At 60.4% G+C, this 55263-nt stretch carries 58 protein-coding genes and 1 pseudogene (1 of these 59 only partly in view); 33 read left to right on the top strand and 26 right to left on the bottom strand.

Annotated features, from left to right (window positions below):
* Window positions 1-261 carry the 5' portion of a VOC family protein gene (locus tag VGN93_RS14200; protein WP_319324509.1) on the bottom strand. Its footprint begins 177 nt before the window's first position, so 261 of the gene's 438 nt are visible here — the first part of the coding sequence; its start codon is at window positions 259-261; its stop codon lies beyond the left edge, outside the window.
* A gap of 226 nt (window positions 262-487) precedes the next feature.
* Here VGN93_RS14200 and VGN93_RS14195 point away from each other — a divergent pair, with 226 nt between their 5' ends.
* From VGN93_RS14195 to VGN93_RS14155, 9 genes are all read left to right on the top strand, one after another.
* The gene (locus VGN93_RS14195; protein ID WP_319324507.1) at window positions 488-1021 is read left to right on the top strand and encodes a hypothetical protein; all 534 of its coding nucleotides are present in this window, start codon (window positions 488-490) and stop codon (window positions 1019-1021) included.
* 713 nt (window positions 1022-1734) lie between these two features.
* A complete protein-coding gene (locus tag VGN93_RS14190; protein WP_327507979.1) occupies window positions 1735-2058 on the top strand; it encodes a DUF736 domain-containing protein in 324 nt (107 codons plus the stop codon).
* A 369-nt stretch (window positions 2059-2427) separates the two neighbouring features.
* Window positions 2428-3585: a tyrosine-type recombinase/integrase gene (locus VGN93_RS14185; RefSeq protein WP_327507978.1), complete on the top strand. Its 1158-nt coding sequence runs from the start codon at window positions 2428-2430 to the stop codon at window positions 3583-3585.
* Window positions 3575-5392, top strand: a complete 1818-nt coding sequence (locus VGN93_RS14180) for a hypothetical protein (RefSeq protein ID WP_327507977.1) — start codon at window positions 3575-3577, stop codon at window positions 5390-5392. Before VGN93_RS14185 ends, VGN93_RS14180 begins: the two co-directional genes overlap by 11 nt.
* A 5-nt stretch (window positions 5393-5397) precedes the next feature.
* Window positions 5398-7263 carry an integrase gene (locus VGN93_RS14175; protein ID WP_327507976.1) on the top strand — a complete coding sequence of 622 codons (1866 nt, stop codon included), beginning with the start codon at window positions 5398-5400 and terminating at the stop codon, window positions 7261-7263.
* Entirely contained in the window at window positions 7205-7702 is a 498-nt protein-coding gene (locus VGN93_RS14170) for a hypothetical protein (RefSeq protein WP_327507975.1), read from the top strand. Before VGN93_RS14175 ends, VGN93_RS14170 begins: the two co-directional genes overlap by 59 nt.
* Window positions 7703-7971: 269 nt before the next feature.
* Window positions 7972-8145, top strand: a complete 174-nt coding sequence (locus VGN93_RS14165) for a hypothetical protein (RefSeq protein WP_327507974.1) — start codon at window positions 7972-7974, stop codon at window positions 8143-8145.
* A gap of 197 nt (window positions 8146-8342) precedes the next feature.
* The gene (locus tag VGN93_RS14160; RefSeq protein ID WP_168169020.1) at window positions 8343-8510 is read left to right on the top strand and encodes a hypothetical protein; all 168 of its coding nucleotides are present in this window, start codon (window positions 8343-8345) and stop codon (window positions 8508-8510) included.
* Between the two features lie 344 nt (window positions 8511-8854).
* On the top strand, window positions 8855-9028 hold the full coding sequence (locus VGN93_RS14155; protein WP_168169021.1) for a hypothetical protein: 174 nt from the start codon (window positions 8855-8857) through the stop codon (window positions 9026-9028).
* 42 nt (window positions 9029-9070) lie between these two features.
* On the opposite strand, the gene VGN93_RS14150 is transcribed toward VGN93_RS14155, so the two are convergent.
* On the bottom strand, window positions 9071-9412 hold the full coding sequence (locus VGN93_RS14150; RefSeq protein ID WP_084438745.1) for a WGR domain-containing protein: 342 nt from the start codon (window positions 9410-9412) through the stop codon (window positions 9071-9073).
* 195 nt (window positions 9413-9607) lie between these two features.
* Here VGN93_RS14150 and VGN93_RS14145 point away from each other — a divergent pair, with 195 nt between their 5' ends.
* On the top strand, window positions 9608-9856 hold the full coding sequence (locus tag VGN93_RS14145; protein ID WP_064334760.1) for a type II toxin-antitoxin system VapB family antitoxin: 249 nt from the start codon (window positions 9608-9610) through the stop codon (window positions 9854-9856).
* Entirely contained in the window at window positions 9856-10293 is a 438-nt protein-coding gene (locus tag VGN93_RS14140; protein ID WP_084438746.1) for a type II toxin-antitoxin system VapC family toxin, read from the top strand. The genes VGN93_RS14145 and VGN93_RS14140 overlap by 1 nt, the downstream gene beginning before the upstream one ends.
* A 368-nt stretch (window positions 10294-10661) precedes the next feature.
* Here the strand turns inward: VGN93_RS14140 and VGN93_RS14135 are convergent, their stop codons facing one another.
* From VGN93_RS14135 to VGN93_RS14125, 3 genes are all read right to left on the bottom strand, one after another.
* The gene (locus VGN93_RS14135) at window positions 10662-11165 is read right to left on the bottom strand and encodes a DUF1993 domain-containing protein (protein WP_064334761.1); all 504 of its coding nucleotides are present in this window, start codon (window positions 11163-11165) and stop codon (window positions 10662-10664) included.
* A 12-nt stretch (window positions 11166-11177) separates the two neighbouring features.
* On the bottom strand, window positions 11178-12158 hold the full coding sequence (locus VGN93_RS14130; RefSeq protein WP_064334762.1) for an LLM class flavin-dependent oxidoreductase: 981 nt from the start codon (window positions 12156-12158) through the stop codon (window positions 11178-11180).
* Between the two features lie 66 nt (window positions 12159-12224).
* Window positions 12225-13238, bottom strand: a complete 1014-nt coding sequence (locus tag VGN93_RS14125) for a zinc-dependent alcohol dehydrogenase family protein (protein WP_064334833.1) — start codon at window positions 13236-13238, stop codon at window positions 12225-12227.
* 167 nt (window positions 13239-13405) lie between these two features.
* Between VGN93_RS14125 and VGN93_RS14120 the strand changes: the two genes are divergently transcribed.
* Window positions 13406-13780 carry a winged helix-turn-helix transcriptional regulator gene (locus tag VGN93_RS14120; RefSeq protein ID WP_064334763.1) on the top strand — a complete coding sequence of 125 codons (375 nt, stop codon included), beginning with the start codon at window positions 13406-13408 and terminating at the stop codon, window positions 13778-13780.
* A 658-nt stretch (window positions 13781-14438) separates the two neighbouring features.
* Window positions 14439-14624: a hypothetical protein gene (locus tag VGN93_RS14115; protein WP_064334764.1), complete on the top strand. Its 186-nt coding sequence runs from the start codon at window positions 14439-14441 to the stop codon at window positions 14622-14624.
* 92 nt (window positions 14625-14716) lie between these two features.
* On the opposite strand, the gene VGN93_RS14110 is transcribed toward VGN93_RS14115, so the two are convergent.
* The 4 genes from VGN93_RS14110 to traC are packed head-to-tail and all read right to left on the bottom strand — an operon-like array spanning window position 14717 to window position 17642.
* Window positions 14717-15220 (bottom strand): thermonuclease family protein, encoded by a 504-nt coding sequence (locus tag VGN93_RS14110; protein ID WP_242224983.1) that lies wholly within the window; start codon window positions 15218-15220, stop codon window positions 14717-14719.
* Window positions 15217-17139 (bottom strand): Ti-type conjugative transfer system protein TraG, encoded by a 1923-nt coding sequence (gene traG, locus VGN93_RS14105; RefSeq protein ID WP_064334765.1) that lies wholly within the window; start codon window positions 17137-17139, stop codon window positions 15217-15219. The genes VGN93_RS14110 and traG overlap by 4 nt, the downstream gene beginning before the upstream one ends.
* A complete protein-coding gene (gene traD, locus VGN93_RS14100) occupies window positions 17126-17341 on the bottom strand; it encodes a type IV conjugative transfer system coupling protein TraD (RefSeq protein WP_064334766.1) in 216 nt (71 codons plus the stop codon). Before traD ends, traG begins: the two co-directional genes overlap by 14 nt.
* 4 nt (window positions 17342-17345) lie before the next feature.
* The gene (gene traC / locus VGN93_RS14095; RefSeq protein WP_064334767.1) at window positions 17346-17642 is read right to left on the bottom strand and encodes a conjugal transfer protein TraC; all 297 of its coding nucleotides are present in this window, start codon (window positions 17640-17642) and stop codon (window positions 17346-17348) included.
* Window positions 17643-17897: 255 nt separating this feature from the next.
* Here traC and traA point away from each other — a divergent pair, with 255 nt between their 5' ends.
* The 4 genes from traA to VGN93_RS14075 are packed head-to-tail and all read left to right on the top strand — an operon-like array spanning window position 17898 to window position 23848.
* Window positions 17898-21479 carry a Ti-type conjugative transfer relaxase TraA gene (gene traA, locus VGN93_RS14090; protein ID WP_064334768.1) on the top strand — a complete coding sequence of 1194 codons (3582 nt, stop codon included), beginning with the start codon at window positions 17898-17900 and terminating at the stop codon, window positions 21477-21479.
* Window positions 21476-22042: a conjugative transfer signal peptidase TraF gene (gene traF / locus VGN93_RS14085; protein WP_064334769.1), complete on the top strand. Its 567-nt coding sequence runs from the start codon at window positions 21476-21478 to the stop codon at window positions 22040-22042. The genes traA and traF overlap by 4 nt, the downstream gene beginning before the upstream one ends.
* Window positions 22032-23195, top strand: a complete 1164-nt coding sequence (locus VGN93_RS14080) for a conjugal transfer protein TraB (RefSeq protein WP_064334770.1) — start codon at window positions 22032-22034, stop codon at window positions 23193-23195. The genes traF and VGN93_RS14080 overlap by 11 nt, the downstream gene beginning before the upstream one ends.
* 14 nt (window positions 23196-23209) lie before the next feature.
* A complete protein-coding gene (locus VGN93_RS14075; protein WP_064334771.1) occupies window positions 23210-23848 on the top strand; it encodes a TraH family protein in 639 nt (212 codons plus the stop codon).
* An 88-nt stretch (window positions 23849-23936) separates the two neighbouring features.
* Here VGN93_RS14075 and VGN93_RS14070 read toward each other — a convergent pair whose 3' ends face one another.
* Window positions 23937-25106: an SEC-C domain-containing protein gene (locus VGN93_RS14070; RefSeq protein WP_242224985.1), complete on the bottom strand. Its 1170-nt coding sequence runs from the start codon at window positions 25104-25106 to the stop codon at window positions 23937-23939.
* A gap of 184 nt (window positions 25107-25290) precedes the next feature.
* Between VGN93_RS14070 and VGN93_RS14065 the strand changes: the two genes are divergently transcribed.
* The 3 genes from VGN93_RS14065 to VGN93_RS14055 all read left to right on the top strand — a co-directional run bounded on the left by VGN93_RS14065 (window position 25291) and on the right by VGN93_RS14055 (window position 28003).
* Entirely contained in the window at window positions 25291-26067 is a 777-nt protein-coding gene (locus tag VGN93_RS14065; protein ID WP_242224988.1) for a hypothetical protein, read from the top strand.
* Window positions 26068-26560: 493 nt separating this feature from the next.
* Window positions 26561-27484 carry an IS110 family transposase gene (locus VGN93_RS14060; RefSeq protein ID WP_168168934.1) on the top strand — a complete coding sequence of 308 codons (924 nt, stop codon included), beginning with the start codon at window positions 26561-26563 and terminating at the stop codon, window positions 27482-27484.
* A gap of 84 nt (window positions 27485-27568) precedes the next feature.
* Window positions 27569-28003 (top strand): hypothetical protein, encoded by a 435-nt coding sequence (locus tag VGN93_RS14055; protein WP_064334772.1) that lies wholly within the window; start codon window positions 27569-27571, stop codon window positions 28001-28003.
* A gap of 191 nt (window positions 28004-28194) precedes the next feature.
* On the opposite strand, the gene VGN93_RS14050 is transcribed toward VGN93_RS14055, so the two are convergent.
* Together VGN93_RS14050 and VGN93_RS14045 are read right to left on the bottom strand one after the other, a co-directional pair.
* Complete coding sequence (locus VGN93_RS14050) at window positions 28195-28593, bottom strand: type II toxin-antitoxin system VapC family toxin (protein ID WP_064334773.1); 399 nt, start codon at window positions 28591-28593, stop codon at window positions 28195-28197.
* Window positions 28590-28946 carry a type II toxin-antitoxin system VapB family antitoxin gene (locus VGN93_RS14045; protein ID WP_242224990.1) on the bottom strand — a complete coding sequence of 119 codons (357 nt, stop codon included), beginning with the start codon at window positions 28944-28946 and terminating at the stop codon, window positions 28590-28592. The genes VGN93_RS14050 and VGN93_RS14045 overlap by 4 nt, the downstream gene beginning before the upstream one ends.
* Window positions 28947-29238: 292 nt before the next feature.
* Here VGN93_RS14045 and VGN93_RS14040 point away from each other — a divergent pair, with 292 nt between their 5' ends.
* Window positions 29239-29553 carry a transcriptional repressor TraM gene (locus VGN93_RS14040; RefSeq protein WP_145926151.1) on the top strand — a complete coding sequence of 105 codons (315 nt, stop codon included), beginning with the start codon at window positions 29239-29241 and terminating at the stop codon, window positions 29551-29553.
* Window positions 29554-29556: 3 nt separating this feature from the next.
* On the opposite strand, the gene VGN93_RS14035 is transcribed toward VGN93_RS14040, so the two are convergent.
* The 13 genes from VGN93_RS14035 to traI all read right to left on the bottom strand — a co-directional run bounded on the left by VGN93_RS14035 (window position 29557) and on the right by traI (window position 40612).
* Entirely contained in the window at window positions 29557-30258 is a 702-nt protein-coding gene (locus tag VGN93_RS14035) for an autoinducer binding domain-containing protein (RefSeq protein WP_084438747.1), read from the bottom strand.
* A gap of 203 nt (window positions 30259-30461) precedes the next feature.
* Window positions 30462-31766: an IncP-type conjugal transfer protein TrbI gene (gene trbI / locus VGN93_RS14030; RefSeq protein ID WP_064334775.1), complete on the bottom strand. Its 1305-nt coding sequence runs from the start codon at window positions 31764-31766 to the stop codon at window positions 30462-30464.
* 10 nt (window positions 31767-31776) lie between these two features.
* Window positions 31777-32214: a conjugal transfer protein TrbH gene (gene trbH, locus VGN93_RS14025; RefSeq protein WP_064334776.1), complete on the bottom strand. Its 438-nt coding sequence runs from the start codon at window positions 32212-32214 to the stop codon at window positions 31777-31779.
* Between the two features lie 2 nt (window positions 32215-32216).
* Window positions 32217-33029, bottom strand: coding sequence for a P-type conjugative transfer protein TrbG (gene trbG / locus VGN93_RS14020; protein ID WP_064334777.1), 813 nt, complete (start codon window positions 33027-33029; stop codon window positions 32217-32219).
* Window positions 33030-33045: 16 nt separating this feature from the next.
* Entirely contained in the window at window positions 33046-33708 is a 663-nt protein-coding gene (locus VGN93_RS14015; RefSeq protein ID WP_064334778.1) for a conjugal transfer protein TrbF, read from the bottom strand.
* Window positions 33709-33725: 17 nt separating this feature from the next.
* A complete protein-coding gene (gene trbL / locus VGN93_RS14010) occupies window positions 33726-34907 on the bottom strand; it encodes a P-type conjugative transfer protein TrbL (RefSeq protein WP_064334779.1) in 1182 nt (393 codons plus the stop codon).
* A complete protein-coding gene (gene trbK, locus VGN93_RS14005; protein ID WP_327507973.1) occupies window positions 34901-35107 on the bottom strand; it encodes an entry exclusion protein TrbK in 207 nt (68 codons plus the stop codon). Before trbK ends, trbL begins: the two co-directional genes overlap by 7 nt.
* Entirely contained in the window at window positions 35104-35907 is an 804-nt protein-coding gene (gene trbJ / locus VGN93_RS14000) for a P-type conjugative transfer protein TrbJ (RefSeq protein WP_064334781.1), read from the bottom strand. The genes trbK and trbJ overlap by 4 nt, the downstream gene beginning before the upstream one ends.
* Window positions 35879-38332, bottom strand: coding sequence for a conjugal transfer protein TrbE (locus VGN93_RS13995; protein WP_064334782.1), 2454 nt, complete (start codon window positions 38330-38332; stop codon window positions 35879-35881). The genes trbJ and VGN93_RS13995 overlap by 29 nt, the downstream gene beginning before the upstream one ends.
* Window positions 38333-38342: 10 nt before the next feature.
* Window positions 38343-38642, bottom strand: a complete 300-nt coding sequence (locus VGN93_RS13990; protein WP_064334783.1) for a conjugal transfer protein TrbD — start codon at window positions 38640-38642, stop codon at window positions 38343-38345.
* Window positions 38635-39021 carry a TrbC/VirB2 family protein gene (locus tag VGN93_RS13985; RefSeq protein ID WP_064334784.1) on the bottom strand — a complete coding sequence of 129 codons (387 nt, stop codon included), beginning with the start codon at window positions 39019-39021 and terminating at the stop codon, window positions 38635-38637. The genes VGN93_RS13990 and VGN93_RS13985 overlap by 8 nt, the downstream gene beginning before the upstream one ends.
* Window positions 39011-39982, bottom strand: coding sequence for a P-type conjugative transfer ATPase TrbB (gene trbB / locus VGN93_RS13980; RefSeq protein ID WP_064334785.1), 972 nt, complete (start codon window positions 39980-39982; stop codon window positions 39011-39013). Before trbB ends, VGN93_RS13985 begins: the two co-directional genes overlap by 11 nt.
* Before the next feature lie 3 nt (window positions 39983-39985).
* On the bottom strand, window positions 39986-40612 hold the full coding sequence (traI, locus tag VGN93_RS13975) for an acyl-homoserine-lactone synthase TraI (RefSeq protein WP_064334786.1): 627 nt from the start codon (window positions 40610-40612) through the stop codon (window positions 39986-39988).
* Window positions 40613-41006: 394 nt separating this feature from the next.
* Here traI and repA point away from each other — a divergent pair, with 394 nt between their 5' ends.
* The 4 genes from repA (at window position 41007) to serA (ending at window position 46528) form a co-directional block, all read left to right on the top strand.
* The gene (gene repA / locus VGN93_RS13970) at window positions 41007-42188 is read left to right on the top strand and encodes a plasmid partitioning protein RepA (protein WP_256388555.1); all 1182 of its coding nucleotides are present in this window, start codon (window positions 41007-41009) and stop codon (window positions 42186-42188) included.
* Window positions 42189-42266: 78 nt separating this feature from the next.
* Window positions 42267-43253 carry a plasmid partitioning protein RepB gene (gene repB, locus VGN93_RS13965; protein WP_064334788.1) on the top strand — a complete coding sequence of 329 codons (987 nt, stop codon included), beginning with the start codon at window positions 42267-42269 and terminating at the stop codon, window positions 43251-43253.
* A 171-nt stretch (window positions 43254-43424) separates the two neighbouring features.
* Window positions 43425-44642 carry a plasmid replication protein RepC gene (gene repC / locus VGN93_RS13960; protein ID WP_064334789.1) on the top strand — a complete coding sequence of 406 codons (1218 nt, stop codon included), beginning with the start codon at window positions 43425-43427 and terminating at the stop codon, window positions 44640-44642.
* Between the two features lie 647 nt (window positions 44643-45289).
* The gene (gene serA, locus VGN93_RS13955; RefSeq protein ID WP_064334790.1) at window positions 45290-46528 is read left to right on the top strand and encodes a phosphoglycerate dehydrogenase; all 1239 of its coding nucleotides are present in this window, start codon (window positions 45290-45292) and stop codon (window positions 46526-46528) included.
* A 109-nt stretch (window positions 46529-46637) separates the two neighbouring features.
* Here serA and VGN93_RS13950 read toward each other — a convergent pair whose 3' ends face one another.
* Window positions 46638-47768, bottom strand: a complete 1131-nt coding sequence (locus VGN93_RS13950) for a tyrosine-type recombinase/integrase (RefSeq protein WP_272809701.1) — start codon at window positions 47766-47768, stop codon at window positions 46638-46640.
* Window positions 47769-47883: 115 nt separating this feature from the next.
* Here VGN93_RS13950 and VGN93_RS13945 point away from each other — a divergent pair.
* The 8 genes and pseudogenes from VGN93_RS13945 to VGN93_RS13910 all read left to right on the top strand — a co-directional run.
* Window positions 47884-48854: pseudogene (locus VGN93_RS13945) on the top strand (DUF1403 family protein).
* A 390-nt stretch (window positions 48855-49244) separates the two neighbouring features.
* Window positions 49245-49841 carry a transglutaminase-like cysteine peptidase gene (locus tag VGN93_RS13940; protein ID WP_242225005.1) on the top strand — a complete coding sequence of 199 codons (597 nt, stop codon included), beginning with the start codon at window positions 49245-49247 and terminating at the stop codon, window positions 49839-49841.
* Window positions 49842-50108: 267 nt separating this feature from the next.
* Window positions 50109-50432, top strand: a complete 324-nt coding sequence (locus VGN93_RS13935) for a hypothetical protein (RefSeq protein ID WP_242225007.1) — start codon at window positions 50109-50111, stop codon at window positions 50430-50432.
* Window positions 50433-50694: 262 nt separating this feature from the next.
* On the top strand, window positions 50695-51852 hold the full coding sequence (gene cyoA / locus VGN93_RS13930; protein ID WP_242225025.1) for a ubiquinol oxidase subunit II: 1158 nt from the start codon (window positions 50695-50697) through the stop codon (window positions 51850-51852).
* Between the two features lie 29 nt (window positions 51853-51881).
* A complete protein-coding gene (cyoB, locus tag VGN93_RS13925) occupies window positions 51882-53888 on the top strand; it encodes a cytochrome o ubiquinol oxidase subunit I (RefSeq protein WP_242225009.1) in 2007 nt (668 codons plus the stop codon).
* A gap of 4 nt (window positions 53889-53892) precedes the next feature.
* Complete coding sequence (cyoC, locus tag VGN93_RS13920) at window positions 53893-54513, top strand: cytochrome o ubiquinol oxidase subunit III (RefSeq protein WP_023515137.1); 621 nt, start codon at window positions 53893-53895, stop codon at window positions 54511-54513.
* On the top strand, window positions 54510-54917 hold the full coding sequence (gene cyoD, locus VGN93_RS13915) for a cytochrome o ubiquinol oxidase subunit IV (RefSeq protein ID WP_242225011.1): 408 nt from the start codon (window positions 54510-54512) through the stop codon (window positions 54915-54917). The genes cyoC and cyoD overlap by 4 nt, the downstream gene beginning before the upstream one ends.
* 71 nt (window positions 54918-54988) lie before the next feature.
* Window positions 54989-55263 (top strand): cation transporter (locus VGN93_RS13910; RefSeq protein WP_327507972.1); only part of this gene is annotated, 275 nt, incomplete at its 3' end.

Here is a 55263-nt window from a genome sequence, read left to right as displayed (position 1 = left end):
CGCGTTGACTGGGGCGGCCCGATGGTCCGAGACAACAGCCGGCCTCAGAAAGCGGGACAGTTCGAGCCGGCTGTGACCATCGGGTGTACGCATCATCGCGACTTCGACCTGTTGGTCGCCAAGGCCCGTGACCCGTCCGGCCCATTCCCCTTCGATCATGGCCCGGCCTTCGAGTTCGAGGCCGAGTATGCGGAAGAAATCGACCGCCGCGTCGAGATCCTCGACGACGATTCCGATATTATCCATCCTCTTCAGCGTCATCACGACCTCCCCTCGTTTCATTCCAGCTTACACGGTGTTGCCGGGTCGGCCAACGACGCGCGAGGCGCGGGCCACCGGAGGTCGAGCGCCAACCGCTCCCTGCTGGCGCCGTTCCGGCGCTCCCCGAGCCGGCTTCGCCGGCTCGTTTTCGGAGACGATCCCATCGCTCGGAGAGGAGAGGCGGGCCGGGAGGGGGAGGTCTGTTGGTAGAAAAAGGAGAGCGACCATGGCGATGATATTCGTAGGCGGATCACGCGACATATTCGAGCTGCCGGAACCGGCGATAGCGCGCATCGGCGCGATGATCGCCGCCGAGCATGGCGTGTTGGTCGGCGATGCGCCCGGAGCGGATGCGGAGGCGCAGAGCCTGCTCGCGGGCTATGGTTATGAGCATGTCGGCGTCTTCCATGCCGGCAGCGAGCCGCGCAACAATCTCGGCGACTGGCCGGCCTATCACCGGCCCGCGCCGGACGGCGCAAATGGCTACGCCTTTCATGCGGAGAAAGACCGCGAGATGGCGCGGCGCGCCGATTACGGGCTGATGGTCTGGGATGGCGCTTCGCCGGGAACCTGCCTCAACATGCTGCGGCTTGCGGCAGCCGGCTCGCCTTGCGTCGTTTACGACACGAGCCGCAGCATGCAGCTCACGCTCCGAAGCCTTCCCGATTGGCACGAAATGCTGCGCGGTGCTGGCAGGGACGTCCGGCGGCAGGTCGATGCCCGCATGACTGACGACGAGCGCATCCTCGCCAGCGGGTAATGAAGCGCCTGGTCGGCGGGCGTCGTGCCTGCCGCGGCCCCGGCCGACTGCACACTGACATTTGGCGCGACGATCCCCGTGGCTTTCCGCCGCCCGTAAGGAAGCCGGCCCCTTGCGGGGCCAGTCCGCTCGAACACGCCGGTGTCGTGCGCAGATAGATCGTCATCTTGCTGTCTCCGCCCCCCCGGTGCGGCAGCCAGAACCGATGTCGAAGATCGTGTAGATCTCGGGGACTTCCATCTGGGACGCGGCATACCGGACCCGCTGGGCACATCTCATCCCAGTCCCAACCCGCGCCGGCGAACGCCGGGCGCTTGCGACGACATCGGCAGCCCGGAGCGCCCTCGCTGGGTGGTCGTGCGGGAAGGGGCGGCGAGGGCAATGGCGGGCAGATCGATAGGCAAAGGCGCATCCACGAGGGTGTCGTCGCGCTGGAGGAGAGGCTGCAAGTCGGGACGCCAGGGCAGGCATCGCCTCCGGTCCCACCCGGCCCGTTCCCATTGATGCCGACTTTGTAGAGGACTGCCTGCTTTTGCGGCCAACCCCTGAAGGGGTAAGACTCGACAGAAATTTTTGCAAAATTCGATTTCGGTTTGTCCGCTTTGGCGGCAAATCGAATTTTGCAAAATTTTCCGCCGAGCTGACCGCAGCAGGTCAGCCCTCTCCTTTGCCGACATCGGGAACGGTCCCGATGGAACCGAAGGAGAACTACCATGGCATCCACGATCGCAAACCTCACCACCAAGGCCGATGGCTCGATGGAAGGCGTCTTCGCCACGCTCCGCGTCAATGCCCCGATCGCCGTCCTCCCCAACGCCCACAAGTCCCGCGAGGACGCCCCGGACTACCGCGTCATCAACAAGCGCACCGGGTTCGAGATCGGCGCGGGCTGGAACCGCATCTCGCCGCGCAGCGGGGCAGAATACGTCTCGATCAGGATGGAAGCCCCCGAGATCGGCGTCATCTTCGGGAACCTCGCCCCCGCGCCGGGCGGCGAAGACGGCAGGAAGGTGCTCCTCTGGAACAACCCGGAGTGAGCCGAGCCGAACCGGCCCCGCAAGGGGCCGGCTTCCTCGCGTGCTTCCAGCCACGATCGCGAAGCGGCGCGCATGTCATGGTGCCCCACGAGAGGAAGGTCTGTCTGCTCAGAAAGCCAAGTCTGCCATGACGAAGCGGCGCGCGTCAAAACCGCGTGGTTAGAATGTATCCTCAGAACTGTCCTGATTGTCTCGTTACAGTAGCGATAGTCATGCAGCATGCCTCCATGTTTGCTGAGCTTGCACGGTGTCCACAGGAGGGGCCCGCGCATCGCGGAGTGACCACACGAGTCCGACGCAGCGATGCGCGGGAGGTGCCTGTGGTCAACGCGGGCACGATAGGCCGGTCCGCACATAGGGATAAAGACCATGGCGATGATTATTCCTGCGGCGAAAGGACAGACCGGTATTCCTGCCGGGTTCCCCATTCTGATGTCCGGCCGCATGGAAATTATCGAGGCAGCCTTCGCCCATCTTCTGGAGCTGGCCACCGTCCCAGGCCGTTCGCACTCTTCAGACACGGTGCGGACCTACGCGGAACACTTATACGATTGGTTCGACAGTCTGGAACAGTCCGGTCTCGATTGGAGGCTTGTCGACGAGGAAATGATTGCCGCCTACCGCAATCGTATGCTGGAACAGCCCAGTCCCCATACCGGCAGGCCATATGCGCGCTCCACGATCAATGACCGTATTCGCTCCATTTGCCGGTTTTATAATTGGGCGCATCCCCGCGGTTGGGTGATGCACTTACCATTCCGGATGATCGATTTACGGATTACTTCGGGGCGCAAGCAGTCTCTCCTGGCCCATACCAATACCCGGTCAGCGGTGACCAACGCGAATATTCTGACCGTAGCTGAATTCGAAAAGTTGCCGCGTGCCCTTCGAGCCGATCAGCTCGCGCGATTGTTCAATCACCTTTCCATGCCCTATAGATTGATGGCTGAATGGGCAGTCTGTACCGGTATGCGGCGGATGGAGCTGTGCGCCTTGACGGTCGCGCAATTGCCCGAAAGCAAGGGGATTGATGCTGCTGATCACCCGCTGATCGGCGTACCCCTTGCGATAACGAAGGGCGGTCGACCCCGGACAATTTATCCACCGATCCGTCTTGTGGATCGCACGAACTGGTATGCCGGTGAGGAGAGAGCCGCTCTGGTTCGAGCTCAACAGCGCAAGTCTCCGGCTTATGCCCCCCGCGAATTCCTGTTCCTGAACAGGCATGGAGGTGCCGTGACACGAGCGCACCTTAGCGCAGTGTTCGCCGCCGCCTTCGAAGCAGCAAAAATTGATGGCAGTTTGCACTGGCTTCGTCATACGTTCGCCACGACAATGCTTGCCCGCCTTCAACAGATCGCCGCTGGAAAGCCTGAGATCAACCCGCTCAAAGTGCTGCAGATACTCCTCGGTCACAGCTCGATCCAGACAACGTCCATCTACCTGCGCTGTGTCGATCTGCATCATCGAGAAATCGCCGAGAGCATCGAATATCTTTACGGCGAGGTCATTCCCGATGCGGTCTGAGCTGCCACATATCGACCGGCGCCTGGCGGTTGCCTCGGCTGCCGGGAAGGCGATCTCAAGCGGCGCCATGATTGCCTTCCGTGATGAGTGGGGTGGCGTCGCACAGATGTTCGACCTCAATCGGCTTGGCTTATCGGTCGATCTTACGATGCTCTTTGCTGACGCTTTCCGCGCATCATTCGCGAGCGCCGCCACGGCGACCCGGAAAGGGTACTGGAAATCGCTTCGTACATTTGCCCGCTTCGCTGCTGAAGATGGTTCAATCGCTGAGATTGCGACACTTACGACCGCCGCCGTCGGTCGCTATGTCGCGTGGCTTGATCGACAGAGATCGCCAAAGGGCAATGCCTGGGGAATATCGACACGGCACGGCCGCTACTTGCCTATAAAGATCATGCTTGAGTGGGCGATGCGAAATCGCGCCCATCTCATGCCAGAACAATTGCAGTTCCCGGCCAATCCTTTCCCGGGGCGTCACGGGACGCCAGTTCCGCGCCGACTTCCAGCGCATGAGCTGAAGGCAATCCTACGAGCCTGCTATGCCGAAATCGACATCGCGTGGGCTCGCTTCGAGGAAGGACGCGCAATCCTCGAAACAGACCCTGATGGGGTAATTGATGATCGCCGGGATCTGGAGACGCTATTGGTCGAAAAGGGTCGTGCGGGTGGTGGGATAATGCCGTGGTACGATCGTGCCCCAGGACGGCGGTCACATATGCCGATAAGGCGCCATGGTGGCAGTCGGATGCTGGCGCAATACCTGCATCTGACGGTCGATACCCTGGTCCCGTTCTTTTTGGCCATCGCCATTCAAACGGCGGCCAATCCGGATTCCCTTCGAAACATAGAACGCGATTGCCTGGCTTCGCATCCACTCGACCCTCATCGGATCATCGTCGATTGGGCCAAGCCCCGAGCGGGGAATGCCATGCGCCGTGCGCAGCGCCGGACCTTTGACAAGCGGCGGCGATATTCCGTGCCCAATCTCGTCGAGAAAGTGTTGGCGATGAGCGCTCCGCTCGTTACCCATGCTCCACCTGCTGAGCGCGACCGCCTCTTTTTGATCAGAGGTAACCGCCCGAAGGGAGTGGGTGTAATTGGCAGTCAGACGCTGGATGCGGGTATTCGCAGGTTTATTGCTCGTTCCAATCAAAGCATAACCGCCTGGAATGCCGCTCACCCCGAGCAGCTTCGTTCACCGATGCGGCCCTTCGCTCCTGTTCTGTTCCGCGGCAGCGTCGCCACCGAGCACTATAAGGTGGCCGGCGGTGATATCCGTGTGGTCCAGGCGCTGCTCAATCATGCGCAAGCCAGTACGACAGACCTCTATGTTCGCGGCCCCGAAACACAACGCATGTATGAGAAGACAATCGCGAGCCTCCAGCATCGAATGATCGGGTGGATCGTAATGCGCCCAGAGGTCCAGGGTGTCGAGCAAAATATCGACGGTCATATCGGGAACAGCAATGAGGGTGCAGCCGAAGCGTTCAGCCACATCTGCATCAATCCGATGGCCGGCAAGGCTCCCGGATCCGCCCAGGGTCGCCTGTGCCCAGGTTTTATGAGCTGTCTCAGCTGTCCCGGCCTCGTTATTCCGATAGACACCCGACATCTGGCCCGCATTCTACAAGTGATGCGTAAGCTGGAGATCGCCCGCGATCGGCTCGATGCCGAGCGTTGGCGATCAATTTACGCTCCCAGCTATCGCATTCTCAAAGAAGAAATCCTGCCGGACTTTCCCGTCGAAATGCGCGAGGAGGCCGAGCGCATGATCGCAACACTTCCGCCCTTGCCGGATCCGGAGTGACGTCAATGGTAGCTCAACCTGTAAATACGGATCAGCGGACCCGAAATCAGGAAGTCCGTATCTCGACGATATCGATGTGGTCGGATCTCATCTGGCAACTGGATGTCGATGTTCCGGGAACGACACCTGCCGATCTCCTCATCGACTGGCGCATAGCGTTTGAAGATGGAAGCCGATTTACTGATGAAATATGGGACCCCTGGCGCGAGGCTGCGCGGCGCTTTCTCTGGTCGTTACGCGTAACGCCGCCGCCTGGTCGGCGCCGTGCAAGGGGGACGACGCTTGTCAGAAGGTTCCAGACCCTGCGCGTTCTCATCCGGTGGATGGTCGCCGAAGGCTATCGATGCTTTGCCGACCTCGACCGTGATGCAGCTCAACGCTTTCTCGGCGTCGTCTACCAACGTCCAGGCCGTGGCGGTCGTCTCTTATCGGAGACCGTGACCCCGGTCGGTTATATCCGGATTCTGGACCTTCTTTATTTACAGCGAGATTATCTTCCCGACGCGCCGGCTGAACCTTTGTTGGATCCGATAACCGGCTCTCGATCATTGAGACCCGGGCAACTGTCCAAGTCCATGCCCTATACGCCGGATGCTATTGCCGTTCCTCTTGTCTCGGCAGCATTACGTCTCATCGGCACGCCAGCCGACGACATAATCGCGCTGCGGGAACGAGCCGAGGAGGCCCACGGGCAAGCCCTTTCGAGCGGATTTGGATATAAGGCGCGACAGAGTCACATGCGCGCTTGCCTTGATAGCTTCCGCTTCGCGACGGTGCCCGGGGAAGCTCCTCCTTGGAGGACGGTGCCCGTGCTGACCATGAAGTTGGTGCAATTCCTGGTCACCCGGATTTACGACGCCTGCTTTGTCGTCATCGCCTATCTTGTCGGTGCGCGAGCCTCGGAAATCTTGGGCCTGCGGGCTGGATGCATCGAGCGGCATGCTGCTGCCGATGGCACCGAAACCTTCGCTTATCTGAGCGGCCGGATCTACAAAACAGCCGTTGGCACGGACGGAACGCCGCATCAATGGGTGGCGCCGGACCCTGTCGTGCGGGCCGTGACTGTTTTGGAACGCCTATCTGCTCCCATCCGCCAGCGGATGGATCGGCAGGAATTATGGTTGTCGGCGATGGCTGGCCGCGGCGGGATGGCCATCCCGCGATCATCCGGGCTGGCTGACCGGCTCAACGGACCATTTGCATCCTTTGTAAATCTGCCTCTTCATAACGAACGGCCGTGGCATCTGACGACCCATCAGGGGCGAAAGACCTTCGCGCGCTTTGTCGGTCGGCGTGACCGTACCGGCCTCGACGCCCTTGCCTCGCACTTCGGCCACGTAACCAGAGCAATGACCGACAAAGGCTATGTCGGGACGGACTTTGATCTGACCGATCTGATCGATACGGAGACCTCGAACGACACAAGGACGGCGCTTGAGGATTTGCTGACTACGGCAACGGCAGCCGGCAGTGCCGGACGAGTGATCTCTGCGCACAGTCGCTTCCGTGGACGTACACGAGACGGAGATGTTGCAGATTATGTAGACTTCATCCTGAGAGAAACCGACATGCGGCTCGGTCATTGCGATTGGGGCTACTGCGTCTATCGTCGCGAAAGCGCCTCGTGCCTGGGTGATGATCGAGGCCCGAACCCGGTCATCAGAACACAGAGCATCTGTGCCACCTGCAGCAATTTTGCGGTAACGCAAAAGCATCGGCCGGTATGGGAGGAACGCCGCGAGAAAAATGCGCGGCTTCTGGCACATCCGATGCTCGATGATGACAGCCGTGCGTTGGCAAAGGCAAGGATCGATGAATGCGACCGCATTCTGGGAGAACTTCAACAAGGTCGCGAAGACGATGACGAATAGCACAGAAGAGCTCGCGAAGCTGAAATCTCATGAAGCGCGTCATCGAAATACCGAGCGCCGCATTCGGCAGGCGATGGATCGGCTTGTTGCACAGGCCTCGTCGGAAGGGCGGACCACCCGGATCACAGTGGCTGCACTGGCGCGAGAAGCTCAGGTCAGCCGAAACACGATCTATGCCGAGCACAGCAGCTTCCTCGAAGAATTGGCATCCGCAAATCCACCGCGTCTCGGAACTCAGCGACCGCCTCCCAAATCTGACATACCGGGACTTCGAGCTTCGATGCATGAGCTCCAAGAGCAAAGGCGGCTGCTCGCGACCGAGAATGCCAGCCTGCTGAAGCGTGTTCTGGATGCCGAAAAGGCTGTTGCCCGACTGGAAAAGCAGAACGCCAAACTGGTACAGGAGATCAGCAGAGTGCGCCGGTTTAGCTCGACATGACTGATCGCGTTGAAGCATCCCCCGGTCCTTGATCGGATGAGCAAGTGGTTGGCTTTTGGGGTCCGAGCCCGTGGAACCCAAAGTCCGTTACTTCAGATATCCCATTCTACCATGCCGGATCAGCCCGCCTCGAGCACGAGCGGTACCCCCAAAATGCTGCGCATTTTGGCTCCCCCACTCGCCGGCTCCGCCGGTCGCCTGCGGCGATCCTCGACCCGAACTGCTCCGTCATCGTGCACGTCTCTCGTCTTCAAACAGAGGAGAGAGACATGCTTACCATCTACGACGAAATCCAGCAGCTGCGCGCCGAGCTTGCCGCCTGCATCCTTACGCCTGCCGAGCGCGCAGGAAGCGAAGCTGAACTCGCGAAGCTCCTCGCTGAACAGGAATCGCTCGACAGCGCATTCGACGCCATCATGGCAGACGAGGAGCCGCCAGAATGACGGCGCCTTCTCCAAACAGGACGCTTGACTAAGACCTAAGGGCGGTTCCCCCAAATTTCAGTCCCGTCCCTTGCGGGCCGCGCAGAAATTCGGCTCCCCCACTCGCCGGCTCCGCCGGTCGCGTTCCGCGATCCTTGACCCCTGCCTGCCACCATGACCGCGCGCGTCGTCTTTCACAAAACGTCAAGGAGACGACGATGACCTACGACCTCGACCGCACGATCCTGGAACTCGAAGCCGAAGTCCGCAACGCCGATCCCGCGGAGCGCCGCCAGATCGAGGCCGAACTCGGCCTGGCGCGGGCCGAACGAGAAACGATCCTGGCCGAACAGGACGGCCGCATCAGCGCCGAGCCGCCCTTCTAGGGCGGTTTCTGCCGTGTCGATGGGCCAGCCGCGCCGGATCGACCGGCGCAACCGGCGCGAAGCTCTGCTCCGCCTTTCCAGGCGGGAGGGAAGCGATCGGAGGAGGGAAAGCCGGTTGCCGCTCCTTCCTTTCGATGCCCTGTCATCAGCATCGGGGATGTTGCAGCCCTCCCGGCGCGCCGCAACCCGCCGCCTCCAGAATTTTCCCCGCCTGCGGCTCCTCGCGCGACAAAATTCAGGCGCCGCCTGGTCCTCCGCGTCCGCTGCGGCCGTCCCGGTGCAGCGCGCCTCTCCGGGCTGCCGCCTTTCCCCGCAATGACAGCTTATCGAAAGGAGTAGAGATCATGCGCCAACTCGCCAAATTCCTCACCGCCACCGGTCGCCGCCTCCGAGCCCTGGGCAAGGTCGCCGCCCATTTCTTCCGCAAGGGCAAGCTCGGCCTGAAGATCGCGATCAAGATCCCGTTCTTCGTCGAGATCGAAGTCGCCTTCGAGACCGACTGGAACCGACGCCGATGAGGCGTCCGGCGAGGCCCGCCTGCGCGTGCCTCTTTGCCGTCTTCATGCAGTACGGATCGCTCGGTTTGTCCCCGCCGGTCGGTAGCCGCGTGCCCGCTTCTGGCGCAGGACGTCGAGGAAAAGATGGACGGCATCTTCTTCCCGCTGGAAATGATGCACCTTTTCCTGGCCCATTTTGCCGATACGTCCCCATCGCCGTGTCAGGCAGGCCGTTCCGAACAGCGTCGGCTCGATGGTCATGGAGTAATATCGCGCCATGTTCTTCGATGGCTCGGTGCGCTCGACATAAAGCTGGTAGGGCTGGGTGATCATGGCGGAATCGTCGCCGACCACGGTATCGGTGTCCAACGACAGTTCTGAATCGGTCGGTCTCCTATGATTCATTCCTTTGATGGATGCCTATGGGATGATCCGGGCGAGCCGCCTTCGGCGACCGCGTGCTAGTCTCTGCACTCCCGAAGCCCGTATACGGTCTCCGCCCATGCGGGTGACGCCCACATCTCGCAGCTTGAAGTGACTGTATATTCCATATAGAATATTCGTATATTCAGTGAGGAATATACGAAGAAGGAAAGTCCGATGTCTTCCCTCTATATCCGAGACAGCGATGTCGACGAGCTGGCGAAGAAGGTCCAGAAGCTGACCAATGCCCCCAACAAGACCGAGGCCGTCCGCCGCGCTCTCGAAAACGAGCTTGCGCGTGCGAAGGAAACCATACCCCTGGTAGAGCGCATTCGCAAGATTCAGGACGAGGTCGCGGCGCAGCTCGGCCCTAATCCGAAGCCCTTCGACATGAAGGCTTTCAGCGACGACATGTGGGACGCCTGATGTATCTCGACGCCTCGGCAATCATCTCGATCCTCACTAAGGAAGACGAAGCCGGCTATCTTGTCGCCAAGCTCGAACGCGCGACCAAGCCGATCTATTGCTCGTCGATGACGGTGTTCGAGGCGGTCATAAGCCTCGCGCGGCGGATCGCCAACGAGCAGCACGGCAATCAGGCACCCATTCCGCCCGCGATCATTGACGAGGCCCAGCGCCATGTCGATGCCCTGCTGGAGGCGCTGCGGGTCAGAGAGTTGACCATCAGCGGCACAACGCATCGCAAGGCCGTGGAAGCGGCGCGCACCTTCGGCAAATTCGTTGCCCATCCGGCGCGTTTGAACATGGGAGACTGCTTCGTCTATGCCTGCGCCAGGGAATACCGCTTGCCTCTCCTGTTCAAGGGCGACGACTTCTCCAGAACCGACATCGAAATCGCCTGACGCCGATGATTGACAAGGGCGAGCCGCCTTCGGCGACCGTGTGCTATTCGCTGCGCTCCCGGAGCCCGCAAGCGGTCTCCTCCCATCCGGGTGACGCCCATATCTCGCAAGAGGAATCCGGCCGGATCAAGGAGATTCTGCCGTGGAATTGTTCGAAAAGAACCAAACGCTGAGGTCTCCTATCGATGGCGCTACCAGCACGTGAAGAAGCGTTGACCTGTAATCGGATGACGAGGGACTTCTCTGCAGTACGACGGCGATGACGAGAACGCACTGCCGTGATCGACTCTTACTCAGGGACGAGGTGACGGAGCTCCGGAGGTAGCGCCTCCGGAATCTTGAAGGATCATGGGACCGTGAAGGTGCAGCTATTGCCTCAGGAAAGGTAGCTGACCGATGTAGTCCATCTTTCCGATCCGAACGCCTTTGTGCCGAAGGATCGCGTATGCCGTAACCATGTGAAAATAAAAATTTGGAACGCCATGCTGGTAGAAATAATCCTTTCCGAGGAAAGCTCCGGCCCAGCCCGGAGGAGCAACTCTTCTTTCTTCCCAACCGGAAAAATCGCTTTCTTTCATTGAAGAGACATACGCGATCGTCTTCTCGATCAGAGCCTTGAGTTCCGGGATCGTTTTCTCACTGTCGTCGAAAATCGGAATCTGTTTGCCGGCCAAGACTGAGGTGGCGAGCCTCGCCGTATCACATGCCATCTGAACCTGGCTTGTGAGTGGCAGCATATCTGGTAAAAGACGCGCGTTCAGAAGAACTTCCGGCGCAAAATTATGTGCCTCGGCGTGCTTGTCCGCCTTATCAAGAAGACGGGAAAGGGTGTGGAGCATTTTGGTGAATTGCGTGATTTGCGCGTACATCATGAAGGTCCTTCGTTAGGTTGCAGCCTGGGCTGTTATGTCGAGCGAGCGCACGCGCTTGCCGAAGTCAAAGATGTCGGAGACGATCATCAACTCATCGGCGCCGGTGTCGGCGACAAGCTGCTTGAGCCCCGCGCGGACGGTTTCGGCGCTGCCCACCACGCTGCAGCTCAGCATCTGTTCGGTTTGCGCCTTCTCCCGCGGCGTCCAGTAGGCTTCGATATCGTCCACGGGTGGCTTGAGCAGGCTTGGCATGCCCCGGAACATATCGGCGAATGTCATTTGCTGGGACGTTGCGAGAATGCGGGCCTCGTCATCCGTTTCCGCCGCGATCACATTGACCCCGATCATCGCATAGGGCTTCTGCAGTTGCTCCGAGGGCTGGAAATTACCCCGGTAGAGTTCAAGCGCCTGATGAAGTGAATGAGGGGAAAACTGCGACCCGAAGGCATAAGGAAGACCGAGCACGGCGGCGAGTTGCGCCCCGTAAAGGCTTGAACCCAATATCCACAACGGCACGTTGGTTCCGGAGCCCGGAACCGCCTCTATCCGCTGCGCTTCGCCCTTGGGGGCGAGAAACGCCTGCAGCTCAAGTACGTCCTGGGGAAAGTTTTCCGCGTTGCCGGGGTCCCGCCGCAGCGCACGCAAGGTCGTCTGGTCGGTGCCGGGGGCGCGACCGAGCCCCAGGTCGATACGGCCCGGATGGAGAGTTTCCAGAGTTCCGAATTGTTCCGCGATGACATAAGGCGCGTGGTTGGGCAGCATGACGCCGCCGGCACCAACGCGGATCGTCGTCGTACCTGCCGCGATATGAGACACGACAACCGACGTCGCTGCCGTGGTGACCGCCGGTGAGTTGTGATGCTCGGCTACCCAGAAACGCTGGAAACCCAAGCGCTCGGCATGCTGGGCAAGCGTGCGCGCGTTATCAAGCGCCGTGCGACGATCGGACCCTTGCCGGACGCGTCCGAGTTCGAGGATGGACAGTCGGATCATCGTGTAGGGTTCCTCTCGGAAGCGCGGCCGGCGAGTGCAGCCGCCCCGCCGAGGCATACGATCGCTTCAACGCGTGACATCGATCACAACCTTGCCGATGTGGTTGCCGCTTTTCAGGCGCTGATAGGCGGACTGGTAGTCCGCGAACGCAAAGACCTGATCCAGGACGGGGTGCACCTCGTGCAAGGCCATGGCTCGCAAGAGTGCCTCGAAGCTCGCCCGCGACCCGATCGATGTGCCGGCGACGTGAAGCGACTTGGCGAGGATGTCGATCGGCGGCAAACCGCCACCGAAGCCGCTGGTGAACCCGACGAGCGAGATGTCGCCCCCGTTTCGGGTCGCGGCCGCCGACTGCACGATCGTCTTCTCGCCTGCGATGTCGATGGTCTTGTCGACGCCTCGCCCGTCCGTCAGGGCCAGGATCTCCTTGTCCCATTCCGGATGGGACCGGTAGTTGACGACGGCGGCGGCACCCAGCGTCTTAAGCCGTTCCGCCTTCTCGTCCGACGAGGTAATCGCGAGAACCTTCGCGCCGAACATCTTCGCGACCTGCAGCGCGAACAGCGCCACGCCGCCGGTGCCCTGAACCAGCACCGTCTCGCCCGCCTGAAGGGGCGACGACAGGTTAAGCCCCGTCCAGGCTGTGACGGCGGCGCACGGAAGCGACGCCGCCTCCGCATAGGACATGTAGTCCGGCAGGTGCACGATGGCGTTCTCGTGCAGCAGAATGGTCTCCGCCAGCCATCCGTCCGTCGTCATGCCCAGGCTGTCGGCCTGATACTCCGGACGCGCAGGTCCACCGATCCAGTGCTGGCAGCAGGATGCCGACACGCGATCGCCGACCTTTGTGCGCTTGACCTCGCGGCCGACCGCGATCACCTCACCGGCCCCGTCTGACAAAGGCACGCCATTCGGCTTCGTCGGACCGCCATACGCACCGTCGAGGATTGCCTGGTCGCGGAAGTTCAAGGACGCCGCATGAACCTTTACGACAACCTCGTGCGGGCCGGGGTCTGGCATGGCTTCGTCGTGTAGCAACAGGCCTGGCTTGTCACCAGCCGTCCATCGTATGGCCTTCATCGTCTCAATCGTCCTTTCGATCGGCACAGCTATTCCAAACCCGAGACCAACGGATGTGTTGGCCGAGCACGGATTTCACTGGCTATTTACTGGACCCGAAAATAGCGGTAGCCTATCGGGATAACAAGAACACACCTTTTGGTGTGGTACTCACCAAAAGGTAAGTTATGAAACGAGACTGGCAGTCTGACGATCACGAAAAGCAGCTTCTATGGGCTGCCGCGACGAGCGAAACCCTGCGGGTGCTGGAAGGAAAGTGGAAGATCGTCATCATCGTCCAGCTCTTCGCAGCCAAGGCACCGGTTCGCTTCTCGGAACTCGAAAAGCGCGTCGTGGGCGTGAACCAGAAAATGCTGATCCAGCAGCTCAAGGAGCTGGAGAAAGACGGGATCGTTACCCGGACGGTCTATCCGCAGGTGCCTCCCAAAGTGGAATATGCGCTGACCGAGCTCGGCCTAGCACTCGGTCCATCCATCGAGACATTGATCGATTGGGCATTTCTCAAGTGCGAGATGCGCGGTGGGGTGCCACAGGAACGTTGATGCCGGATCTCACGTGGTCGTCGGACGACGGCTTGTTTGATATCGGGCTCCATTGAATGGACTTCATTTGGTCGGTTGTACTCGCGGCGCTGCTTGAGGGGCGACGCGACGGGATTCCGCAGGCGATCGGCCATCGCGTAGGCTTGCATTGACCGGCAAAACCCGATGAGGTCGCCGATCTGATAACATTCCTGGCATCCGCGCGCGCTAACCCCTATCCCTCTCCCATGCGCATCACGCGCTGAGCTCAAGGACGGGGAGAGGTGGGGCTGACATGCGATCGTCGTCCTTGTATCAGGCCGAGTATTCGGGGCGTAGGCCGCTGACGTCAGGCGGCGGGTCAGCATCGAGCCGATGGGTTTGGCGCACTCGATGCCGCCGCGGAAGAGGGTGACGGGAACTCTGGGGTCGAGGAGCGAGGGGCTCGTCGATGAGGAAGAACGATCGCGCGAAACCTTGCTCGATCCAGAGGCGACCCAATCCCGCTTTCTGGTGATGGCGTCCTGATCCATCCCCGGATCTTCTACGATCAACCCATAAAGGGTCCGCTACGCCAGCGTGCGGCCGCTCCGGCAAGCCTTCACGGTGATCGCGACCGTGGTCGGACCTTCGAGGAGCCATCAGCGGGAATTGGCCCGCTCCGGATGGAGCCTCAAAAATGTCGCACGATCTTTCCCTCGCCCAGAACCACGCCTTCGACCTCTCCCGGACCTTGATGGTTCCCGTCACCCTCTTCCGCGCCGGCGGCGAGTACGGCGTCGTTCCGAGCGACGAGATCGACGATGGTGACGATCTCTATATCATCCACGAATACAATCCCCATGATCGGCGTTCGGCCCACTGAGCCGATCGAGCAAGACGTCCAGCTCGGGGCCGCCGAGCTGGACGTCTTCGCGTTGGCGCCGATGCAGGCGTCCTTGCGACGCATCCGCGCAATCAATCGTGCGCGCACCAATTGCGCCGCGGCGCGTTCCAGCGCGCGGCAAGTCCGTCCACGACGAGTTGCTCGCCGAAGGAGATGTTCGATCGCCACACGGTTCGCAGCATGCGACCGTACCGATCTTTGTCACGGCCGACCGTGGAGAATGAGAATGCACCGTCATTGAGCATGTCGAGCAGTCGATCGCGGGCAACTTGGCCGACCTGTCGCTCGGCGTTGCAACGCGGTTCGGAAGTTTCCGGCGCGTCGATATCGGCAATACGGATCTTCTCGCCGCGGAACCAGAACGTATCGCCATCCACCACGCAGTTCACGCGGGCGGAATGTCCGCAAAGCGTGAACTGCGCATAAAGGTCATCCTGTTCGCTGGCGACGACGGAAGACGACTGAACGGACGATGCCGGACGATCCGATCGACCGAGCCCTTCGCCGGTCATGACCCAGCCAACGCCCGCGGCGAGCGCGGCGGCGACTGCAAGCGGCGTTCCAATGTTTCTCATGGTTTCGCAGCTCCATGGAATCGGTTCTGGCCGACGCAGGTCTTCATGTCGGCGCGTCGGAACCAGATCGCCCTGCCGCATCGCAGCGGCGGATTGCCGGCGGTGAAGACGATCTGCTCGTCGCCGCGCATCCGCAGCACTTCATGCGGCTGGATCAAGGCGCGGGCGGCCAGCTGCTTCGAGCGCGTGCGCGACGTTCCCTTCGCCGCCGAGCTGCGGCTCATCTGGTCGATTTCCACCGTCGTCGTGCCGCATCGCTTCGAGATGTAGTCGGCCGTCTCGGGGTCGTTGATCGCCGCAAAGGAAATCCAGCTCGCGCTCTCGAACCATTTGCTCGCCGCGTCGCGGCCGCCATAGGTCTCGCGCATCTGGCCGATCGACTGGTAGATCATCGTGAGCGTGACGCCATACTTGCGACCTGCGTCCCGCGCGGTTTCGAGGATCCGCATATAGCCGAGACGTGCTACCTCATCGAGGAGGAACAGCGCCCTCCCGCCGACATTCCCATCGCGATTGTAGATCGCGTTGAGGAAGGAGCCGATAATCACCCGTGCCAGACCGGAATGCGTCTCCAGCGTCTTCAGGTCGATGTTGATGAAGACGTCGACCGTGCCGGCGGCCAGATCGTCCGTCGTGAAGCTGGAGCCGGACACCAACGCCGCATAGTTCGGATAGGAAAGCCAGTGCGTTTCCTTCACCGCATTCGCATAGACGCCCGAAAAGGTCTCCGGCGTCATGTTGACGAACGCGGCGACGTTCTCCTTCACGAAGTCGGATTTCGAGTTTTCGTGGATCGTCTGGAGGCGTTCGCGAAGCCGTGGCTCCGGCTCGGCGAGGTTCTTGCGAACCTGGCGCAAGGTCTGGTCCTTCTCTTCGGTATGACCGGACAGGCAGACGTCGGCAATCAGCGCGGTCAGCAGTTGCAGGCCCGACGCCCGGAAGAAGTCGTCGCGCACGCCGCTTGCCCGGCCGCTATCGCTCATGATCCATGACGCGACAGAGGCTATGTCCTCCTCCTTCGTCCCGCCGTGCCGGCCGATCCAGTCGAGGACATTGACGCCGATCTCCGGGCGTTTCGGATCGAGAATGTGGACATCGCGCCCGGACCTGGCGCGATGGTCGAGGACCATCGGCGCGACCTCGTTCGACGGGTCGAGCACGATGAGCGTGCTCCCCCACTTGAGCGCGGTCGGGATCGTGACGGACGTCGTCTTGTAGCCGCCCGAACCGGCGAAGACGATGCCGTGGCTGGAGCCGAAAGAACCGTCGAAGCAGAGCAGCGGTGACTTGCCGCCCGAGCCCCAGGTTTCCTGCCGATCCGCGCGGAACGCTTGCGCGGCGACGGTGTCCGTATCGACACGATAGCGTTCGCCGATGACGATGCCACCGACATCGGGAAAGAGCTTTTGTGCGTCCGGCATCTTCATCCATTCGGCTTCGCCATGAAGGGCGCGTTTCCCGCGAATGCGGCGCGGCATGGCTCGGGCAAACGCGGCATTGCCCTTCAGCATGACGCGCAATCCGAACCCCGCCGCGATCGTCGCCGCGCCCGCGCCGAGCATGGTGGCGGGATCGAGATAGGAAAGCACCGATTTGCCTTGCGTTACGTCGGCCGAGATCGCCGCAAGGCGGATCGCCTCGCGCACAAACGCGATCATGATCGTCACCACGTTCCCGGCGGTGACGCCGCCGCCGGCAAACTTGATGTCGGCCGATCCTGCGGCGGCAAACAGAAAGAGGATGCCTATGGCCGCAGCCGCGACGTAGGGGAAGGTGATGCCGGCGCGCCCCAGCGTGAGGCGCGCGGCATCTGTTTTCCCGAAGGCGGATAACCAATGCTCGATCCCAACCATGGAGATGGTGACGAGGATCATCAGCGCGATCGGCGCGACGACGAGCGCCACCCTATTCGCCTTCATTGCCGAAGCCCTCCGCGCCAAGGGCGGTGAGCCGCGGCCGCTCGCCGGCGTCACGCTCGAGCCGCTGGCGCAGCTCGATCAGTGCGCCGAGCAGCAGAGCCCGCTTTTCATACCGCAAGCCGGCCTTGACGATCAGGCCGCCCAGCTCGATCTTCTCGCGCGTATCCTTCTTGCGCGCGTCGGATGTCGTCGTCCGGTTCATCCGCTCAAGCCTCGCCAGCGCAGCCCGCAGCCGCGCCAGGTGTGTCCGGCGCGGTCGTTGCCGCACCGCTGCCTCCCTCACCGACTTTCTTCCCTCCGCTTGCAGCAGCCTTACCTCCGCGAAACCGCTTCGTCAGTTCTTCGAATGCCGCCTGAAGCTCCATCTCGTCGATCTCGATCTCGCCAAGACCGGCCTTGAGCGCAATGCGGCCGATACGTTCGGCCTCGCGTGTCTCGGCGTGCTTCAACTGCTCCTGGAGCTTGGCGATCTCTTCGCGGATTTTGGAGGAAGGCTTTTTCATCTCCGACTGGTCCTTTCATGCCGTTCAAGGTCTTTGACGGCATGACCATTTCCGAGATCGGCGTGCCGATCTACTCGCAGAAATGCGAGTTGGCGTAGCCAACGCCTTTGAGCATCATCCCGGCCGTTCCGAAGGAGCGGCTTCCAAGGGCGCAATTATACGTCGCTGACGCGACGCCTTGCTTTTCTGCCCTTGCGGGCCTGCCGTTCCCGACGAACCCGTTGATTTCGTTTGCAATCGGGAGAGCATTCCGCCGTGGCCGTCCCTCATTTCTCCGTCAGCGTCGTCGCCCGCGGCTCCGGCCGCAGCGCCGTGCTGTCGGCGGCCTACCGGCACTGCGTGAAAATGGAGTTCGAGCGCGAGGCGCGGACCATCGACTACACCCGTAAGCAGGGCCTCCTTCATGAGGAATTCGTTATTCCGGAGGACGCTCCGGACTGGCTGCGGTCGATGATCGCCGATCGCTCGGTCGCGGCCGCGTCGGAGGCTTTCTGGAACGCTGTCGAGGGTTTCGAGAAGCGCTCGGATGCGCAGCTCGCCAAGGATGTCACCATGGCCCTGCCGATCGAGCTGTCGGCGGATCAGAACATTGCTCTCGTTCGCGAGTTCGTGGCGAGCCATATCACCGCCAAGGGAATGGTCGCAGACTGGGTCTATCACGATGCGCCGGGCAACCCGCATGTGCATCTCATGACTACCTTGCGTCCGCTGACCGACGACGGTTTCGGCGCGAAGAAGGTCGCGGTGCTCGGTGCAGACGGCAAGTCGCTGCGCAACGATTCCGGCAAGATCGTCTATGAGCTATGGGCGGGAGGCGTCGGGGATTTCAACGCCTTCCGCGACGGCTGGTTCGTCTGTCAGAACCGGCATCTGGCACTCGCCGGTCTCGACATCCGCGTCGATGGCCGCTCCTATGAGAAGCAGGGCATCGCCCTTGAGCCGACCATCCATCTCGGCGTCGGCGCGAACGCCATCAAGCAGAAGTCGGCCGAGGCGTCCGAGCCGATCACGCTGGAACGCATCGAGCTGCAGGAGGAACGGCGAGCCGAGAACGCGCGCCGCATCGAGGACCGCCCCGCCGTCGTCATCGATATGATCGCGCGGGAGAAGAGCGTCTTCGACGAGCGCGACGTCGCGAAGATCTTGCATCGCTATGTCGATGACGCTGGTCTCTTCCAGTCGTTGATGGCGCGTGTTTTGCAAAGCCCTGACGTTGTTCGGCTGGAGCGTGAGCATGTGGACTTCGCCAGTGGCGCGCGGGTGCCGGCGAAACTGACTACCCGCGACCTGATCCGCACCGAGGCGGAGATGGCCAGCAGGGCGGTCTTCCTTGCCGGCCGTTCCTCACACCGCGTCGAAAACGCAATCCTGCAGGAGACGTTCGCGCGGTATTCCCGCCTGTCGAAGGAGCAGAAGACGGCGATCGCCCATGTCGCCGGCAGCCATCGGATCGCTGCGGTCGTCGGTCGCGCCGGCGCCGGCAAGACCACGATGATGAAGGCGGCGCGCGAAGCCTGGGAGGCGGCCGGCTATCGTGTCGTCGGCGGTGCGTTGGCGGGCAAGGCGGCCGAGGGCTTGGAGACCGAAGCCGGGATCGTCTCGCGCACGCTTTCGTCGTGGGAGCTTCGCTGGAACGACGGGCGGAGCCAGCTTGACGACAAGACGGTCTTCGTCTTGGACGAGGCAGGCATGGTGTCTTCTCGCCAGCTTGCACTCTTCGTCGAGGCCGTCACGAAGGCGGGCGCGAAACTCGTGCTTGTCGGCGATCCGGATCAGCTCCAGCCGATCGAGGCGGGTGCCGCGTTTCGCGCTATTGCCGATCGCATCGGATACGCCGAACTGGAGACCATCTACCGCCAGCGTGAGCAATGGATGCGCGATGCGTCGCTGGATCTTGCGCGCGGCAACGTGGCGGCCGCGCTGAGCGCCTATGACGCGGCTGACCTGGTGCAAACCGGCTGGACGCGGCAGGACGCGATCGAGGGACTGATCGACAACTGGAACTACGATTTCGATCCGACGAAGACCACGCTCATCCTCGCCCACCGCCGCCGCGATGTCCGCGAACTGAACGAGCTGGCCCGCGCCAAGCTTGTCGAGCGCGGTATTGTCGGCGAGGGCTCTGTGTTCCGGACCGAGGACGGTGCTCGTCGTTTCGCCGCCGGCGACCAGATCGTCTTCCTGAAGAACGAGGGCAGCCTTGGCGTCAAGAACGGGATGCTGGCCAAGGTCGTTGAAGCTGCGCCAGGCCGTATCGTCGCAGAGATTGGCGAGGGAGACAGCCGCAGGCAGGTCACCGTCGAACAGCGCTTCTACAGTAACGTCGATCACGGCTATGCCACCACGATCCACAAGTCCCAGGGCGCCACTGTCGATCGCGTCAAAGTTCTCGCCTCCAACACGCTTGATCGTCATCTGACCTATGTCGCGATGACGCGCCACCGCGAGGCGGCCGAACTCTACGTCGGCATGGAAGAGTTCACCAACCGGCGTGGTGGTGTTCTCGTCGATCACGGTGAGGCGCCCTACGAACACAAGCCCGGAAACCGCGACAGCTACTTCGTCACGCTCACCTATGGTGACGGACAGGAGCGCACGATCTGGGGCGTCGATCTCGCCCGCGCGATTGATGAAGCGGATGCACATGTCGGCGACCGGATCGGTCTTCGCCACGAGGGCTCGGAGTCGGTGAGACTGCCCGATGGCACGATGGCCAAGCGCAACACGTGGAAGATCGTGCCGGTCAAGGAACTGGCGATGGAGCGGCTGAAGGAACGCCTTTCCCGCGATGCGTCCAAGGAAACGACACTCGACTATGAGGGTGCATCCTCCTATCGCGCCGCCCTCCGTTTCGCCGAAGCGCGCGGCATGCACCTCATGAATGTCGCTCGGACCATTTCCCGCGACCGGCTCGCCTGGACCGTTCGGCAAAAGCAGAAGCTCGTCGATCTCGCCGCAAGGCTGAAAGCTGTCGGCGCGGCACTCGGCCTTGCCCGCGGCAGCGACAAACAATCCGTTCCGACCATCGTCAAGGAGGCAAGACCCATGGTTGCCGGCATTACCACATTCGCCAAATCGCTCGAGCAGAGCGTCGAGGACAAACTCTCCAACGATCCGGCGCTGAAGCAGCAGTGGAAAGATGTCTCCACGCGTTTCCAAATGGTCTATGCGCAGCCGGAGGCGGCATTCGCGGCGATCAATGTTGATGCGATGATAAAGGATCAGGCGCGCGCCACCGCGACGATAGCGAAGATCTCGGCCGAGCCGGAGACCTTCGGCACGCTCAAGGGCAAGACGGGCATGTTCGCCAGCCGCGCCGACAAGCAGGAGCGCGATACCGCCCTCGTCAACGCGCCTGCGCTCGCCCGCAATCTGGAACGATATCTGCGCGGTCGGGCCGAGGCCGAGCGCAAGCATGAGACCGAGGAGCGCGCTGCGCGCATCAAGGTCTCGGTCGATATCCCGGCGCTGTCGCCCAATGCGAAGCAGACGCTCGAGCGGATACGCGACGCCATCGACCGGAACGATCTTCCGGCCGGTCTCGAATATGCGCTTGCCGACAAGATGGTGAAGGCGGAATTGGAAGGTTTCGCCAAGGCGGTGACAGAGCGGTTCGGCGAGCGAACCTTTCTCGGCGTGTCGGCGAAGGAGGCCGGCGGCGAGGCGTTCAAAACGGTCACGCGCGGCATGACCGATCCGCAGAAGGCGGAGGTGCAAACGGCGTGGAATTCAATGCGGGCGGTGCAGCAGCTCGCTGCGCATGAACGCGTGGTCGTCGGCATCAAGCAGGCAGAGGCGTTGCGCCAGACCCAGGCGAAAGGCCTGTCGCTCAAATGACCGATGCCCGATCTCGCACCGCGTACCGAGCGCGCCAGCAATGGATGGTGGTGATCGTCATCGCCACCGGCCTGGTCGTTGCCATTACCGTGCTCGTCGCCGGTGCGGCGGCCGGCTATCGGCTCAACATGACGGCGAGCGAGCCGCTTGGGATCTGGCGCATTCGTCCGCTCAAGCGTCCTCCAGCGGTCGGTGATCTTATCTTCATCTGCCCGCCGGAGACCGTGGCGTTTTCCGAGGCGCGGGTGCGCGGCTATCTGCGCAGCGGTGTCTGTCCGACGGGCGACGCGCCGCTGATCAAGATGGTCATCGCCAGCGAAGGGCAGCGCATCGAGATCGGAGCCGATGTTCGGATCGACGGGTTGCACATTCCGCAAACAACCATCGTGCCGGCGGACGGGAGAGGGCGTCCGCTCCATGGCGATGCCGGGGGAATCGTACCGGCGGGCCAGGTGTTTCTTTATTCCCCGTTCAAGGCTTCATGGGATTCGCGCTACTTCGGTTCGATCCCCGCCGCCGGCATTCTCGGCCTCGCTGAGGAGGTGCTGACCTATGCGCCCTGATGCTGCTCGCGCCGGAATCCTCATTCTCGCTGGTGTGGCCACCGGCTGGATCGCATGGAGCGGGCATGTGCTCCTGTTGCCGGTGGCGCTTGCCTTTCCAATGCTCTGGTCGATGGCGCCAAACCGCACGACGGCGGTGCTGGTCTCCCTTGGATATTTCCTGGCGGCGTCCAGAGGTCTGCCGCTTGGGGTCGCCACATTCTATGCGTCGGATATCTGGCCGGGCGTCGCGCTCTGGTTCGTGCCGGCGGCCGGCTTCGCGGCCGTCCATGCCGCGCTATGGTCGCGGTCCGGAACCTGGCGCCCGATCCGCTATGTCCTCGCTGCGATCCTGATGGCGATCCCGCCTTTCGGCATCACCGGCTGGGCGCATCCGATCACCGCCGCGGGTGTCCTCTTTCCGGGATGGGGATGGCTTGGGCTCGTCGCAGCTTCAGCCGGTCTCCTGGGCCTCGCTTCCCGAAGGGGGCCGGCTGTCGCTGTCGTCTTGTCAGCCTCTTGGCTTTGGTCCGCCGTTTTCTGGACCGATCCGAAAGTACCTGAATCGTGGCGCGGCGTCGATCTCGCCATGGGTGCATCATTGGGGCGGGATACCGGACTTTCCCGTCAGCGTGACCTGATTGCCACGACGCGGGCAGTGGCCAAGGCCGGCGCGCGGGTGATCGTGTTGCCGGAGAGCGCGCTCGGTTTCTGGACGCCGACGGTCGCCCGACTTTGGGAACGCGCCGTGAGAGCCGGTGACGCCACGATCGTCGCCGGCGCGGCCGTGGTCGACGCCGGCGGCTACGATAACGTTCTCGTTGCAATCGACGGCGACGGCGGCCGTGTCCTCTATCGCGAGCGTATGCCTGTCCCCGGTTCGATGTGGCAGCCATGGCGGCCCTGGTTCGGCATGAATGGTGGCGCGCGCGCCCATCTCTTCGCCAATCCCGTCGTCGTGGTCGGACCGACGAGGGTCGCGCCGCTCATCTGCTACGAGCAGCTCATCGTCTGGCCCATTCTGCAGTCGATGGCCCACGCGCCCGATGTCGCCGTCGCCGTCGGCAACGGCTGGTGGACCGAGGGCAGTTCCATCGTCGGGATCCAGCGCGCCAGCGCTACGGCCTGGGCGGCTCTCTTCGCCACGCCTCTCGTGCTCTCCTTCAATATCTGACCCTGGAGCCCTCCATGCTGGATGCTGCCCTGATCGAAAAATGCGCCGATCCTTCCCTGACACCTGCGATCGTCCGGCAATTCGTCGAGACCGCCGGAGCGCCCGATCCGCTCGCCATCACCGTGAAGTCGGGCGGGAGGCTCATTCTCGTGCCGAAGCCGACGACGCCGGACGAAGCCATGGCGATCGTCCGCGAGCATGTCGGCCGGGCTGTCGTTCGTGTGGGGCTGACGCAGTTCCCTGCAGGTGTCGGCGTGAAGGATGCCGCCGAGCTGAAGCCAGATGTCGTTGACGCCTGCGAAAACCTGCGCATGGGCACGAAGATGTTCGCCAAGATCCTGCGGATTGTTGCGAAATGGTATGGAAACCCGACCAGCAAGGACGTGCTCCCCCAGATATTCGAGGATGCCGTCTTCTCTTGGAAGACCGGGGAATTCGAGGGAGTGAGCGTGTTTCAGGCGGAGGAGCCAGGGACGAGCTGGAATATGCCGGCCGAGAGTAAGCAGGACGAGGAACATCAGACAAGTGGACCTCAACAGGACGGCGATGAGGATGACTCGCTTGAGGGCGCAACGCCGAGCGCGCCAGCGGACGAGGCGGATACCGGGAACGCTGGAATTCGGGTAGATCTGTCGCGGATCAACGGCGGCTGATTTCGACACCTGTGGGGACATTTACCAGCCGTCGCCGCGGCTCCAAAAGCTGCCGCTGCCAACGGCTATGGCTTTCTGTAAAAGCGGGTCAGCCGCTGACGACCTCAATAACCAATGCGGAGAGCAACGAAGTCGCGTCATTGGCCATCTCGTCGCCGGTACGCATCCGCATGGTCGTGCCGCTCCGCGTCATTTCGTTTAACGTCCGCCTATCGGTCTCAGGCAGCGCCTCCCACCAACTCGGCCGAAGAAAAAGATTGTCCGTGTGGATGAACAAGAGCCGAACCAATGCATCGGCCTTCCGAGTATCGTCGAGCGCAACAAACGACTCGGCAAGTGCCTTGGCCGGACCGTCCTCGGAACCGATCCAGCCGAACACTAGGATCGTCTGCGCCTCGAACGTGGTCACCGTCAGCGTGATATGGTCGAAGTCTACGCCGTCCCGGCCGAGCTGTTGGAGTGGTTTGCCCTGGAAGTCAAATTCCGGATGAAGGGCGCCACACGCGACGACAGGTAGAACCTGGTCGAAACGAACGGCAACGAAGTGGAAGTCATCGCGCGCGCCGGACAGCAGGCGTGCGTCGAACTGATCTTTCCAAAGGTCCATATCACGCATGCCAATCCTGATCCCGGCGATGACAGTCGCCAGGTGCATTTGAATCGCGGCCTGTTTCCAGAATGGATGGCCGCGGTCAGCCTCGCGCTGGATGTCAGTGCTTCGGAGCTGCGCTTCCTTCGCAAAGCGCTCATAGGCTATGGCGCGGTAAGAAAAGAGGAAGGCGGTGTCCTTAGTTAGGGCCAGCGACTTGCCCTCGATCGGCTTAAAGAGCGTCGTGTCGTGCCGGCTGCAGAAGCCGGGAAAGACCGATGCGTTGTTGACGCCGATTTTGCGCGGCTGTGGGTTGCCTTCGGTTTCGATCATCTCCTTCATCGTAGGCTTCACGGTGAGGACGTGGCCTACTTCGGCGATCGCGGCGAGGCCGCCTTTCTTCTGCACGGTATGGGCCTTGGTCATCGTCGCGCTGCAAGGATCAGCCACGGGATCTGGATGAGAGCAGTAGCCGTCGCGGAACTCGGCGATCATTCCTGCTTCGATTTCAAAGATGTTGATCGGCTTCTGCTGTTCGCGCCGAAAATGGCACCACTTGTATTTCTTTCCCGAGCGGCACCAGCATAAATCGTAAGGGCCCATCGTCTCGACGGGCCGAATGAGATCGGGCCTTATCTTCGGTGCGCTGAGTGACGGATGCGGAACCATTCCCCAGATATAGCTGTCGGTATCGATAGCGTCGAGAGGCCGCCTTGTTATAGAGCGTAACTTGAGGAAGTCGATGAATGAGTATCTGTGGTTTGGGCCGAGGCCGGACACGTGAGTCGGTTGCGAATGGCATGCGTGCCGAACGTCGGCGCAGTGGGCTAGGCTCTATCGAAAAGGAGCAGCTATGAGCGACTGGAAATTCGGCAGCGACTGGATGGCGAAGATGGGAAACATTGGCGAGAAGACGCTGGGTCCCGTGACCATCTATGGCGGCATGGTCATGGAGCAGTGCGAGAAAAACCGCAAGAAGTTCAAGGCCGAGAAGCTCTTCCCCGATATAAGTCAGGCGCACGCTTCGGCGATCAGTGCGTTGGTGAACTTCCTGTCCCGCATTGCTGGTAAGTCCATCCCTGAGGACAGGGTAGACATCCACGGCCAAATGACATTGATCGCCCATTTCGTGCAGGGCATCCAATTCGTTGAGACCGCCATCGTCGAGGGTCTCTATCCGCAGGCAGCGACGTTGCTGCGTCAGGAGCATGAAATCGTTGCCGCCGTGGAGGAGTATTCTGCTGGGCGCCGCAAGGACGCTAAAACACCATTCGCGACGATCGGCGTCCTCAAGAACATGGGGCAGGTCTACGGCGACCTGAGCGGCGCGGCCCACGTATCACAGGCGCAGCTCCTAAAGGACATCGTGATTATGGAGATGGGCGAAAAACGAGGACCATCTCTACTGCCCATCTACCACAAGGACCTTTCGCAGAATCTCTACGCGCTGCACGTAAGCTACATCACCATGATCGCCCAACTGGCCGACGAGGTTCACCGTGGCCTCACAGGCGAGGAGTTTCATGAGGACGAGTTGAAGCTGTTAGTGATCGCGAAGAAGATCCTGATCGACAGCGGGCTGATGAAATTGGAGACGCCCGAAAACGCCGAAAAGGAGGCGAATGATTGACCTGACCGGATTTCGATAGCTCGCAGCCTACAGTTAGCCGCCCACTCCTGACCCATCATGCCAGATCAATAGTCCGCTTTCGCAAAAAGCCGCCCGAAAGCAGACGGTCGGTTACCCGCCTCGAAGTGGCCGGGCAGCGTGCGACCTTCATTGTCGCCGTTCGATGTGCGCATGTCACCACTCGAAACCTCACGTCGGGTTGGGTTGGAACTGGACAGGCAGGCTTCGGGTGTCAATGCGGGAAAAGCTGACTTCAGATTTGCGTCGCCCGATCCTGCTCCAGTCTACCTCTTTAAAAGCAGGTATTGATTTGTGCGTGCCGCCCCCCCCCCCTGTCTGTTTGAGATGTGGCATTGTGTTTGAGCGGAGGGGAACCCGTCCCCCCCATGGGTCCCATCCCGTCTGAGAGCAAGGGTCCCCTTCGCTTGGTCGTCAACCTGAACAGTTGCTTGGGCCTGCCACGAGCCCGCACGACATGGACAGGAGCTTTACCATGCCACAGATCATCGTCGGCTGCGATCTTTCCCGCGCCTTCATCGACGTCTGCATCAATGCCGGGCGCAGGACGTCGAGGATCGAGAACACCAAGTCCGGCATCACGCAATGGATCGTAACGCTTGAGACCTCCGCTCTTGTCGTCTTCGAGGCCACCAGCGGATGCGATGCTGTCCTCATGCAAGTCCTTGCGGAGCACGGCGTCACCTATGCCCGCGTCAACCCACGGCAGGCACGCGAGTTCGCCCGCGCGCTCGGCGTGCTTGCCAAGACCGACAAGGTCGATGCCAGGGTGCTGGCCCAGATGGGGCAGCGCCTTCCCCTGACCATCACCAAGCCGCAGGAGCCACAAAGGAAACGGCTCGCCGATTTCCTCAGGCGACGCAAGCAGTTGGTCGAAGCCCGAAAGGCCGAGAAGCTGCGCCGGCATAGCGCCGGGCAACCGGAATTGCTTCACGACATCGACAGCATGATCGCCATCTTCGACCGCAGGATCGAGAAACTGGACAAGCAGATCGCGGCCATCATCGGCGAAAGCCGTGACCTTGCGGCGCAGGCCCATCTCCTGTCTGCTGTGCCCGGTATCGGCCCCACCGTGCTGGCAACCCTGCTTGGAGAATTGCCCGAACTCGGCACTCTCGATCGAAGACGTATCGCCTCTCTTGCAGGACTCGCGCCGCATGCGCGTGAAAGCGGAACATGGAAGGGCACAAGGCGCATCTGGGGTGGGCGGAGAAAGGTTCGCGAGGCTCTGTACATTGCAGCCCTAACCGCAACCCGGCGCGTCCCTACCCTCATTGCCATGCGGGATCGAATGCGTGCCGCCGGCAAGGCCCCCAAAACCATCCTCATCGCTGCTGGACGACAACTCCTCGTCATCCTCAACGCCATGATCCGGAGCAACCGGCCGATCAGGCTATAAGTTCAAACACAGTTGCCCTTGAAGCGGCATCGTAATCCTGATGGTATTGCACCCTAGAGCGAAAGGCTTTCTGAGGATAATGGCATGGAGAAGATGCTGTATGGTTCGCAGTCTTGGAGCAAGGTGGAGAGGCAGTTTTGGATGCTTTCGATCGCCGGCTCTGTTGTCTGGATTCTCTATGTACTGATTTTCGAGATCGTCTTGTTTTCTCCAAAGCAGTATGAAGACTATGAACCGAATTTTACCGTTCAGCAGTACGACAATTTCGATGATTTCATGAGCAATTCCGGCGGTATGCCGGCCGGAACAATCGCGGAACTGCAGGCACGACAATCGCGCAATGTCGAGCGGAACGCCCGAAACATTGATGTTGAGGACTATAATCGAAGTTTTGTTTGGCGAGGACTCAGCCGAGCACTGGGCTACCCGGTAGCTTGGCTCGGGGCACTCCTGACGTTTATCACTATTTACGAACGCCTTCAGCAGAAGGCTGGATTCGGCAATGGGGATAGACACTAATTGCCATGCGATTGGCTGTCCTAAAGTTGACACGCGGCATTGGTTTCACCGCCGAAGCTCGTTGGCCCGGTAAAAGACAGCCTCCGTGGCATAGACGCCCGAAACATGTCAGTCCGCATCCCAACCGAAATTCAGAGTATCTATACGCCAAGCAAATCCCGCTCGAACCACTTGATTCAGCAGTTTGCTTTTTATCGAACGGCGACGGTTACATCCGTATGGATGAAGTCTTCCCCTTTGAACAGCAGAGGCGCTGACAGGCTTTTTGCAAGCGTATAGGCGGCGCAGTCAGCTAGATTCAGCCTGGCCCTCGGATCAATACCCTTTCCGTATCTTCCGAACGCCTCGGATGCTCCACGGGCCTGGATCTCATCGAATGACGAGATACTAACGTCGTTGTCAGCCAAGAACGTCCATGCGATCTGCTCCCCTTCGGGACCGCGCCGGCCGCGGAGAACCACGGCGCATTCGTGCGCATTGACCGCTGACATCGTAAGATTGTCGGCCTGTTGGATCGCTCGGGCAAAAACGATTGCATCATCCTCGTTTTCGAGAATGGCGATCACTGCAGAAGAATCGACGACGATCATTGCTCGTTCAGATCATCCAGAATTTCTTTCGGAGAGCGCGGATCAAGCAGTGGCAGCGAAGATACCTTTTTTCCCACAGCCATCATCTGTTCAACGGTCATCCGGCGCCGTGCTGGTTGGTCAGTGTACACGCCGAGTTCTCTCGCTTCGCGCTCGAGCGCAGCGCGAATGAGGTCTTCAGGCCTGCGGCCAGCGCGAGCCGCAACCTTGCGGGCAAGCTGTTCGGTGTCGTGTGTGAGGTGCAGCATCGTCTCTCTCAAATGGATCAGCCACATATAGTTCATTTTTCGACGAAAATACAGATGCGGCAACCCATCGACGAGCGAGGTCCCGGCCGATCGGTTGGAAACCATGTTACCAGACAGTCCCGAAACGGGACTGGCGCTGGGCGAGCAGATTTTCTATACAAACTCCAAGGCGGCACCGTACCGCCTCGAGGCTTAGAAACCTCGAACACAGCGGCGGATATCGGCCGAAACGATATCGGATCCTCTGGCTATTTGGCCGGGGGCCTGTGACGCATGTCCAGGCGCTCGTCGCTAAAGGTCTCAGGGGCCGACTGTGTTCGGTTTTCTAACCCCCGGTCTGGGGTCAAGGGATAGTTGGCGGGGACGCACCGCGGACGCCATTTTGTGGGTGAATGTGGTGGATGTGTCTGACGATGATACCGTGTCGGGAAACAAGTTAGTGCTGCGGCCGCTGATCGGCCTCATGAATGGCTTGGAGCCACAGGAGATCGAGCAGTTCGTCATTGAGGAACTGGAAAAGCACCGCCGTCTGCGCGACGAGGCGATACGACTCGAGACGATCCTGGAATCGCAACCGTCGGGCGCGGGCGTCGACACCAACCGTGCCTTTATCTCGGCGATGATCGCCGTCCATGCGCAACAGACGGTCGTTTCGACGCTTCTTGACATTCTTGGATACATACCCGAGACGCTGACGAAAAAGCCTCACTGAAGGTTAGATCAGGCCGAGTTCCTTGGCTAAAGCCGTCGCTTGGGCCAACGACGTTACGCCGAGCGCGTTTTTCGCATTGCGAATGAAGAAGCGGACGTTGCCATAGGTCGTGTTCTCAATGTCGGCGATGTCCCTCGCCGTCTTACCCTCCGAGCACCAGCGAAGGCAGGTCAACTCGTTCGCTTTCATCCGAATGCGGGTGACACGCGTCGGGCGCACGCGCATGACTTCCATTCGCGAATGCACCTGGCCAAATGAAGCGGCGGCCATGACCGGGCTGAAGTCGAGCCCCTCCCCTGCATTCGGTTCATCCGATGCCAAAGTCAGCATCGCCATGCGACCGAAGCCCGTGTTGATCGGAACGGAGATACCGGAGCGGATACCGAACTCCGACGCCTCGCCGTAGAACGCGCGGCGCTCCTTGGTCATTCCCGGCGTCACCGTATTCGACCAGGCAAATGCTTCAGGGCGGGATTTCGCGTTGAGCACCACCGGATCAATGTGTGCAAACTTCTTCTCGAAGTACCGTACCTGCCATTCTTTGGGATAGGTCGAGATCGCGGTCTGGGTCTCCGCCTGCAGGTTGAGATAGGCGAAGTAGCTGAAACCCGCATCGCTGGTCATCTTCTGGAGGACATCCGCCACCGCGGCATCATCATGCGCAAGCGACATCTGCTCGGTGAGCCGCACGAACCACTGATTCAATCGATACCTCCATCGCTCGAAACGCCGCAACAAAGCTGGTGCGGCTAGTACGCGCGTGTCGCGATTAGCGGATGCTACAACAACTTGCGGGCGTTAGAAATCGATAGGCGAAAAAAGAAGACATTTCCATGACGCTTTCGTTGCGGCAGGGTTGAAGGTTACGCAAACCTCACGAACTGTATGGAATGTGTGCAGTTTCCGTACTATCGCGATGCGTAAGCGGCGGGAAAGATAATGTCCTGATCGACGAGGACGTTGAACTTATAGCCGGGACGGATGCGGATGGTCGGCTGCACGTTGAGGTTCTTCGAAATCGTCTGCTCCGCCACGCGGCCGAAGGATTCCGCGAAGTTGCGCCTTGCTGCATCTGACGCGGTGTCCTGCGTCGCGAGCGTCGAACTCTCGGGCAAGGACATATCGATCCCGGTCCCGATGATCGCGACGAGCGCGGCCGAGCCGAATGTCCGCCAGAGGTGGCGATCCACCTTGTCCTTGAACCCGCCATAGCCTTCCGCGTCCGTGCCGGCCATACCGCCGATTTGCAGCGTTGAGCCGTTCGGGAAGATCAGGTCGGTCCACACGACGAGAACGCGGCTTTGGCCAAAGGACACCTTCGAGTCGTAGCGCCCGAACAGCTTGGCGCCCTGCGGAACGAGAAGCCGGTAGCCCGTGGCGCTGTCATAGACATTCTGGCTGACCTGCGCGGTGATGCGTCCGGGTAGGTCCGAGTTCAGGCCGGTGATAAGCGTCGCGGGTATGACCGAGCCGCGTTTCAGCTCGTAGGGCGAGAATTGTGGAACGACGCGGTTGGGCAAATAGCCAAGATCCTTGATGTCCTGATTGAAGAATTCTTCCTTCGAAGTCTGGCCGTTCTGGTCGACGTTCTGCCCAAGCAGCCCGGACTTCATCGCCGCCGCGTAGAGGTCGGATGTGCCGCTCGGCGCAGTGGCCAGCCGCTGCCCATTTGTTGTGGCCGTATCGGTGCTGGTGCGTCCGAGATCGGAGATGTCGACCTTCACCGGCGAGTCCAGCGCACCGGCGCGGGCCTGCAAGCGTGCCATACTCTGGCGATACTTCTCACGGATATATTGCTCTTCCTGCTCGCGCTCCAGGCGCGCCAGCCACTCCTCCCGCGATTCCAGCTTCGGCCGACGCTCTTCCCGTTCGGTCCGACGAGGCAACTCCGCAGGAACGCTTTTCTCCTCCGCCTGCCGTTCGGCCGCAGGCGTCGGCTGGAAAACCTCGCGCTGTTCCGGCTCGCCGATAATCCCGTCGGATACGCCTTGCTTGAGCTTGTCGCCATAGGTCGAGGCCGATGTGTTCGAGGCGCTGTCGAGATCGTTGTTGCGCCCGAAAGGCAGGCCGCGCCAGGAGAGGCCGATCACCACCACGCCAATGAACAGCACGATGAAGATGATCGCCGCGACGATCGGCAACCGATTGAGACGACGCATGCCCTTTTGGTCGTCGTCCTGAGTGGCCGTTCCGAGCTGAAGCGACTGAACCATGATCTTCTCCTCAGTTCCGCTGCATGATCGAAAGCGGGCTCGCCGGCGTGGCGCCGCCCGGAGTCGCCGCATAGGCGCGGCCGAGCGCGACTGTCGGCGTGGACAGGCGGGCGAGCACCTGTCCGTCCATGCTGTCGATCCCGTATTCGAGTTTGATGGGTCTTGTGCCCTTCTCGACCTGGCTGTCGGTGACGACGGTGAAACCCCAGCCTTTCAACGCCGCCTCGAGCGCGACGGCGAATTCGGACGTGCCCTTGTCCATCTTGAGCGTCGTGCTTCCGGCCGGCCCGATCTGCTCGGCAAGGCGGCTCGCCATATCGCCGGCGATGGCGCTGGCGGCAGGACCTGAGATGACGGCCGGCGCCGAGTTGGTTGAGAGGCCGTCGTCGGCCGTCTGGCAGGCGGAGAGCAGGCCGGCGGCGAGAATGAGGGGAAGCAATCGCTTCATCGTTATCCTCCCCGCCGGATGGTGATCTTCTGCTGTCGCCAGCCGACCCCGGAAACGAGGATCGCCTTGTCGACCGCATAGTCGACGATCATCATGTCATTCTTCATTCTGTAGTTGACGATCCGGTTCTGGCCGCCGCTGACGACGAACAGCACCGGCGCGTCTTGCCCACCGATCGAACGGGGGAACTGGATGTAGGTCTTCGTGCCGTCCGAATAGACCCGCTTCGGCTTCCATGCCGCGCTGCCGCTGACAGAGTAGGAGAAGTTCAGCTTGTCGGGCGCGGTGCCAGGGATGCCGCCCGTCTCCAGCCGGGCATTGATGTCCGCAAGCTTCGTGGAGACGTCCTCCGGATACTCAAAACCGACACGGGCCATGTACTGGCTCGGATGGGACTTGAGCTGCATGTGATAGGTCCGCCGCGACGTCGTGATGACCATCGACGTGACAAGCCCGGCTTCCGAAGGTTTCACGATCAGGTGGATCGCCTGTCCCCCAGCTGCGCCCGAGGTGGCTGGCTCGACCTTCCACCGCACAGTGTCGCCCACAAGGACGTCGCGCACGATCTCGCCACCTTGCAATTCGATGTCGCAGACCTGAAGCGGGGAGCAGACGACCGACGGCTGGGTTTCCCCGTAGAGGAAGATGACCTTGCCATCCGCGCCCTTGGCGACGAGACCGGGCGTTCCACGCCATTTGCCCGAAATGTTGGTTCCCCTCACCTCGTTCGTCGTCATGTTTTGCGCGAGTGCGCCGGAGGCGAACACGAGTGCGGCCATGCAGCCGGCGGCCGCGATCGATCCTGATCTGTGCATTTGATGTTCCCTGCCCTTAAAGCTGTGCTGTCCAGTCGAAGTCTTGGACGTAGAGACCGATGGGGTTGAGCCGGATGGTCGACTCGTCCTGGGGCGCCGTTAGCGAGACCGTGGCAATGCCGCGGAAACGCCGTGTTCCGGTTTCCTTGCCCTTCCGGTCGCGCTCATATTCCGTCCAGTCGACCTGATAGGTCTGGTTGGAGAGCGCCACGATGTTGTTGACCTCGATCGCGACCGTCGAGGTCTTCGCTTTCTCGAACGGCGAGTTTCCCCGAAACCAGGAATTGATCTTCTGGGTCGAGGGGTCGGATGTCCGAAGCAGCGCATAGGTCCGGTCGATATATTGCTTCTGCACGACGGCATCCGGCGTGATGGATCGGAAGCTGGTCACGAAGTTGCCGAGCGTCGCGCGCACGACGCGGGCATCGGCGTATTCGATCTGCTCGGGAAAGCCGACCGTGACGGAGGTGCCGAGTTTGTCGACCTCGACGATATAGGGCACCAACTTGACCTGAGTGCTCAGATACATGGCATAGCTGAAGCCGATCACGGCCATGGTCAGGCCGAGAATGCCGACGATGCGCCAGGCCCGCGCCGACTGGACGTAGGAGCCGTATCGCTCGGACCATTCCTGACGCGCGGCGAGATAAGGGTTTTCAGGGGCGCGATCTGCTGCCATCGATCAATCTCTTCTTCTTATGGTTTGTCGTTGCGTTCGGGGAACGGTTTTGTGCCGCTGCTGCCGCCACGTTTCTCGTCGAGCTTGGCGTTCGCAAGGCCGAGGATCGAGCCGGCATAGGCGCCAGGCGAACCAATCGCCTTTTCCTTGGCGGCCGAGCCGGCAGCTTTCGCGCCCGAACCGATACCAGCGCCGACGCCACGAGCTGCTGCGCCGGCGATGGACGAGCCTGCGGCGCGGGCGGCCTGGGCCGCCGCAAAGCCTGCGCCAGCCGCACCGGCTGCGAGGAATCCTGCACCGGCGGCGAAGGACGCGGCCTGCCCTCCGTGGCGGATGGTTTCCATTCCTCCCGTCACCGAGGCGCCCTGCACGACGCCCTGCATGATGTTCGGCACGTACATTGCGATGATGAACACCACGACCGAAATGCCCGCGATCGCGAGCGTCGTGATGAACTGATCGCTCTCGGCGGTTGGCGCCTGCGCCAATCCGATGAGAACCTCCGAGCCGATCCGCGAGATCATCACGAGCGCCATCAGCTTCATCCCGACCCCGAAGGCGTAGACGAGATAGCGAATGGCGAAGTCCTTCGTGAACGATGACCCGCCAAGACCCAGCATGATCATGCCGGCGAGCAGGCCGACATACATTTCCACCATGACGCTGACGAAGATCGCCGCCACCAGCGAGAAGCAGATGACGACGATGCCCATGGCAAGCACAGCGGCGATCGCGAGCGCATTGTCTTCGAAGACACCGAATTGGGCCTGCTGCGACATCTGCGATGCAACCCGGATGCCGGCGTCGAACACTTCCGCCGGCGAGGCCGAGCCACCGCCGGAGCCAATCTGGAAAAGGCTGTCCACAACAGCGCGCGCGAACGTCGGTCCCTGATCGAGAACGAACGCGAAGAAGCCAATGAACATGATGCGGCGGACCAGTTCGGCAAACCAGCTGTCGAGCGACGCCGCCTGGATCGCGAGCCACACCGCGGCGATGCCAATCTCGATTCCGGCCAAGATCCAGAACAGGGATCGCGCCGCATCCATGATCGTGGTCTCCCACCCCTTTGCAGCCGATGAGACCTGGTTTTCCAGCTCGGTCAGCACCTGGCCCTGTTGTGCAAAGGCCGGCGCGGCAAGCGCGAAGCACAACAGGGCCGTGATGACGGCGGTGCGCTCAAGATCGGCTTTCACCATCGCGGACGCATCTCCTGCCCTTTTTCGATCGGCCGCAATTCCTTGCCGGAACCGAAGAATTTTTCGCGTGCGGCCCGCTGCTCCTCCGACATCGCTGGCTTGCTCGTGTCGCCGGTCTTGAGGATGAGAACCGTAGCTGCGACCGATAGAGCTGCGGCCGCCGCCACAGAGCCGATGAATATGACGAGGGACCGGTTCACCAGCGCGGCTCCATCTTCTGACCTTCTGGAATGGACTTGACCTCGGCGTTGAAGAACCGGTCACGTCGTACCTGCGCGAGATCCTTGTCGGACTGCTCGGTCTGAAGCCAGGTGCCCATCATCGTCATCTGCTGGGAAACGAGGCCACGCAGCTTCTGCATCTGATCGACCTGCTGCGCCGCGATCTGATGGCCGACCTGCAGGGCCTTCATCTGGCCGTCGGCGCTCTCGGACATGCCGCGCAGCTCCTTCATCGTGCTTTCCTCGCTGTCGAACTGGTCGGCGGTCAGGCTGGCAGCACTGAGCGTGCCGGCGATGGTGCCGCGGTTCGTGTCGGACCAGTTCTGGTAGGCCGTGGCGAAGCTTTCCTTGTTCGGGAGATTGTCCTTCAGGTCGGCATAGCTCTTGAAACGCTGCTGGAGGACGTCGTCGGCATTGCCCATCGAGAAGGCGATGCCCTCCCCCTGCCTGACGACATCGCGGAGCTGTCCTAGATCCTGCTCCACCTGTCCCCAGATGTGGTCCGGAAGCTGCGCGGTGTTCTGCAGCATGTTGTCGTACATCTTCAACTGGTTCTGGATCTGCTCGGCGAGCTGGCTGATCTGCGTCAGCTGGTTCTCGACCTGCACGCCCGAGCTTTCCAGCAGCTTGATCAGTTCCGCGTTGTTGGCGAGCTGGGTCAACTCCGTCGCCTCGCCGGTGGCCGCGCCGGAAAGCGCCGGTGTGGCTGTGCCGAAGGTGATTGCGGCGGCGACGAGCGCGCGGGCGAGCTTACGTTTTGCTGGGGACGTCGATGGCATCGGAAACTCCTCTCGATTGAAGCCAATGGGCCGGCCATTCCTGGCCATGCTCGGATTTCAGGGCGCGGATACGCTTCAGGTCATCCTTGCCGGAGGCGCCGACGAAACTCAGCGCGACAGGTCCGAGCGACATATCGAACAGCCTGCGGCCGTCCGGGGTGGCGACGTAGTATTCGCGCTTCGGGATGGCGGTGGAGACGATTTCGATCTGCCGCTCGTTGAAGCCGATCCGCTCGTAGAATTCCCGCGTGCCCGGCTCGCGCGCCGCGCCGTTCGGCAAGCAGATCTTGGTTGGGCAGGATTCCTTCAGCACATCGATGATGCCGGAACGCTCCGCGTCCGAGATCGACTGCGTGGCCAGGACCACGGCGCAGTTGGCCTTGCGCAGCACCTTGAGCCATTCGCGGATCTTTGACCGGAAGACCGGATGGCCGAGCATCAGCCATGCTTCGTCCAGAACAATAAGGCTCGGCGCACCATCGAGACGCTTCTCGATGCGGCGGAAGAGATAAGTCAGCACCGGGACCAGGCTGCGTTCGCCCATATTCATGAGCTGCTCGATCTCGAAGCACTGGAACCCACCGAGCGTAAGCCCGTCCCGCTCGGCATCGAGGAGTTGCCCCATCGGTCCGTCCACCGTGTAGTGGTGCAGAGCATCCTTGATCTCCCGCATCTGAACGCCCGACACGAAGTCGGAGAGTGAGCGGCCGGGAGCATTGGCCATCAGCCCGATCTGTCGCGAAATCGCATTGCGGTGGTCCGGTGTGATCGTCACGCCTTGCAGGGCGACGAGCGTTTCGATCCACTCGCTTGCCCAGGCCCGGTCTCCGTCCGTCGCGAGGTCCGAGAGCGGGCAGAACGCGAGCGCCCTCCCCTCCTCAGCGTCGCCCCCGATCTCGTAATGATCGCCCCCGGCGGCAAGCGTCAGCGGATAGAGTGAATTGCCCTTGTCGAACGCGAAGATTTGCGCGCGCTCGTAGCGGCGGAACTGCGCCGCGATCAGCGCGAGCAAGGTTGACTTGCCGGAGCCGGTCGGGCCGAAGATCAGCGTGTGCCCGACGTCGTCGACATGGAGATTGAGGCGGAACGGTGTGGAACCGCTGGCAACCTGCATCAACGGCGGCGAGCCTTCCTGATAGAACGGGCAAGGCGCCACCGGGCTTCCGGACCAGACCGAGTTGAGCGGGACGAGGTCCGCGAGATTGCTGGTATTGATCAGCGGCTCGCGGACATTGCAGAACCAGTTGCCCGGCAGGCTGCCGAGATAGGCGTCGGTGGCGTTAAGGCCCTCGATGCGGGCGCCGAAGCCCTCGGCCTGCACGAGACGGCGGATCGCTTCGGCCTTCTCCTGAAGCGCTTCGCGGTCATGATCGAAGAGGATCACGACCGGCGTATAGTAGCCATAGGCGACCAGCTGGGACGATGCCTGTGCGATCGCGTCCTCGGTCTCGGCCACCATGGTCAGCGCATCCTGGTCGACTGACCGGCTTTGCGTCTGAAATAGCTGGTCGAAGAACGGACGGACCTTCTGCTGCCACTTCTTCCTGGTCCGCTCGAGCTTTTGGCGCGCCTCCTCTGCATCGAGGAAAATGAAACGCGACGACCAGCGATAGGTCAGCGGCATCAGGTCAAGGCTGTTGAGGATGCCCGGCCAGCTCTCGGCCGGCAGGCCGTCGATCGCGACGACGCCGAGGAATGTGTTTTCGACTTTCGGGGTCAGGCCGTGTTGAAGTTCGGCCGTTGCGATCCAGTCGAGATACATCGGCACATCCGGTAGACGGATCGGATGGTTCTCGCCGGTGATGCAGAAGCGCACGAACTGGAGCAACTCGTCATATCGCGCGACGCGCTCCCCTCCCCGCTCGACGGTCTCGCGCGTCTCCATGCGCCGGATCGAAAGAGTGTTGCCGAGATATTGCTCGATCTCCCGAATCGCGTTCTTGAAGATGAAGAGGACCGTGTCCGCATAGGATTTCTTGCGGCTCTCTTCATCCGAATAGACGTATTTGCTAAGCGCGCTCTTCTTCGATTCGAGCGGACGATAAGTCAGCACGAGTGCATGGCGGCTCTCGAAATGCCCTTGCTCCCGCTCGAAATGCGCGCGGCGTTCTGCATCGATGGCGCGGGTGACTGGGTCCGGGAAGAAGCAGCGGGTCTGTGACGGGTAGTCGACGGTCGGGATGCGAACGGCCTCGACCTGGATCATCCAACCCGTGCCGAGCCGCGACAGGATGGCGTTGATCTGGCGCGACAGCTCGTTGCGTTCGAGATCCGTCGCGCTTTCGGCGTCCGGACCTGCAAAGTACCAGCCGGCCATGAGGCTGCCATCCTTCAGGAGGAGCACCCCATTGTCGACTAGGCCGGCGTAGGGAACGAGATCCGCGAAGGATGGGCCGGTGGCGCGGAAGCGGCGGAGAGCAACCATCATCTCCTCCCTAGTACCGGCGCCAGGGCGAGGTCGTCGCCTTGTAGGTGTGCCTGTAGGAGACATGGCGGATATAGACCTTCCGCATCATCGGGTCAGCCTTGGCCATCATGCGCAGGATTCCGACGATGACGACCCAGACGGCGATGCCGAACAGCGCCGAATAGACCGTCAGGACGACGAAAATCAGGATGACGGCCGCGAGCCCGGTGATCAGCACCAGCTCCCGGTCCGCACCCATCAGAAGGTTCGGCCGGGACAGGGCGCGATGAATGCGATTGCGCTGCAGGCCGGAAAAGGACTCAGCCATGAGCCCCCTCCCCTCCTCCGGAAACCGGGCTCACGTCCAAACAAGCCTCGATTGGTCCGATCGAGGCGCCGGTCGCTCCGAACAGGCCGACGATCTGTGTCGCCCCGAGAAGAAGGCCGGCAACGAGGACGACGTACACCAGCCGCCGCGCGAAATCGTTCAACTCGCCGCCGAAGATCAGCATACCTCCGGCGATGGCGACCGCGGCGAGAGCGATATAGCCGGCGACAGGTCCAGTGATCGATTCCTGAATCTGTTCGAGCGGTCCCTCCCAGGGCAGGCCACCGCCGCCGGAGCCGGCAAGTGCCGGCGTAGCGAGCACCATCGCGCCGATTGCGATGAAGCAGCCAAGGGTAAAGGGGTTCCGGTTACGCTGCATCGCGCTCTTCCTCTGCATATGGTTCGGTGTGGTATTGGCCGCCGGCGAAGCGGCTGACATGAAGGATTTCCGTCACGCGCCTGCCTTTCGGGACGCGCTCGATGAAGATGATGAGGTCGACCGCATCGCCGATGACGGCTTGCATCGGCTGCTGGCTGGCTTCGGCCGTGAGCTGCTCCAGGCGTTGCAGCGCCGAACGCGCCGAATTAGCGTGTATCGTGGCGATGCCGCCCGGATGTCCGGTGTTCCACGCCTTCAGCAATGTCAGCGCCGCGCCGTCACGCACCTCGCCGACGATGATGCGATCCGGTCGGAGGCGCATTGTGCTCTTCAGCAAACGCGACATATCGACGGTATCGCTGGTGTGCAGGCACACGGCGTTCACCGCCGCGCATTGAATCTCGGCCGTGTCTTCGAGAATGACGAGCCGATCTTCGGGCGCATGCTCGACGATCTCCGCAAGGATCGCGTTCGTCAGCGTCGTCTTGCCCGAGCCGGTTCCGCCCGCCACCACGATGTTGAGCTTCGACTCGACGGCATTCCGGATCACCGACGCCTGCATCGGCGTCATGGTCTTCGACCGGATGTAGTCATCCAGTGGGATGAGCTGCGATGCGCGCCGGCGGATGGTGAAGGATGGTCCCACCACCACCGGCGGCAATAGCCCCTCGAAACGGTGCCCACCGATGGGAAGCTCGCCCGAGACAATAGGGTTGTCCTCGTCCACTTCCGATTTCAGGACATGCGCAACACTCCCGATGACCGTCTCGGCGGCAGCGCGCGTCATCTCGCCGGCGGCGGCGATGCCGTGGCCGAGGCGCTCGATGAAGAGCTTTCCATCCGGGTTGAGCATGATTTCGACGACACTCGGATCATCGAGAGCGATGCAGAGATGGTCGCCGAGCGCGTTTTCCAGCTTGGAGATCAGGCGGGGAAGCGAGTGGTGGTGATGGGACGTCATCGCTCAAGCCGCCTTCTTACCGAGGGTGGGGATCGCCGAGTGATAACCGGCAGGGCGCAAACGCTTGAAGCTCGCGGCATCGGCGGGGAGGATCCCGGCGACGCTGCGCGTCTCGTTGATCATGCTCGGATCGCCGAGACGCTGCATCGGCCAGCCAGCACGTTTCAGGATGCGCTCGAAGCGCACGTCCGTCGCGGTCGCGATCTCGTTGTAGCCATTCGTCAGGCACCACTCGACGATGCCGGCGAACATGGTGAGCGTCGCGCCATGCAGAGAACCGTCGGCCCTCCCCTCCTCGCATGCGGTGTCGACGCAGAACCGGGAACTTTCGATCATCCGGGGATGAGCGGGGAGCTGGCCGCGCCTGAGAAGCTGCGGAAAGACGGCACCAAGCATCGTCGTTCCGACCGCGGGCAGGAGACGCGCGCAGCCTATGACCGCATCGCGGTTGGAGAGCGCGATGATGTAGGTCGGCGCCAGATCATCGAACTCGTCATACTCGCGGCCGTCGGTGCAGCGGACATTCCAGGACAGGCGACCCTGGAAAATGCGCGCCCTGAGACGGTGCATGTCGTCGAGGATCTTCATTTCTGAGGCGGTTCGGGCCTTCGCAATAGCAGTGACTCGCATCGAACAAATCTCCCTGGCGTTTGAGACGCAGGGTGGTTTGCTGCCAATCGGCGCGGAGATCTACTCGCAGAAGTGTTAGTGGTGATTCTGGTGCCGAGATGGGCATCGGCAGGTGCTGGGTCACCTTTTTCAGCTATTTTTACTAACAAAAGTGTTAGTAGCGCGTCGGCGTGCCGTCGCGTGGTTGTCCCTTAAGTGACTATATTCGCTTGTGAAATTTATTTAGCCGACAATTTCTGGCATTTGGCGTTAACCTTTCGTTAACCAAAAACGCCTTGCGGCCACTGGAGAATCGCCCATACTAATCACGCTTTCTCGGCATTCGTGGTGAGAAAAGCGTTATTCTCAAAAAGTGGTGGCACGAGTGGAAACTGAGCGTACCTTGGCAGCGGACTTGGACTTGGATTTTGATGAGGAGATTCTCGAACAAGGGGAACTCATCTCAGACAAGCTCAACATGCTGCGCCTCGAACAGTATCCACCGAATGCCGAGAAGGGGCTCCGCCTTTTCTCTTTGTCCGAGGTCGCCGAGTTCCTTGGTGTGACCCAGAACCATATCAAGAAGTTGCACCTTGACGGAAAGGGGCCGCAGCCTCAAGTCTCTTCATCGGGCCGGCGTTCATACACAGCTGAGCAGATGCTCGAGCTTCGGCAGTTTCTGGATAAGTATGGTCGCAGCGACTTCAAGAAGTACGTTCCCCATCGACGCAAGGGTGAGGGTCTCCAGGTCATCTCTGTTGTGAATTTCAAGGGGGGTAGTGGGAAGACAACGACGACTGCCCATCTGGCCCAATACCTTGCTTTGACGGGGCATCGTGTCCTTGCAATTGATCTCGACCCCCAGGCTTCCCTCACGGCTCTGCATGGTATTCAGCCCGAGTTGGACAAGAACCCGTCCTTGTTCGAGGCGCTCCGCTACGACAAGCAGCGCCGCTCGATCACAGAGATTATCCAAAGCACGAATTTTCCGGGTCTGGACATTGTCCCGGCCAATCTTGAGCTGCAGGAATACGAGTACGAAACACCGTTAGCCGCATCGAACAAGAATTCTCCTGAAGGCAGGATGTTCTTCACGCGCATTAGTCAGGCGCTGAAAGAAGTAGACGACAAGTACGACGTCGTGGTGATCGATTGCCCTCCGCAACTCGGCTATCTCACGCTGACGGCGCTTACTGCGTCGACGTCGGTTCTGATCACAGTGCATCCGCAGATGTTGGACATCATGTCGATGAGCCAGTTCTTGCTGATGCTTGGGGGGATACTCCAGTCCATCAAGAGCGCTGGGGCAAAGGTGCGCCTTAAATGGTTCAGATATCTCGTCACACGGTATGAGCCGACTGATGGGCCTCAAGCCCAGATGGTTGGCTTCATGCAAGCGATGTTCAATCGACGAATGCTCAGCAATCAAATGCTCAAGTCTACGGCGGTTTCCGATGCCGGGATCACGAAACAGACGCTCTACGAGGTGGACCGGAACCAGTTCATTCGTTCGACCTATGACCGCGCCATAGAGTCGTTGAACGCGGTGAATAGCGAGATCACTTCTTTGGTACATCAGGCGTGGGGGCGGAAGTAGGCTTGGATTTGACAGCCGTGCAGAATGCAAAAAAAGACATAAAAAACAGCAAGATGATGAGAGATTTGAGGAAAAGCGATGGCTAGAAAGCATCTCCTCTCCAATATTGGCGGCATGCGCCCTGAAGAGGCATCGGTCGCTGCACCATCTGAAGCGCGAGCAGAATATGCGCGGCGCGGTGCATCGCGGTCTATGATGCAGTCACTCGACGAGATGGCTGAGAACTCGATCCGCTTCCTCGAGGGAGAATCCATCGTCCAGCTCGATCCGGACTCGCTTGATCCGTCACCGTTTCGCGATCGTATTGGCGAAGATGATGAGCAGTATCAGGCGCTCCGGAACGCGATCAAAAGGGCTGGCCAGTCGTCCCCAATTCTCGTTAGGCCAAACCCCGAAGTCGAAGGTCGACACATCATCGTCTTTGGACACCGTCGAACGAAGGTTGCGAAGGAACTTGGGACGACCGTAAGGGCGATAATTAAGCCGTTGGAGGAGATCAACTACGTTATCTCCCAAGGGCAAGAGAACACGGCACGCGCCGGGCTGACGTTCATCGAGAAGTCTCTTTTCGCGAAGACGCTTCAGACCGCAGGCATTTCAAAAGAAGACATCAAAACAGCCCTGACGGTCGACGACACCCTTCTGTCGCGCATGCTCGCTGTAGCAGAACAAATTCCTGGGGAAGTTCTTGAGGCAATCGGCGCCGCACGAGGTATTGGCCGAGATCGCTGGGAACACCTCAAGAAGATCGTTCTTCATCCTACCAAGGCGGCCGAAGCTGTTTCCTTGATTGGAGAAGGGCTGCTCGACGATGTGCCGATCGAAGAGCGATTCTCCGCAGTCGTGGACGCACTGTCGAAAAAAAAGCAGAAGAAGCCGGCATCCAGCCGGCCGACAGAGCGGACCTGGGCATTGGCGGAAAACGCGGTGAAGGTCGCTACGAAAGATGCTGGTCGGTCGTTTACGATCGCCGTGAAATCAAAGGATGCTTCCGGATTTGGAGCATACCTTTCGGACAATCTGGAGCGTCTTTACAGGGAGTTCCAGGAGCGTAGCGAAACGTAGGAGAGATTCGAAACCGCAAAAGAAAAAGGCCCCCGAAACATTCCGGAAGCCCTTCTCGAGTTAGCACCCAGAGAATCGCATTTCCGAGAATCCCCGTCAAGAGTCTGGTGAGGACATTTTGGCACCGTTTTGGTGAGCGGACGTCTTTTGCCTTTTGAAAGGTGAAGGAAAATGCAAGTCGGAAATGTAACCGCGCCCTTTGGGCCGCGGCGGATGTCGATTGCGCTCGTGAATCGGCAGGTTCAAGCGGCTGATATCAAGGCAGGCAAGTCCATCGACAAGTGGAAGGTGTTCCGCGACGTGAGCGAGGCACGCGGACTACTCGGCCTTCAGGATCGCGCGATCACCGTTCTGGACGCGCTTTTGAGCTTCTACCCCAAAAGCGACCTTTCGGAGGAGCACGGCCTGGTGGTCTTCCCCTCTAACGAGCAGCTCTCCCATCGAGCCCACGGCATTGCCGGCACCACGTTGCGCCGTCATCTGGCAGTTCTTGTCGACGCAGGGATCATCTTCCGGCGCGATAGTCCGAACGGTAAGCGGTACGCTCACCGCGCGAAGGGCGGAGAGATCGAGCAAGCGTATGGCTTCAGCCTCGCGCCACTCCTGGCTCGTGTCGAGGAATTCGCGATTCTTGCCCAGCAGGTCGTAGAGGAACGCCGGTTGCTCAAGCGGGCGAAGGAAGCCCTTACGATTTGCCGCAGGGATGTTCGCAAGCTGATTACGGCCGCGGTCGAGGAGGGCGCGGATGGGGATTGGGAAACGATTGAGGCTATGTTTGTCGCACTTGTCGGACGGATTCCGCGCTCTCCAAGCCGTACTGAAGTCGATGCGATCCTCGTAGAAATGGGCCTTCTGCGCGATGAAGTGCTCAACATCCTGAATATGCAACAAAAAGCAGAAAAAATGGATAGCAATGCTGTCCAAATCGGATGCCACATACAGAATTCAAATCCCGAATCCCTTAGTGAACTTGAACCTCGCTCTCGAAAAGAGCAGGGGGCGCCGTTGGAGAAAGAACCGAAACGGATTGTCAAGCCGATGGGATCGCTCCCGTTGACTATGATCCTGCGTGCTTGCCCGGAAATCACCGCCTATGTGCCGCAAGGAGGAGCGATTTCCGGCTGGCGGGATCTAATGAGCGCCGCCGTTGTCGTGAGAACGATGCTCGGCATCAGCCCATCGGCCTATCAGGATGCGTGCGACACGATGGGGGCGGAAAACGCCGCGACAGCGGTTGCCTGCATCCTTGAAAGGGAAGGACACATCAATTCACCCGGTGGCTATCTACGGGATCTCACCAGACGAGCCGAACGGGGCGAATTCTCGCTCGGGCCGATGATCATGGCCCTAATGCGAAGCGGCGCCGGCGACGAGCGACGGTCTGCATAGCGGGTGGGAAGGTACGGTCTGTGGCCCAGTGTATCCCGGCCTTTCTCTTCTGAGGAATGTGCGATCGAAGAGAGCGATGGACGCATTCAAGCGACTATGTTCCGGCCGACAGTGGGGCACTTCGATTGACGTACGCGGCCTGCAACGCTGTCATGCAGCCATCCGGGCTTCTCGGCGAAGCCGGACGGGACCATATTGTCTGCATGACGTTCGTACCTCCTCCCACGAACTTCATATAGCGAGTGATCTTCTCCTCCCTTGATCGCTCGCACCGGATCGGCGGCGCTCCTCCTCCCAGTTGCCGATCACAGTTTGGAAAGCCTGCCGCACCTCCTCCCGCGGCAGGCTTTTCTGTTCTCAGCATACTGGCTGGTGTGCGTTTCACCCTGCGGTCACGGCCCTGTAGCGTTTCGAACAGACCATTTTTCCGCGCTACCGAGCAGGTTCCTGACGGAGGAGAGCGACTATTTTGTCTCGCCGAGCGGCGTCCGCTGCGGAGGCGCTCTGCCGTTCAATCGCTTTCAGTATGTGGGCGATGACGGAGATCTGTTCGCGGTATCCAAGTGTTGATATTAGGCTGCCAGGGCGCTTAAACAATTCATAAGCGTCGATGCCACATCGGTCTTTCGGAAATCGGAGCAACATTTATGACCCGCGAACTTTCACTTCCACGCGACCGAATTTCCGTGCTTCTGCTGGAAGGCATTAGCCAGACCGCCGTGGACTACTTTTCTTCCTCCGGCTACACCAATCTCATTCACTTGCCGAAGGCGCTCGACGACAAGGATCTTAAGAGCCACATCGCCGACGCCCACATCATCGGCATTCGCTCCCGCACTCAGCTGACGGACGAGATCCTCGAATCCGCGAAGAAGTTGATCGCGATTGGCTGTTTTTCCGTCGGTACGAACCAGGTCGATCTGGATGCAGCGCGGCGGCGCGGCATCCCGGTGTTCAATGCACCGTATTCGAACACGCGATCGGTGGCCGAGCTTGTGATCGGCGAGATTATTATGCTGACCCGGCAGATTTTTCCGCGCTCGGCTTCCGCGCATCAAGGAGGGTGGGAGAAGTCCGCTGTCGGCAGCCGGGAGGTCCGCGGCAAAACGCTCGGCATTGTCGGTTACGGCAATATCGGATCGCAGCTCAGCGCGCTTGCCGAAAGCATGGGCATGGTCGTGCGCTACTTCGATCTATCCGATCGGCTTCGTCGCGGCAACTCGGAGTCGATGGCTTCGCTGGGCGACCTTCTCGAAATCTCTGACTATGTGACGATGCACGTTCCCGAAACGCCCTCGACGCATAATATGATCACTGAAACGGAACTGCGCCGTATGAAGAAGGGCGCCATCTTCATCAACAATTCTCGCGGCACGGTGGTTGACCTCGATGCGCTTACGAAAGTCCTGAAAGACGGCCATCTCGCGGGTGCCGCCGTGGACGTGTTCCCTAAGGAGCCGGCATCGAACAACGAGCGTTTCGAGACGCCGTTGCAAGGCTTGAGCAATGTCATTCTGACGCCGCATATCGGCGGCTCCACTGAGGAAGCCCAAGAGCGTATTGGCGGGGAGGTTTCGAGGAAGCTGGTCGAATACTCCGACATCGGCTCAACGATGGGCGCCGTCAACTTTCCGCAGGTACAACTGCCCGAGCGCCCGAACGGCACGCGTTTCATTCACGTGCATGAAAACCGCCCCGGCATGCTCATCCAGCTCAACGAAATCTTCTCGTCACGGGGGCTGAACATCGTCGCTGAGTTCCTTCAGACCCATGGCGACACGGGCTACGTGGTGATCGAGGCGGAAGGAATTTGTGCAAAGGCCGACGACATCCTACAGGCCTTACGCGAAATTCCCGGAACGATACGAGCGCGATTGGTCTACTGACAGCTGACCGATTGTGGTTTTTGCGTCCCGATTTCAATTGAGCCGCTAAGTGAAAAAACGACGACAAAACTTGACCTAACAGTTTCACGCCGAGGAGGGAAAGGGCTTGTCAGAGCCCCGCGGCCTTGGTGAGGTTGACGCGGAACCGGTCGCGCCGGCGCTGGTAGCGGCGGGTCATTTCTGCCGAGGCATGGCCGAGCTGTTTTTGCACGTGGCGCTCGTCGACCTCCGCCGAGGAGGCGAGGCCGGCGCGCAGCGAATGGCCGGCAAACATCTGGCCGCGCTCAGCCTCGGAGAGATCGCCGCGCACGCCAGCAGCCAGCGCGGTTTTCTTGACGAGGCGTGCCACCTCCTGGTCGTTCAGACGGTCCGGCCCGACATCCTTGCCTTTCCCGGTTACGCGGCGGAAGAGGGGGCCTTTCGCGAGCCTCGCGAATTTTACCCAGGCCTCTAAAGCGGCGACGGGGCAGGTCGCGTCGGAAGAGCCGCGGCCGATCTCGACTTCGCGCCAGCCTGTCTTGCCACGCAACGTCAGCAGCGCGCCTTTGTCGAAGATTTCGACCCAACCGCGCCCGTCGTCCGTCTGGTCGCGCCCAAGGTCGAGTCCGGTGATTTCCGAACGGCGCAGGCCGCCGGCAAAGCCGAGGAGCAGCATCGCCCGATCGCGCATGCCACGCAGGGTTCTCCTCTCGAGTGTCTCGAGCATGGCGATCAGGTCTTCCGGCAGGATCGCTTCTTTCTGGCGCGGCGGGGTGGCGTGTTTGTTGCGAATGCCGGCCATGACGGTGGCGATAGCGCGATCCTTGCGATCGAGTTTTTGCGCGCCGCGCTGGGCATAGTTCCAGCCGATGGCGGCAAGGCGCCGCTCAATAGTCGAGACTGTGTTCGCTTTCATCCCACGCTCAGCCGTCCCGGAAGCACAGGCCGTGATGTAGAGCCCGACGACCTGCGATTCCGGGGGGAGAGGCGACAGGCTCTGCCGCCGGCACCAGGCGGTAAAATGCTTCCAGTCGGACGCATAGGCTTTGCGCGTGTTGGCGGAGCTGGCGGCCTCGACGTAGCCGCGGGCGCGGTCGGTGAGATCCTGCAGCTGGGCCGGCAGGCCGGCGCTCGCCGGAAGAGGGGAGGTGGGTGTTGCGGCGACGGCGGTGGAAATGCCGTCGGCCGCCGGCGTGCTGTGCGGCGGAGCAGAGCTTTCCGGAGAGTGAATTTCGCTGTTTTCGTCGATGATTTGGGACATTTCTCTATAATGAGCAAAATGAACGATAAGGCAACGTTATCCATCATTTTGTGCGCAAGACAAGCCGTGCGGTTAATGCGCAAAAGTCTGGTATAATCCGCACAATTGGCCTAGGATGCCGGTCATGGATTCGCCCGTTTCCGCCCCGACGTTCACGGCTGCCTTGCCTAGCTGGACCCTGCCGCGCGGCCGCGAGCCGGACGAACTTGCCGCCGCTTTCTCCGCCGGCATCGCCTTGAAATCGCTGGATGATCTCATTCGCTCCGAACCCGTCTGGGCCGGCTGCTGGCGCGCGCGCCAGGCCCTCAAATGTGCTGCCGTCGCGGTCCGGCTGATGGGGCGCAGCGAGGACGAGTCCGCCTTGCGCGACGCCGTTTGTTGACGACCGCCGGCGACGATCCCGGCCCGGCCGGAAAGGTGTTTTTGGCCACCAAAAGGCTTTCCACCCGAAAACCCGCCTTTTCCTCGAAAGCGGTGGCCGAGCTTGCCGATCTATTGGGGCTTGCCTGGGACGATCGGCTCACCGCGGTGGTCGACCATGCCGACGATGCGCTGCAATCGGGCCGCCCGGCGCCTCTTGCCGCGGCGGACTCGGTCACGGCCCTACATGCCGTGCGGCCGGATGCCGAACCGCTCGGCTGGATGCTGGCCGATCTGCTGATCGCGGCGCAGCTGAAATGGGATTGTGCCATGCCGCTGCTGATGGCCGAGCGCTATGGGCCGGCCTTCAAGACGCTTGGGGGCAGGGGGCGTGTCCGTCCGGGGGAAGCTGCCTTTGCCCGGGCCGTCTGCCTTGCCCTCGTTGAAGGGATAGGATCGGCCCTGCGCACCGCCGGCGAGATTGCTCGGCGGGCCGGGACGCTGCGCACCGCGGCGTCAAAGGTTCGCACGAGGGGCGCCGGCGCCGTCATCCAAGCGCTTCTCGATCAGGACGCCGTCGCCGCCTCGGCGCCTGGCAGCAATCTCTCGCGCTGGGCGGCGACCCCGGCTGTTCGACCGGCTGGGCCGCGGACCACGTCCTGGCGCAAACTAGGCGACCACCTTGCGACGGACGTATCGCGTTTCAATGTGGCACATGGCCGATGAGGTATTGAAAATTCGGGGTCCATCGTTGGCTGTGGAGCCTCACGTTCACAGCGACCATCAAATCTGCCGAGCGTGAGGTATCCACCTATGCGCTGACGGGTTGCCTTCCTTTGGAGCAAGGGCTCTGTCTTCTGGGAAATAGCGATGTTGTCCGATTTGGAAAAAGCTTTTTAAATTCAGTTATATAAATGTCAGCTGGCTTCGTCTAGCACATCGAGAATTTTCCTAAAATTTGAATCAAAAGTAATTCAAATACTGATTAAATTTGATTGATGTTTTATTTTCATTTAGTGCATGTTCTACCTTGATTTAAACTAAATTATTCTTCTAATTTTTGCGCAAGATCAAAGTATCAATGTCATTGTCCCATTATTGAACGAGGACAGAACAATGACAAAAACAATCAAGGTCAGTGCACTCGCATTTCTTTTCTCCATGGTCGCCGCACAGGCCATGGCCCTTCCCGCGGCGATGGAACTCGCTGGCAAGACTAGCCAGCCGATCGGCCACTATACATTCTGCAAGAAATATACCGAAGAATGCCAGCCCAACGGCGAGGACAAGGGCCCGATGGCTCTAACACAGGAAAACTGGAAGACTATCGTCAACGTGAACTATAACGCGAACGTGGATTATCTGCCACTGACGGACATGGAAATCTACGGCGTTGAAGAACTCTGGACCTACCCGCAAAGTGCCGCCGACTGCGAGGATTACGTTCTGATTAAGCGTAAGAAGCTTATCGAGGCCGGGATCTCGCCTTCCAACTTGCTGATCACCGTCGTTGTTCAGCCGAGCGGACAGGGCCACGCGGTGCTGACCCTTCGTACCGATCGCGGCGATTTCGTGCTCGACAATATGCGCAACAAGATCCTGCTCTGGTCGGACACCGAGTACCGATATCTGAAGCGTCAGTCCTCAGCCGATGCCGGCAAGTGGATCAAACTGCAGGACGGTCGTGCCGACGCCGTCGGTAGCGTCAAGTAGCGCCGCCGACTTCCCGAACTCACCGCTTTGAGGACGTGTCCGGACCCACTGTTACGATTGTCTATGGCGCTGACAACACCCGCTCTCGATCGTGTTCATGCCGCGTGAGAATCGAACGGTCAATCGCGATCCAAGGTAGAGCAATGGTTTCCGGATCCCGGCAACATGTTTCGGACAAATTGGCGCACGCGAGATATCCTGCTTTTTTTGAGTTGGCTTCTTTGATAAATCCTCGCCTTGTTTTATCACTATGAGCAGACATGCAACATGATGTCGGTCGGCCGGAAGATCGTGATTTTTCTGTTGATGATCTCTTTCCAGGTCGTCTCAGGCAATGCTTTTGCGAAGCCGCATATCGATGGTTCCTCTCTTCAGATCGTGGTTGCGCTGAACGCCAACGAAACCAGGCTCTTTCCCGAGAGTAAGGTTTTGGCCGTTTCCGATGCCGACCAACATGTTCGGAACTGGCAGCCGTCTGCTTATGTCGACTTGAACGAGCATAAGGCATGCGAGAAGCTTGCCTTCATCCTCCCCGCGCAACCGCGGTTCGAGAACCAGTACTATCTGATCCCACACCCTCCAAAGTCGTAAAAAAAGCGAATAACCCGGCAGCCCGTCAAGCCTTGCGCTTGTAGCCGGCTTCGCCGCATTGCGCCCATTGTTCCGGAATCTGTCATCCGGCAGCTCCGTGCCTCGGGTGTACCATTGCGGACAGACGCCACCGGGGCAACCGGGAACCTCTTTCATTCAAAGACCCGAGGTTAATTCCAGGGAGTCAGAAGTGCTTCTCTCCAAGAAGTTCGTTCGCCTTGCCGTTGTCGTCCCGCTGTTGCTCCTGCTGGGCGGTTGCAAAATGGTCGTCATGTCGCCTTCAGGCGATATCGCAAGGCAACAAGCGGATCTTATCGTTGTCTCGACGCTATTGATGCTGCTCATCATCGTACCGGTGATGTTTCTCACCCTCTTTTTCGCTTGGCACTATCGCCAGTCTAACAAAAGGGCGAAATACGACCCCAAATGGCACCATTCGACTGCTCTCGAGGTAGTGATCTGGTCGGCGCCATTGGCCATCATCATCGTGCTTGGTGCGATCACCTGGATCAGCACTCACAAACTCGATCCCTATCGTCCGCTCGACCGGATCGATGCGCAACGGCTGGTCACGGAAGATACAAAGACCATGACCGTGGAAGTCGTGGCGCTCGACTGGAAGTGGCTGTTCTTCTACCCGGAATATGGCATCGCTACAGTCAACGAACTCGCAGCGCCGGTGGACGTTCCGATCAGCTTCAAGATTACGTCATCATCGGTCATGAACGCTTTTTATGTTCCGGCGCTCTCGGGCATGATCTATGCCATGCCGGGCATGCAGACACGTCTCCATGCGGTCATGAACGTTCCTGGTGACTACGAGGGGCTTTCGGCCAATTACAGCGGCGGCGGCTTTTCGCAGATGCGCTTCAAGTTCCGCGGCTTGACCCAGGCTGACTTCGACACCTGGGTGACGCAAGTGAAGCGGGTAGGCACCACGCTTAATCGCGACAGCTATATGAAGCTGGAAAAGCCGAGCATCAAGGAGCCAGTGCGTTACTACGCCAGCGTCGACAGCGGACTCTACGATTCGATCCTGAATCTCTGCGCCACCCCCGGCACGATGTGCATGAACCAGATGATGCATATCGACAAGATGGGCGGTGGCGGTCTCGAAAGCGAGAAGAACAGGGAGAGGCTCGACTACGATACGCGCCGCGCGCCGCTCAGAGGTCTCGATGTATTCTATCCGCCTTTGACACCCGAGGCCGACGGAATTCAGGACGATGCCGTAACAGGATCAGCCTCCGAAGCAAGTGCGGTCACTGACGACCGAAGCGCCATGACCGCGTCGGAAGCGAGCCAGGCAGCAGTTGGCCATGTCATGCCAAACGGCACGGTCATGGACGGTAGTGTCCCGGCAAAAAACAGCACGCAAGGTGTCTCATTCGCGCCAACCAATGACATCTCCAATCCATGACCATCGGTTGACAGATACTGGAAACACGAATGCCTACGAACATCAGCATAATGGAATTCATTTTCGGCAGGTTGTCATGGGAGTCCCTTGCCTTCCTGCACGAGCCCATCCTCATGGTTACCTTCATCGTCGTCGCCATCGGCGGCGCCGCGATCCTCGGTACCGTCACCTACTTCAAGCTCTGGGGCTACCTTTGGAGGGAGTGGTTCACCAGCGTGGATCACAAGAAGATCGGGATCATGTACGTGGTCCTCGCGCTCGTGATGCTGCTACGGGGATTTGCCGATGCGATCATGATGCGCATCCAGCAGGCGATTGCCTTCAGCGGCAACGAGGGTTATCTGACGCCGAGCCACTACGACCAGATATTTACGGCGCATGGCGTCATCATGATCTTCTTCGTGGCCATGCCGCTGATCACTGGCCTGATGAATTATGTCGTGCCGCTGCAGATCGGCGCCCGCGATGTCGCCTTCCCCTTCCTCAACAACTTCTCTTTCTGGATGACTGTGGGCGGAGCCATCATCGTGATGATGTCGCTCTTCGTTGGGGAATTCGCCCGTACGGGCTGGCTCGCCTATCCGCCGCTCTCCGGCGCGGACTACAGTCCCGGCGTCGGCGTCGATTATTATATTTGGGGGCTACAGGTGGCCGGTGTCGGGACGACCTTGTCTGGCATCAACCTCATCGCGACCATCGTGAAGATGCGCGCGCCGGGCATGTCCTTCATGAAGATGCCGGTTTTCACATGGACCTCGCTTTGCTCCAACATCCTGATCGCCGCGACGTTCCCTATCCTTACGGCGACGCTCGCCCTTCTTTCGCTCGACCGTTACGTGGGAACAAATTTCTTCACGAATGATCTTGGCGGCAATTCGATGATGTATATCAATCTCATCTGGATCTGGGGCCATCCGGAGGTCTACATCCTCGTTCTGCCGGCCTTCGGCGTTTTCTCGGAAGTCGTATCGACTTTCTCCGGCAAGCGCCTGTTCGGATACACCTCGATGGTCTACGCGACCGTCGTCATCACCATCCTGTCCTATCTCGTGTGGGCACACCACTTCTTCACGATGGGTTCAGGCGCCTCTGTCAATGCCTTCTTCGGCATTGCCACGATGATCATCTCGATCCCGACCGGTGCGAAGATGTTCAACTGGCTGTTCACGATGTATCGAGGCCGCATCCGCTACGAGCTGCCCATGTACTGGACGATCGGCTTCATGGTCACATTCGTGATTGGAGGTATGACAGGTGTGCTTCTTGCCGTTCCTCCCGCGGATTTCGTGCTCCACAATTCGCTGTTCCTGGTTGCCCATTTCCACAATGTGATTATCGGTGGTGTATTGTTCGGTCTGCTCGCGGGCATTGTCTATTGGTGGCCTAAGGCGTTCGGCTACAGGCTCGATCCCTTCTGGGGCAAGCTGAGCTTCTGGTTCTGGCAGATCGGTTTCTTCTTTGCCTTCATGCCGCTCTACGTGCTTGGCCTGATGGGCGTCACTCGCCGCGTCAGCCAGTTCGACGATCCGTCGCTACAGATCTGGTTCATCATTGCAGCTTTTGGCGCTTTCCTGATTATGCTCGGCATCGTGGCGTTCCTGGTCCAACTCTTCGTCAGCTATGTGAAACGTGATCAACTGAAGGACGAGACAGGCGATCCATGGGATGGCCGCACGCTCGAATGGTCCACCTCATCCCCTCCACCTGAGTATAACTTCGCCTTCACTCCAATCGTTCATGACCTCGATGCATGGTCGGATATGAAAGAGCGAGGTCATGAACGCCCGGTCGATGGTTTCCAGGCCATCCATATGCCGAAAAACACAGGTACTGGCGTTGTTCTCAGCGGGCTTAGCGTCGTTCTGGCTTTCGCGCTGATCTGGTACATCTGGTGGCTGGCGGCGCTGTCCTTCGTGGCGCTCATGAGCGTCGCGATTGCCCATACCTTCAATTACAAGCGGGACTACCACATCCCAGTCGAGACGGTCGTCGAGACGGAGGCCGCCCGCACCGACCTGCTTGCAGGAAGGGCATGAGACCATGAACCAAACTCACGACACTTCGTCGGTAAAGCCGGAATTCTACCAGAAACAGGAACGTCATCCGGAAAATGCCACCAGCCTGGGCTTCTGGATTTATCTGATGGGCGACTGCCTGATCTTTGCCGTCCTATTCGCCACCTATGGCGTGATCGGGCGCAATTATGCGGCAGGCCCGTCGCCGGCCGACCTGTTCGACCTGACGCTCGTCTCCATCAATACGGCATTCCTGCTTCTGTCGTCGATCACCTTCGGTTTCGCCATGCTGCAGATGGAGCGTGGCGCCAGATCGGAGACGCTTTTCTGGCTGGCCGTTACTGGTCTCTTCGGCCTCGCCTTTATCGGGCTGGAACTCTACGAGTTTATCAAGCTGATCGGGGAGGGGGCCACGCCGCAGCGCAGCGGCTTCCTGTCGGCCTTCTTCGTCCTCGTTGGAACACACGGCCTTCACGTCACCATTGGCATTGTCTGGCTTGTGACGCTGATGGTGCAAATCGCCAGGTATGGACTGAGCTCGGAAAACTGCCGGCGGCTCTCTTGCCTCTCCATGTTCTGGCATTTCCTCGACGTAGTCTGGGTGGGCGTGTTTTCCGTCGTCTACCTGATGGGAGTTTTGATATGAGTTCGAATCCACACGCCCACGCGCACGGCAACCATGATCATGACCATCAACACGGTGGGCTCGGCCATGGCGGGACGCATGGGTCCTTTCGTGGCTACGTAACGGGCTTCCTACTTGCTGCGATACTGACTGCGATTCCGTTTTGGCTGGTGATGGGTAATGTCCTTGAAAACAAGACCGCGACGGGCGTCTTGATCATACTCTTCGCTGTGGTGCAGATCGTGGTCCACATGATCTACTTCTTGCATATGAACTCCCGCGCGGAAGACGGATGGACGCTAATGGCGCTAATTTTCACCGTCGTCATCATCTTTATCGCGGTTTCCGGCTCATTGTGGATCATGTACCACCTTAACGCGAATATGATGCCGATGACACCAGAAATGATGAAGAATATGCCGTAGCCAGCTCGCCAAGAACCCCGCTTACAGAACGAACAGACAGTCTTGGTTTAAAGTGGATCGCCTGGGAAGCGGTGCAGCGCATCAACCAGCCCGCGGAGATCCTCGCCGGTCCGATGCTCGTTGTCGCGACCATCGGTCTCCTCGTGAACCTTGTCGGCGCCTATGCGCTATGGTCCGGCGACAGCGGTGACAGCAACCTGCGCGTCGCGCTCCTTCACGTCGTCGGCGACCTTCTCGGATCGGTCGGCGCCATTGCTGCGGCCATCGGCATCATGCTCACCGGATGGAGCATCCTTGACCCATTTCTCTCGGTGCTGGTCGCCGGCCTCGTCATCCGCTCGGCCTG

This window comes from Shinella sp., assembly GCF_035998705.1.
Lineage (GTDB): Bacteria > Pseudomonadota > Alphaproteobacteria > Rhizobiales > Rhizobiaceae > Shinella.
Note: the sequence above shows the minus strand (reverse complement) of the source record. Positions and strands in the feature narration are given on the sequence as shown.

Excerpts from the sequence above, each read along its gene's own strand:
- serA (WP_064334790.1), top strand. The coding sequence starts at position 45,290 with ATGACCCGCGAACTTTCACTTCCACGCGACCGAATTTCCGTGCTTCTG.
- trbJ (WP_064334781.1), bottom strand. The coding sequence starts at position 35,907 with ATGCCATCGACGTCCCCAGCAAAACGTAAGCTCGCCCGCGCGCTCGTC.
- trbG (WP_064334777.1), bottom strand. The coding sequence starts at position 33,029 with ATGCACAGATCAGGATCGATCGCGGCCGCCGGCTGCATGGCCGCACTC.
- VGN93_RS14065 (WP_242224988.1), top strand. The coding sequence starts at position 25,291 with ATGAGCGACTGGAAATTCGGCAGCGACTGGATGGCGAAGATGGGAAAC.
- VGN93_RS14170 (WP_327507975.1), top strand. The coding sequence starts at position 7,205 with ATGAATGCGACCGCATTCTGGGAGAACTTCAACAAGGTCGCGAAGACG.
- VGN93_RS14015 (WP_064334778.1), bottom strand. The coding sequence starts at position 33,708 with ATGGCAGCAGATCGCGCCCCTGAAAACCCTTATCTCGCCGCGCGTCAG.
- cyoA (WP_242225025.1), top strand. The coding sequence starts at position 50,695 with ATGGTCGTCATGTCGCCTTCAGGCGATATCGCAAGGCAACAAGCGGAT.
- VGN93_RS14080 (WP_064334770.1), top strand. The coding sequence starts at position 22,032 with ATGCGCCCTGATGCTGCTCGCGCCGGAATCCTCATTCTCGCTGGTGTG.
- VGN93_RS14150 (WP_084438745.1), bottom strand. The coding sequence starts at position 9,412 with ATGAATCATAGGAGACCGACCGATTCAGAACTGTCGTTGGACACCGAT.
- VGN93_RS14075 (WP_064334771.1), top strand. The coding sequence starts at position 23,210 with ATGCTGGATGCTGCCCTGATCGAAAAATGCGCCGATCCTTCCCTGACA.
- repB (WP_064334788.1), top strand. The coding sequence starts at position 42,267 with ATGGCTAGAAAGCATCTCCTCTCCAATATTGGCGGCATGCGCCCTGAA.
- VGN93_RS14070 (WP_242224985.1), bottom strand. The coding sequence starts at position 25,106 with ATGGTTCCGCATCCGTCACTCAGCGCACCGAAGATAAGGCCCGATCTC.
- traC (WP_064334767.1), bottom strand. The coding sequence starts at position 17,642 with ATGAAAAAGCCTTCCTCCAAAATCCGCGAAGAGATCGCCAAGCTCCAG.
- VGN93_RS13950 (WP_272809701.1), bottom strand. The coding sequence starts at position 47,768 with ATGTCCCAAATCATCGACGAAAACAGCGAAATTCACTCTCCGGAAAGC.
- VGN93_RS14050 (WP_064334773.1), bottom strand. The coding sequence starts at position 28,593 with ATGATCGTCGTCGATTCTTCTGCAGTGATCGCCATTCTCGAAAACGAG.
- trbH (WP_064334776.1), bottom strand. The coding sequence starts at position 32,214 with ATGAAGCGATTGCTTCCCCTCATTCTCGCCGCCGGCCTGCTCTCCGCC.
- VGN93_RS14135 (WP_064334761.1), bottom strand. The coding sequence starts at position 11,165 with ATGATGTACGCGCAAATCACGCAATTCACCAAAATGCTCCACACCCTT.
- VGN93_RS14175 (WP_327507976.1), top strand. The coding sequence starts at position 5,398 with ATGGTAGCTCAACCTGTAAATACGGATCAGCGGACCCGAAATCAGGAA.
- VGN93_RS14060 (WP_168168934.1), top strand. The coding sequence starts at position 26,561 with ATGCCACAGATCATCGTCGGCTGCGATCTTTCCCGCGCCTTCATCGAC.
- VGN93_RS13995 (WP_064334782.1), bottom strand. The coding sequence starts at position 38,332 with ATGGTTGCTCTCCGCCGCTTCCGCGCCACCGGCCCATCCTTCGCGGAT.
- VGN93_RS14185 (WP_327507978.1), top strand. The coding sequence starts at position 2,428 with ATGGCGATGATTATTCCTGCGGCGAAAGGACAGACCGGTATTCCTGCC.
- VGN93_RS14110 (WP_242224983.1), bottom strand. The coding sequence starts at position 15,220 with ATGAGAAACATTGGAACGCCGCTTGCAGTCGCCGCCGCGCTCGCCGCG.
- VGN93_RS14055 (WP_064334772.1), top strand. The coding sequence starts at position 27,569 with ATGGAGAAGATGCTGTATGGTTCGCAGTCTTGGAGCAAGGTGGAGAGG.
- VGN93_RS13940 (WP_242225005.1), top strand. The coding sequence starts at position 49,245 with ATGACAAAAACAATCAAGGTCAGTGCACTCGCATTTCTTTTCTCCATG.
- VGN93_RS14115 (WP_064334764.1), top strand. The coding sequence starts at position 14,439 with ATGTCGCACGATCTTTCCCTCGCCCAGAACCACGCCTTCGACCTCTCC.
- trbL (WP_064334779.1), bottom strand. The coding sequence starts at position 34,907 with ATGGTGAAAGCCGATCTTGAGCGCACCGCCGTCATCACGGCCCTGTTG.
- cyoD (WP_242225011.1), top strand. The coding sequence starts at position 54,510 with ATGAGTTCGAATCCACACGCCCACGCGCACGGCAACCATGATCATGAC.
- VGN93_RS14195 (WP_319324507.1), top strand. The coding sequence starts at position 488 with ATGGCGATGATATTCGTAGGCGGATCACGCGACATATTCGAGCTGCCG.
- VGN93_RS14180 (WP_327507977.1), top strand. The coding sequence starts at position 3,575 with ATGCGGTCTGAGCTGCCACATATCGACCGGCGCCTGGCGGTTGCCTCG.
- traD (WP_064334766.1), bottom strand. The coding sequence starts at position 17,341 with ATGAACCGGACGACGACATCCGACGCGCGCAAGAAGGATACGCGCGAG.
- VGN93_RS13935 (WP_242225007.1), top strand. The coding sequence starts at position 50,109 with ATGATGTCGGTCGGCCGGAAGATCGTGATTTTTCTGTTGATGATCTCT.
- VGN93_RS14165 (WP_327507974.1), top strand. The coding sequence starts at position 7,972 with ATGCTTACCATCTACGACGAAATCCAGCAGCTGCGCGCCGAGCTTGCC.
- cyoC (WP_023515137.1), top strand. The coding sequence starts at position 53,893 with ATGAACCAAACTCACGACACTTCGTCGGTAAAGCCGGAATTCTACCAG.
- VGN93_RS14130 (WP_064334762.1), bottom strand. The coding sequence starts at position 12,158 with ATGATCCGACTGTCCATCCTCGAACTCGGACGCGTCCGGCAAGGGTCC.
- VGN93_RS14190 (WP_327507979.1), top strand. The coding sequence starts at position 1,735 with ATGGCATCCACGATCGCAAACCTCACCACCAAGGCCGATGGCTCGATG.
- trbI (WP_064334775.1), bottom strand. The coding sequence starts at position 31,766 with ATGGTTCAGTCGCTTCAGCTCGGAACGGCCACTCAGGACGACGACCAA.
- VGN93_RS13985 (WP_064334784.1), bottom strand. The coding sequence starts at position 39,021 with ATGCAGCGTAACCGGAACCCCTTTACCCTTGGCTGCTTCATCGCAATC.
- VGN93_RS13990 (WP_064334783.1), bottom strand. The coding sequence starts at position 38,642 with ATGGCTGAGTCCTTTTCCGGCCTGCAGCGCAATCGCATTCATCGCGCC.
- VGN93_RS14125 (WP_064334833.1), bottom strand. The coding sequence starts at position 13,238 with ATGAAGGCCATACGATGGACGGCTGGTGACAAGCCAGGCCTGTTGCTA.
- repC (WP_064334789.1), top strand. The coding sequence starts at position 43,425 with ATGCAAGTCGGAAATGTAACCGCGCCCTTTGGGCCGCGGCGGATGTCG.
- VGN93_RS14140 (WP_084438746.1), top strand. The coding sequence starts at position 9,856 with ATGTATCTCGACGCCTCGGCAATCATCTCGATCCTCACTAAGGAAGAC.
- traG (WP_064334765.1), bottom strand. The coding sequence starts at position 17,139 with ATGAAGGCGAATAGGGTGGCGCTCGTCGTCGCGCCGATCGCGCTGATG.
- VGN93_RS14045 (WP_242224990.1), bottom strand. The coding sequence starts at position 28,946 with ATGGTTTCCAACCGATCGGCCGGGACCTCGCTCGTCGATGGGTTGCCG.
- cyoB (WP_242225009.1), top strand. The coding sequence starts at position 51,882 with ATGCCTACGAACATCAGCATAATGGAATTCATTTTCGGCAGGTTGTCA.
- VGN93_RS14155 (WP_168169021.1), top strand. The coding sequence starts at position 8,855 with ATGCGCCAACTCGCCAAATTCCTCACCGCCACCGGTCGCCGCCTCCGA.
- traI (WP_064334786.1), bottom strand. The coding sequence starts at position 40,612 with ATGCGAGTCACTGCTATTGCGAAGGCCCGAACCGCCTCAGAAATGAAG.
- trbB (WP_064334785.1), bottom strand. The coding sequence starts at position 39,982 with ATGACGTCCCATCACCACCACTCGCTTCCCCGCCTGATCTCCAAGCTG.
- traF (WP_064334769.1), top strand. The coding sequence starts at position 21,476 with ATGACCGATGCCCGATCTCGCACCGCGTACCGAGCGCGCCAGCAATGG.
- VGN93_RS14145 (WP_064334760.1), top strand. The coding sequence starts at position 9,608 with ATGTCTTCCCTCTATATCCGAGACAGCGATGTCGACGAGCTGGCGAAG.
- VGN93_RS14120 (WP_064334763.1), top strand. The coding sequence starts at position 13,406 with ATGAAACGAGACTGGCAGTCTGACGATCACGAAAAGCAGCTTCTATGG.
- VGN93_RS14160 (WP_168169020.1), top strand. The coding sequence starts at position 8,343 with ATGACCTACGACCTCGACCGCACGATCCTGGAACTCGAAGCCGAAGTC.